Consider the following 56,020-nt stretch of genomic DNA (forward strand, 5'->3'; position numbering starts at 1 on the left):
CGTGAAGTCACGACCGAACGCCGCGGGAAGCGACGAATCCGGGGGCAGATCTCCGGAGCGTCAGGCGGCCAGCAGGCCGTCGATCTGACCCATGGCCTGGCGAAGTCCCTCCTCCATGCCCATCTCGACCATCTGCTCGAGGCTCTCGAGCGAGCTGAAGGTCGAGGTGAGCGTCATGACCACGCCGCCGCCGGCCCGGTCGACGATGTCGACCTGCATGGAGGTGACGCCCATGCCGTCGAGAGGCGTGCCGTCGTCGTCGGCGAAGCCGTCCTTCACCACGAGCAGGCGCGGTGCCTCCACCTGCACCACGTCCCAGTAGCCGCGCGGGGTGTCGCCCTCCGGCCCGGTCATGAAGTAGGTGACCCTCCCGCCCGGGCGCAGATCGTGCTCCTCCACGGTCGCGGGGTACGTCGGCGGCCCCCACCAGCGCTCGAGCTGGCGCGGGTCGGCCCAGAGCTGCCAGGCGCGCTCGGCGGTCACGTCGTACTCGCCGGTGACCGTCATGGTCAGCCGGTCGAGGTCCTTCTCGATGCTCGTCACGCTCATCGCGCCTCTCCTTGGTCGTCGGCCAGTACGTCGGACATGCGGTCGAACCGGTCCCGCCAGAGCTGCTCGTACGCGTCGAGGAGCGTGCGGGCACGGCGTACCGCCTCGGGCTCACCGGTCACGCGCTGCTCCCTGCCGTGCCTGCGTCGCGACACGAGCCCCGCCGCCTCGAGGACGGCCACGTGCTTCTGCACGGCGGTCACGCTCATGGGGTAGGCCCGGGCGAGGTTGGACACCGAGTGCTCGCCGACGAGCACGCGCCGCACGATGTCGCGGCGGGTGGAGTCGGCGAGGGCGTGGAAGAGCCGGTCGACCTCGGAGTCCAAGAGCTGATCTACAACCATAAGGTTGTAGATCATGCAGCACCTCCCCGGGAGCGTCAAGGCTGCCGCCGAGGCCTCGCGCACGACGAAGCCCCGGCCGCGGGGGCCGGGGCTTGATCGCGCGGAGTGCGTCAGCGACCGAAGAGGCGGTCGACCAGGGACTTCTTCTGCTCGGGCGGGCAGGCGCAGCGCTGCGACTTCGGGACGCCGCGCATGACCTGGTCGACGTGCTGGCCGCATCCGGCCCACGTCGCCTTGCCGCAGCGTCGGCAGCTCACCTGTCGGCACATGTCCTGGTCTCCTTCGTCGGGGTTCGCGGTAGCCATCACTATACCCCCGGGGGTATAGTGATGGCTACCACGAACCCCAGGAGGACGCCGTGACCGCAGGATCCGGGACACCGGCCGCCCAGCACGTCGTCGAGGACCAGAAGGCCGTGCTGGCCGTGGCCAACCGGCTCAAGCGCGCGCAGGGCCAGCTCGGCGGCGCGATCGCGATGCTCGAGGACGGCAGGTCCTGCCAGGACGTCGTCACGCTGCTCGCCGCCGTGAGCAAGGCTGTGGACCGGGCTGCGTTCCAGATGATCTCCACCAGCCTGCGCGAGTGCGTCGTGGCCGGCGACCAGGACTCCGAGGTCGTGGCCGAGCAGCTGCAGAAGCTGTTCCTGTCCCTGGCCTGAGATCGACCGCGCCGCAACCGATCTCAGGCGGGACGCAGGTTCACGTAGGACGTCGGGCGAGCACCACGGCGTCGAACGCGTGAGCGGGTGAGCCGGCGACCTCCACGGCTCTGGCTGCCTTGGCCGCCACCTCCACCGTCAGACCGCTGCCCTCGAGGTCGGCGACGACGTCGTCCTCCGTGAAGAGCACGGCCGGGTCCTGCGGGCCGCCCACGCCCTCGGTCAGGTTGTCCGTGTGGTGGGCGACGACGAGCAGGGCGCCGCCGGGTGCCACCGCGGCCGCTGCGGACCGGTGCGCCCGGCGCCGGTCGTCCGCCGGGATCTGCAGGTAGCAGACGACGACGAGGTCGAAGCCCTGGTCGCCGAGCGGATCGGCGACGACGTCGGCCTGGCGCACGTGCAGCCGCCCGAGGGGCTGCACGCGCTGGTCCCACAGGTGAGCCGCGCGCTGGAGGGCGACCGCCGAGAAGTCGGTGACGGTCGCCTCCCAGCCGCGGTCGGCGAGCCACAGCGCGTTGCGTCCTTCGCCGCCGGCGACGTCGAGCGCCCTGCCAGGGGGTAGGGCGGAGCAGTGCTGCTCGACGAACACGTTCGGACCGGTGGACCACACGCGGTCCACGGCGGCGTAGCGGGCGTCCCACTCTGCGGCTCGCACGTCCGACCCCTCAGTGGTGCGACGTGCGGATCATCTTGAGCATGCGCAGGGACACCGCGGCGAAGCGGAATCCCTGCACCGGCAGAGATGTGCGCTGGCGCAGCGTCTTGTCGGTGGGGGCCGGCGCCAACGTGACGGCCAGCGGCACCTCCGCCGGGGAGACGGGCTCGGTGCTCGGGTTCTCGGTCATCGTCAGCTCACTCCGGGATGAAGGACCAGCCGGGCAGGCCCTTCGCCTTGTAGATGAACATGTAGTGGAGCAGGTTCTTCATCCAGTGCCCCGCGAGCCCGATCTCACCGGTGGTGTCGTCGAGGCTGCGGCCGTAGCCGGGGAAGCGGGCGTAGTCGGGGACGACGGGGTACATCGTCATCGAGGCGGCGGTGCCCTTCGTGAACCCGGCACCGGCGCTGGCGACGCAGGCTGCGCCCATGTCGGCCATCGAGGCCGTGTGCTCGGGCCTGGTCGCCTTGCCCGTCACCATGTCGGCGATGCTCTGCGCGACAGCCTTGCCCATGAGCCCCGACGGCATGCCCGTCCGCGGCGGCGCGGGCGAGATGGCCGTGCCCTTCGGGCTCGTGCGCGGTACCGAGATCGGGTGGGGCGGGGCGAACGCGATGCCGATGCCGAAGACGTTCGCGTACTTCGGGCTCTGGTACGTGCTCGGCCAGTCCTCGGCCCTGTACTCGTCGAACTTCTTCGGCGTGTAGTCGGCGTCCACCTTGAGGAACCCGCTCGGCGCGAAGACCTCCGAGCTGATGTCGCTTCCGTCGCGCGCGAACGCCTGCAGGTCGACGCCGCGGAACGGCGGGAGCAGCATGGCGAAGTCGAAGTCGAGCACGCCGTCGACGCCGTCGAGAGTCTCGTAGTAGAGCCGGCCGTCCTCGATCCTCGTCGGGTGCGCACGGGTGATCGAGCGGACGTCGCGCTCGACGAAGAGCGACTCCGTCCAGAGCTGGCTCGTGGTGACGAAGCCCTCCTGCTTGAAGGTCAGGCCGCCGACGCCGAAGTCGCCGAGCTCGTACTCGTTGGTGAAGTAGACGATCTCGGCGAGGTCGCGCACCCCGGCGGCGCGGAGCTCGTGCTCGACGTTGAACGTGTACTCGAACGCCGCGCCCTCGCAGGTGCAGGTGCCGTGGCCGACGCCGATGACCAGGCGCTGCTTCTCGCCGCGCTTGAGCCTGGCGATCACCTCGGCGAGGGCCTTGGCGGCCTCCTCGGCGTGGCCGTAGGTGCAGACGGAGTAGGTGTGGCCGTCCGGGCCGAGGCCCGGCGTCGCGCCGAAGTTGAGCTTGGGCCCGGTGGCGTTGATGACGTAGTCGTACTCGATGCGCTCGACGTGCCCGGTCTTGCCAGGGGCGGTCCACTCGATCTCGACCTTGGGCCTGTCGGACGAGTCGTCGCCCTCGGGCCACAGCGCCACGGCCTTGGCCTGGTGGTAGGTGATGCCCTTCTTCTTGTAGACCGGTGCGAGCTTGAACGTCACGTCCTCCGCCGACATCCGGCCGACCCCGACCCAGATGTTGGACGGGATCCAGTTCCAGTTCGAGTTGGGGGAGACCACCACGACCTCGTGCTGCTTGCCCAGCAGCCGCCGCAGGTGGAGGGCTGCGGTGTGGCCGGAGATCCCGGCTCCCAGGACGACGACGCGTGCCATGTCTCGTGCTCCTCGACGCAGGTGGCGCAGGCTGCGTGCGCGGCTCTGCGCACGTCCCGGACCATACCCCCTGGGGTATGCGGTTAGGACAGCCTCAGGGATGCGCCGACCCCGTGACCTGCCGCACAACCGGTCCAGCGTCAGCGCCTGAAGACCGCACCGGAGAGGGTCGCACCCCGGTCTGGGGAACGTCGCCCGTGCAGGCCGAGCCGCTCAGGCGAGGACGAGCTGGGCGGTCTGGTACGCCGCGACCACGAGCAGGAGGACGCCGAAGGTCCGCTGCAGCGCCGCCGACGGGATCCGCGGCTGCAGCACCGCGCCGAGCACGGCGCCGACCGCCGTACCGACCGCGACGACGGCGGTGAGGCCGCCGTCGACGTGCTCGGTGCCGTGGGCGAGGAAGGCCACGGTCACGTTGACGAGGATCACCACGAGAGCGGTTGCGCTCGCGCGCCGCATGGGCATCCTGAGCGCCAGCACCAGGGCCGGGACGGCGATGAAGCCGCCGCCGACGCCGAAGAACCCGGTCACGAGGCCGACACCCGACGCAAGGAGCACGACCACGGCCCAGTTGGGGTCGGGCAGTGGCTTGTCGTCGTCCTCGGGAGAGGACTCGCTGCGTCCTCGCAGCATGCCGTACGCGGCCAGGGCGAGGAGCACCACGAAGCCGGCGAGCTGCACCCGGTCGTCCACGGCGAACGCGAGCCGCGACCCCGCGATGGCGCCCGCGGAGCCCAGCGCACCGAACATGAGCCCGATGACCCAGTCGACGCGCCCGCCGCGGGCATGGGTGGCGAGGCCGGCGGCCGCGCCGACTCCGACGACGACCAGTGAGGTCGTGGCCGCGGCGTCGAGCGACAGCCCGAGCGCCAGCAGGATCGGCACCGCGAGCACACCGCCGCCGCCTCCGAGCAGGCCCATGACGGCGCCGAGCGCGAGGCCGGCGGCGACAGGCAGCAGGAGGGGCACGGGTGGGTGACGACGCTCAGGCCACGCGGCCCGGCGCGCCCTGCGCGTCGACGACCGCACCGCCGGACGCCTGCCATGCGCCCATGCCGCCGGCGACGTTCCAGGCGTCGACCCCCAGCGCGATCAGGTGAGCGGTCGCCGACTTCGAGCGGTTGCCGCTGCGGCAGACGACGAGAACGCGCTGCCCGGGAGCAGGCGCGAACCCGCCCGACGGCAGATCGCCGAGGGGCACGTGCACGGCGGTCGGAGCGTGTCCGGCCACCCACTCGGCAGGCTCGCGGACATCGAGCAGGACTGCGCCGTCACCGACGAGGCGCAGGGCCTCCGCGGCGTCGACCGTGGGAAGGGTCTGGTTGTCCACGTCGCTCCTTAGTCGGCGTACGCCGCACCGAGAGTGGCCTGCGTGACCTGCTCGGCGGGGGTCCAGGCGCGGATCACGCGCGCGGTGGCGATGTCGGCGTCCAGGTGGACGACGGTGAGGCCTGCACGATCGAGGAGCGACGCCGCGGCCGAGGCGCGGAAGCCTGAGCCGCAGTAGACCCACACCGTCGCGTCGCGACCCGCGTGAGCTGCGGCACGGGACCAGGTCACGATCTTCTCGACGCTGCCCATGAGCTCGTGCAGGGGTACGTGCCGGGCGCCGGTCACGTGGCCCTCCTGCCACTCGGTGCGGCGCCGGGTGTCGATGACGATCAGATCGGGATCGGCGGCGAGGGCCTCGTCGAGCTCGTGGAACTCGGCCCTGCGGTACGACGTGACGTCGGACGGCGCGAGCGCCCAGTCGCCGGGCTCGCCGTCGTTGAAGGCGGCCGGGCGGTCGATCCCGATCCGGGCGAGCTCGCGCTGCATGGCGGTCACGCGCTCCGGCGTGTCGCCCAGCAGGGTCAGAGGTGTGCCCCACGGGATCAGCCACCCGAGGTAGGTGACGGCGTTGCCGTCGCCGTCGAAGGAGAGGGTGCCGCGCAGGTGGCCCTCGGCGAAGACCCGACGTGAGCGCAGGTCGACGACCCACTCGCCGGCGTCCATGCGTCGCCGCAGCTCGGCGGCTTCGGCCCGCTCGGGCAGGGACAGGTCGATCGGGCCGGGGCCCGCCTGGTTGGCCGGTCCCATGTGCGCGTAGTACGCCGGGTAGGCGTCGAGGCCCGCGATCAGCTCGGCGACGAACTCGTCCTCGTCGACCGTGCAGGCCGGGTTGGCCACGGCCTGCTGGCCGATGGTCGACTCGAGCCCGACGGTCGCGCTGGCGCTGCAGAACGAGCCGAAGCCGTGGGTCGGGAACACGGCGGCGTCGGGCTCGACCTCGGTCGTCAGGCGTCGGACGCTGCGCCACTGCGCGTGCGCGAGTTCGTGCGTGTGGTCCGGGCCGATGAGGTCGGGACGTCCGACGCTGCCGAACAGCAGCGAGCCGCCGGTGAACGCCGCGGCGTCCTTGCCGTCGACCGCGACGACGTACGAGAGGTGCTGCGGGGTGTGCCCAGGAGTGTGCACTGTGCGCCAGGCCATCCGCCCGCTCGTGAAGGTCTCACCGTCGCCGAGCTGGGTCGCGTCGTAGTCGAGCGCATAGCCCGTGGGGACGACGTACACGGCGCCGAGCTGTCGGGCGAGGACGAGTCCGCCCGACACGTAGTCGTTGTGGATGTGGGTCTCCACGACATGCGTCACGGTGAGCCCGTGCTCGGCGAGCACCGCCTCGACCCGGTCGAGGTCGCGCTGCGGGTCGACGACGACGGCGAGGCCGTCGAGGTGGACCACGTACGAGCGGTCACCGAGGTTCGGCGTCTCGATGACGACGACGTCGGGCAGGGCGGGCGCCGGGTGCATGAGGTCTCGTCTCGTCTCGTGGGGCAGGGAGGGTCAGCGGCAGGTGCAGCGGCGGTCGGTCGACACGTCGGCCATGACGAGATCGACGTGCATGCCGCAGCCGGACCAGGTGACCTTGCCGCAGCGGGAGCAGGTGGCGGGGCTGCACATGGGGGTTCCTCCACGAGGTGTCGGGGCGCGAGGAGCGCCGGTGATGGCTCGAGAGTATACCCCCGGGGGTATCCGATCAAGTCGGGTCCGGGCCGCCCCGGGTGGGCTCGGGGTGGGGCTCATCGGAGCAGGTACCGGTCGACGAAGGCGTTCCCGAAGACGCCCCCGGGGTCGAGCCGGGCACGCAGGTCCTCGAACTCGCGACGGCGCGGGTAGAGCGAGCGGACGACGTCGGGGTCGGTCGTGAAGACCTTCCCCCAGTGCGGCCGGGCGTCGTACGGCGCGAGCCCGCGCTCGACTGCGAGGACGGCGGGTGCGACGGCCTCGGCGTCGTCGACCCAGGTGAAGTGGATGCAGACCGTGTCGCGTCCCTGGCACGGGCTGAGCCACAGGTCGTCGCCCGCCACGGTGCGGACCTCGCTGATCTGGAGCACCGGCGCGACCAGGTGGGCGACGCGCTGCACGGCTTCAAGTGCCTCGCGCGCAACGGATCTCGGCACCATGTACTCGGTCTGCAGCTCCGCGCCGGCGCTCGGCGTGAACTCGAGCCGGAAGTGCGGGAGCCGTTCGAACCACGGGCCCGGGACTCCGCCCTGCTCGGTGCACGCGTCAGCCGCCACGCCGGGCACCGGGTGGCGCGGCGCGTCGGCCGGACGCGACCCGGTCCACCCGAGGTCGGCAGGGTCGCCCCCGGCTCGTCGCTTCACCCAGACCTGCTCGAACCCGTGCCCGGTCCAGGTGGTGAAGAGGCTCACGCTGTACGCCGCACCCATGACGTCGTCGAAGCGCTCGACGGCAGTGCCGAAGGGCAGCCCCTCCCACACCGTCTGCTCCACGTCGTACGACGGCTCGAGGTCGAGGGTCATCGACGTGACGATGCCGAGCGCACCGAGGGCCACCACGCTGCCGTCGAAGTCTGCGTCGCCCCGCTGGAGGGTGTGCAGCGAGCCGTCGGCGGTGACGAGGTCGAGCGACCTGACGGCGGTGGCGAGGCAGCCGAGGCCGCTGCCCGACCCGTGCGTGCCGGTGGACGCCGAGCCCGCGACGGAGATGTGCGGCAGCGACCCCATGTTGTGCAGCGCGAGCCCGTGCGCGTCGACCAGCGGGGCGAGCTCGCCCCAGCGGGTGCCCGCGCTCACCCGTGCCGTGGACGCGACGGCGTCGACCTCGAGCACCCGCGGGAGCGAGTCGAGGAGCACGAGGGTGCCGTCCGTGTCGGCGACCGGGGAGAACGAGTGCCCGGTGCCCAGGGCACGAACGCGCGCGGTGGAGGCGACGACGTCCCGCAGCTCGTCGACGGACCGCGGCCGCACGGCGCGCTCCGGCGCGAACGTGACGTTGCGCGCCCAGTTCTGCAGCGGCGCGTCGTACGTCGGTGTCGTCACCGCTCGAGCCTAGGCGCGGTGGGGGTCAGGGGGCGGAGGTTCCGTCGCGGCCGTAGTCGTCGGCGAGTCGGACGACGTCGTGCTGCCACCCCACGCCGGCCGTCGAGGCCTCGACGAGCACCACATCGGTCACCGCGGTGATGCGGTGCACGACCGTCGCCGGCACGTGCACCGTGTCGCCCGCGATCATCGTGGTGCGCTCCAGCATTCCTGCGGACGGGCCGGCCTCGAACACCATCTCTCCGCTGATGACGCTGATGGTCTCGTCCTTGCGGTGGTGCAGCTGGAGGCTGAGCGAGCGTCCGGCCAGCACGTGGATGAGCTTGCCCGCGTAGCCGTTGCTGCCGTCGGCGAAGAGGGTCTCGTGGCCCCAGGGCTTGTCCTGCCGGGCGGCCTCGAGGTGCTCGGCGTCGGGGGCGTCGGGCAGCACGGGCGGGGAGAGGAACGGGTTGTTGCTCGGCCTGAGGCCGTTGGGCATGGTCATGAGTGGTCCTCGTCGGTCGTGGGCGGTGCGGGGGAGGTCGCGAGCTCGGCGAGCAGCGGGTCGAGGTCGACCACGGCGAAGCGGGTGGCGGAGTCGCTGCTGCCGTAGGGCAGCACGAGGTGGCGACCGTGCAGCAGGGCGCCGCACGAGTAGACGACGTTCGGAACATAGCCGTCGCGCTCGTCGTCGTCCGGGGTGAGCAGCGGCTGGGCGAGGCAGCCGAGGACCACCGTGGGGTCGTCGAGGTCGAGCAGGATCGCACCGATGCCGTACCGCCGCATCGGGCCGACGCCGTGGGTCAGGACGAGCCAGCCCGCCTCGGTCTCGATCGGCGGCCCGCAGTTGCCGAGCTGGACGATCTCCCACGGCTCGCGGGGAGTCTGCACGAGCACCGGCTCGTCCCAGTGCTGCAGGTCGTCGGACGTCGTGACGCCGTTGCTCTCACGGTCGGCGCGCGACATCGCGACGTACCGCCCGGCGATCTTCCTCGGGAAGAGCGCGAGCCCCTTGTTCCGCGAGCCGGGGCCGGAGAGGCGCGTGATCGTGAAGGTGCGGAAGTCGCGCGTACGGATCATCTGCGTCGAGATGCGGTCGCCGTCGTACGCCGTGTAGGTGCCGACGTAGTCCGCCTCGCCGTCAGCGTCAGCGTCAGCCAGGCGGATGAGGCGCACGTCCTCCATGCCCTGGGTCTCGGAGGGACCGCGCGGCATCAGCACGCGCTCCTGGACATGGGACGACGGCGGGAACTCCACCGTGTACGAGCAGCCCGCGATCCACTCGAACCGGTCGATGGTCCTCCTCGCAGCGCCGCGCGTGAGCCGCTGGTCGCGCAGGTTCTGGAGGGCGACGTCGAGCTCGTCCCGGCTGAACTCCTCGGGCAGGGCATCGAGGACGAAGTCCGAGTTGGTGCGGTCGCCCCACATGTCGACGAGCTGGTTCTCGAAGGCACTGCGCACGTAGCTGGTGGGCCGGGCGTTGGCGAGCACCGCGACCGTAGGAGGCGGGTCGAGCGTGATCTGGCCCGATGCCGACACGGTGCCGGTGCGCAGCTCGATGCTCGAGATGTGCCCCTCGCCGACGGCGCGGACGGTCATCACGAAGCGGACCGAGCCGATCGGCAGCCCGGTCTGGTCCGGGTGCAGCGCCATGGACGGGTTGAACAGGGCCGCGCCCTCGACCGAGTACTCCTGGGTGAAGTAGGCGCCGATGAGTCGTCGGCGCGCGAGGGAGGGAGGCTCGTGGTCGGTGACCCGGTGCTCGAGGAGGGAGAAGTGCGACTCCCAGGTCGACAGCAGGCCGCGATGCCGCGTGCTGAAGGAGTCGTAGACGGCGCTCAGCTCCTCGTCCACCTCCTCGTCGGTGAGGGCGAGCGCACGATGGATGACGGCCTCGGAGCGGGACACCCCGAGTGCGGCCATCTCCTGCCCGGGCAGGAACAGCCGTGCGACGACCCGTGACGGGTCGGGACGCAGCACGCTCTCCGTCCGTCTCACCCAGGTGCTGGTGGTCGCGATCGTCACGAGACGCCTGCCAGCGAGTCGAGCTGGGACAGCTGCACCGTCGCGAGCCAGGCGAGGGTCGACTCGGCGCCCTGGTTCTGGTTGACCGAACCGTCCTCGAGGCCGTCGTAGCCGCCGCCCGTGGCCTCGTCGCGCACAGGGATCCCGCAGTCGTTGTCGCCCTCGAACCAGCGGGCGCACATCTCGACGGCGCTGGTCCAGCGGCGGTCGCCCGTGAGCTCGTACGCCGTCCGCGCGGCCTCGGCGAGCGCGGCCACCTCGATGGGCTGCTGGTCGAAGCCCGGTCGTCGGTCGCCGGATGCCCGGCCGTGCGCCGGCACCATCGAGAGGTGGCCCAGGTGCGTCTGCTCCTCGACGAGCCAGGTGAGCAGCCGGAGCCCGTCCGCCTCGAGGTCGTGCGCCTCGAGGTGCCGACCGATGGCCAGCATGGCCTGGGGCAGGACGGCGTTGGCGTACGTCAGGCGCTCGTACGGCCACGGCCAGGTGACGTCGACCAGCGCAGGTCGCAGCAGGCGTCGGGCGTCGAGCATGATCCGGCGGCACTGCAGGTCGTCGGGTGCCACGGTGAGCAGCTGCGCCGCACCGAGCGCGGCGTAGGCCATCGACCGCGGGTGCGGCGAGCGTGCGCCCATGGCGGTCGCCGCCGCGATGCGTGCAGCACCGGCGAGCAACGTGTCGTCGAGGTGCGCGGCCGCGGTGCCGAGCGCGTGCAGCGCGCGGCCCCAGTGGTCGTCGGTCGACGCGTCGTCGCCCCAGGTGCCGTCGGGGTTGCGACGGTTGTGCATCGCGCCGTCGTCGTGGAGGGCCGCCTCGAGGAAGGCGAGGTAGGTGCGCGTCATGGTGCGCACCTCGTCGGTGGGCTTCTCGATGCGGGCGACGACCACGAGGGCCCGGGCGACGTCGTCGACGCACATGCCGTGCTCGGTGCGCGGCTCGGTGCCGAGCGCGTGCTCCCAGAGGCCGGTGCGCGTGGTCAGGTGGGCGAGGTGCCCGAGCTGGAGGGTGCGGGGCATCAGACTGCCGACCTCAGCTGGGCGCCGAGGGCGATCGCGCCATGGCTCGCGAGGTCGCGCTCGGCGAGATCCACCCGGCCGTGCCCGAGCAGGGTCCGTCCGAGCTCGATGTACCGCTGGGAGACAGCAGGCCACAGCAGCGAGGCTGCGAGCCCCCGCGCCTCCCGTGCCATGTGGTCGCGGACCCCGGGGACCGTGATCACGCGACGCAACGCGTCGGAGATCGCAGCGGGGTCGCGCTGCGGCACGAGGATCCCGGCGCCGCCGGACAGCAGCTCGACCGCGTGGGGGAACGACGTGGAGATCACGGGCTTGCCGGCAGCGACAGCCTCGGTGAGCACGCCCGACGTGACCTGCTCCGCCGAGTCGTAGGGCAGCAGGACGACGTCCGCCTCGCTGACCGCGCGCCGCAGGTCCGGCCCGGAGAGGTAGCGGCTGTCGAAGTCCACGTGACCCTCGAGGCCGAGGTGGCGCGTCATCGACAGCAGCCGCTCGCGGTAGGCCTCGCCGTCGCGCTCGAGCACCTTGGGGTGGGTGCGCCCGAGCACCCGGTAGCGCGGCAGCTCGGTGGTCTCCCGGAGCTCGGCCAGTGCCAGGAGGGCCCATTCGATGCCCTTGCCCTCGGACAGCAGGCCCCAGGTGAGCACGGTCGGACGCACGGGGACGGCGGCCAGCGGGGACGGGTGGTCGCTGCGGTTGTCCTCGGCGCCGTGCGGGATCACGGTGACCGTGGCCGGGTCGACGCCCCAGCCGGCGACCAGGCGGTCGCGCGCCGTCTCGGTCATGGTGACGAGGGCTGCCGACCGGTCGACCAGCGAGGCCAGCACCCGGTGCTGGTTCGGGGTCGGGTGCGTCAGGACGGTGTGGAGCACCGTGATCACGGGGACGGAGAGGCGCTGGACGACGTCGAGCACGTCCTCGCCGTCCGGGCCGGCGAAGATGCCGTACTCGTGCTGCACGACGGCCACGTCGAAGTCGTCGAGCACGAGAGCCGCGTCGATCTCGGCACCGCGGCGACCGCGGACCCACTGGTGCACGACGGGGAGCACCTGCACCTCAGGCGCGTCGACGAGCCGGACGACGCCGACGTGCGCGCCGGAGCGGTGGAGGTGGCGGACCAGCGACTCCGCGAACGTCGCGATACCGCACTGCGTCGGAGGGTAGGTGGACAGGAAACCGAACCTGAGGCCCATGGCCGTCTGCTTTCGAGATACCGATCTGTGCAGCCGATGTGCTGCCGTGCACGGAGGGAGGATCGACATCCCAGGGCGCTCGACCAAGCGGTCGCGCCGAAGGCCGCGGCATCATCGCTGCGGCGCTACCCCTTCACAGTAGCACCGATCCCAGGTGCTGATTTCCCTTGTAGATTCAGGTCAAACCGGAGGTCATGGTGAGGATCGCCCTAATCGCTTCCATCGCTCACTCGGTGCCGCCGCGGTCCTACGGGCCGTGGGAGCAGGTGGCCTCGACCCTCGCGGAGGGCCTCGTCGAACGAGGGCACGACGTCACGCTGTTCGCGACCGCGGACTCGACGACGGCCGCGCGGCTGCACTCCGAGGCCCCGGCGGGCTACGAGGAGGACGCCTCCGTCGACGCGAAGGTGTACGAGGCCCTGCACATCGCGGCGGCGTTCGAGCGGGCCGACGAGTTCGACGTGATCAGCAACCAGTTCGACTTCCTGCCGCTCGCCTTCAGCAGGCTCGTCCGCACACCGGTGGTGACGACGATCCACGGCTTCTCGTCCGAGCGGATCGTGCCTGTCTACCGGGCGTACGACGACGTGGCGCACTACGTCTCGATCAGCGACTCCGACCGTCATCCCGACCTGCACTACGCGTCGACGATCCACCATGGCATCGACCTCGCGTCGTTCACCGCCGGCGCCGGTGACGGCGGCTACCTGCTCTTCCTCGGGCGCATCCATCCCGACAAGGGCACGGCCGTCGCGATCGAGGTGGCGCGACTCGCCGGGCTGCCGCTCGTGATCGCCGGTGTGGTGCACGACGACGACTACTTCCGTTCCTTGGTGCTGCCGCACGTCGACGGCGCCGCGGTGTCGTACGTCGGCCCCGTGGGGCCGGCCGAACGCGACCGGCTGCTCGGCGGGGCTGCCGCGCTGCTGCACCTCATCGACTTCGACGAGCCCTTCGGGCTGTCGGTGGTGGAGTCGCTCGCCGCCGGGACGCCGGTCGTGGCGTTTGGCCGGGGCTCGATGCCCGAGCTGATCCGTGACGGCGTGACGGGCTTCCTCGTCGCCTCGGTCGACGACGCCGTCGACGCCGTTGCACGACTCGGCTCCATCGACCGCGCATCCTGCAGATCCGATGCGGCGCAGCGGTTCTCGGCGGGTCGGATGGTCGCCGACTACGAGAGGCTCTTCGCGGCCGTGGCCGCCGGGGGGATCAGCCCGCTGCACCTGCCTGCGGCGTGAGCCCGAGGGCGAGGGTCAGCTCGAGCACGGTGCGCGGGTCGTCGAGCGCGTCGCCGTACAGCTCGCGCACCTGACCCATCCGGTAGCGGACGGTCTGCGCGTGGACGAACAGGTCTGCGGCGACGTCGTCGCGCCTGCCCTGGTGCAGGAGCCACGAGCGCAGAGTCTCCGCGAGTCGCTCCCGCGATGACGCGCGCACGCCGGCCAGGGGTGCGAGCACGCGAGTCCTGAGGTCGGCGAGCGCCTCGGCGTCGGCACCGAGCACGATCTCGGCGAGGTGCTCGTCGGTGTCGACCACGCCCCGGATCGTCGTGATCTCGCGGGTGCGCCGGACGCGTGCGTACGAGGCCGCGACCTCGAGCCACGGCCGCGCCGGCCCGACGACGGCGTCGCGCCCGGCGAGCATGCGCAGCAGGCGGGTGCGTCGACGGCCGCCGAGGTCGGGCACGAGCAGCAGCACGAGGTCGTCGTCGTCGCTCACGCCTGGAAGGTCCTGGCGGGCGAGCACGCTGCCGGCGGGGAGCGCGGGAACGAGGGCGTGAACCTGCCCCTCGGGCAGCAGCACCGCGGTGAGGGTGGCGGGGGGCTGCCATCCGGCGCGGGCGGCCGCGGACATGACGGTGCCCTCGTCGGCCCCTGCGAGCAGCAGCTGGGCGAGGCGCTCGAGGTAGCGCTCGCGCACCCGGCCGCTGGTGGCGAGCTCGTCGGTGTGCCCCGCCACGCTCGACGCCGACAGCTCGTCGATGTAGGCGAAGACGAGCTCGGCGAAGCGCGCCATCGTGCCCGCGGGCATGCCGGCGCCGGCCGCCGCGGCCGACATCTCGCGCCAGGCGACGCGCGCGCCGATGCGGTACGCCGCCTGCAGCGCGTCCATCGACCGCCCGCTGCGCGCCTCGCCGCGGCCGAGGTCGTACGCCGCCTCGAGGGCCGGCGTCAGCGGTGTGCCCGGGTCGGAGCCCGCGGTGCGTGTCGCGAGCTTGAGGAAGCCGCCGAGCGCGACCTGCACCGCGCCCGTGATGGTGGCGCCCAGGTCGCCGGTGAAGGCGCCGGCGTACGACGGCACCTCGGCGGTCACCGCGGCCACCGTGGCGGCGGCGACGTCCGGGAGCCGCTCGCGCAGCGTCGCGGCCACCGCGGGCTCGAGGGCGAGGTGCTCCGAGGTGGCACGTGCGGTGGCGCCGTCCATCTTTGTCCTCACCGAACAATCTAGGGGGGTGGTTTCACGCCCGACGGACAAGAGTTTAGACCCTCCGGTGAATCACCCTGGTCTCATGGCAGTTGCTCCCACCACACCGCCTCTCACCACACCGGCGCCGACGACCCCGCGGACCCGGGGCCTTCGTGAGCGCCTCGTCGACCTGGCCGGGCTGGTCACCACGCCGCTCGTCCCGTCCGACTACCTCGACCGTGTCGTCCCGCTCCGCGCGGGCACGGCGCTGCGCGGCCGCATCGTCGGCCTGCACCCCGAGACCCGCGACGCCGTCACGGTCGTCATCCGACCCGGTCGCGACTGGCTCGGGCACACGCCCGGGCAGTACGTGCGCCTCGGCGTCGACGTCGACGGCGTGCGCCAGTGGCGCACCTACTCCCTCAGCTCGGACGCCGCGCGCGCCGACGGCTGCATCGCGATCACGGTGAAGGCCGTGGACGGTGGAGTCGTGAGCGGCTACCTCGTGCACCGGGCGCGGGTCGGCACCGTCGTGCAGCTCGACCAGGCGGCCGGCGACTTCGTGCTGCCTCCCGTGCGGCCCACCAAGGTGCTGTTCCTGACCGCCGGCTCCGGCATCACCCCTGTCATGGGCATGCTGCGCTCGACGCAGCTGACCGACGTCGTCGTGGTGCACTCCGCGCGCACGGCGTCCGACGCGATCTTCGGCGCCGAGCTGCGGGTGCTGGCCGACGGCGGGGTGATCCGGCTCGTCGAGCGGCACACGTCCGACGACGGCCGCCTCGACGTCACCGAGCTGGAGCGGCTGGTGCCCGACCTCGCGCAGCGGCGCACCTGGGCCTGCGGCCCGGGCGAGCTGCTCGACGCGGTCGAGGCGCACTACGCGTCACTCGGCCTCTCGGACCGGCTGCGCACCGAGCGGTTCCGCCCGGTCGTCGTGGCTCGCACGGAGTCGGGGTCGAGCGCGGTCACCTTCAGCCGCACCGGCACCGTCGTCGAGGCGTCGACGTCCACCTCGCTGCTCGACGCCGGAGAGGAGGCGGGCGTGCTCATGCCCTCCGGGTGCCGCATGGGCATCTGCTTCGGCTGCGTCGTGCCGCTCCGCGAGGGCGTGGTGCGCGACCTGCGCGACGGCGCCGTGACCACCGCAGCACCCGGCGACGGCGTGCTCATCCAGACCTGCGTGTCGGCGGCTGCCGGCGCCTGCGACATCGACCTCTAGGAGGCCGGAATGACCACGATCCAGAACAAGGCGCAGAGCCCCATCGCGCACCTGACCGACGACGACATCACCGCGATCGGCGTCGAGCTCGACGCGATCCGCGAGCAGGTGCTCGCGTCGCGCGGCGAGCGCGACGCTGCGTACATCCGTCGCGTCATCGACGTCCAGCGCGCGCTCGAGCTCAGCGGCCGCGGCATGCTGCTCTTCTCGCTCCTCCCGCCGGCCTGGGTCGTCGGGACGACGGCGCTGTCGATCGCGAAGATCCTCGAGAACATGGAGATCGGGCACAACGTCCTGCACGGCCAGTGGGACTGGATGCGCGACCCGAAGATCCACTCGACCACCTGGGAGTGGGACAACGCGACGCCCGCGACGATGTGGAAGCACTCGCACAACGAGCTGCACCACACGTACACGAACGTGCTCGGCCGCGACAACGACCTCGGGTACGGGATCATGCGCGTCGACGAGGACCAGCGCTGGAAGCCGGGCTACATCGCCCAGCCCGTTTGGAACTTCGTCAACATGTGCTTCTTCCAGTACGGCATCGCGGCGTACGACCTCGAGGTGGGCAAGTACCTCGCGGGCCGCAAGGACAAGGACCAGTTCTGGGCCGAGGCCCGCGTGGTGCTCGCCAAGATCCGCTCCCAGGCGACGCGCGACTACGTCGTGCACCCGCTGCTGTCGGGCCCGTCGTTCGTGCCCACGCTCGCGGCCAACGCCACCGCCAACTTCGTGCGCAACGTGTGGACGCACTCGGTCATCATGTGCGGCCACTTCCCCGAGGGAGTCGAGACCTTCTCGAAGACCTCGATCGAGGGCGAGAGCCGCGGCGAGTGGTACCTGCGCCAGATGCTGGGCTCGGCCAACATCTCGGGCGGCAAGCTGCTGCACATCATGAGCGGCAACCTGTCGTTCCAGATCGAGCACCACCTGTTCCCCGACCTGCCGAGCAACCGCTACCAGGAGATCGCACCCCAGGTGGAGGCGCTCTTCGAGCGCTACGGCCTCACCTACACCAGCGGCCCGATGGTGAAGCAGGTCGCGTCCGCGTGGACGAAGGTCGTGCGGCTCTCGCTGCCGAACCACTTGCTGCGCAAGGCGTCCCAGGGCGTCGCCGCGGCGACGTCGCTGCCGCGCAAGGTCGTCGCCGCCGTGCTGCCCGACGTCGCGACGAGCGCCGCGGCCTGACCGTCAGACGCTGCGGCCCCGCAGCCGCTCGGTGATCCGGCGCTCCTTCTTGGTCGGCCGGCCCGACCCGCGCTCGCGCACGATGGGCGCCGCCCGCTCCTCCTTCGGGGGAGGGGGCGGCGTCCTGTCGTCGTAGTTGAGCGCGGCCAGCGTCGCGCTCGTGCGCTTCTCGATCAGGCCGGTCACGACGACGATGCGCTCTCCGCCGGGGGTGTAGGCGCGGACCGTGTCGCCGATGCGCACCGGGGTGGCGGGCTTCGCGGCGGCGTCGTTGACCTTCACGTGCCCGGCCTTGCACGCCGCGCTCGCAGCCGATCGGGTGGGGTAGAGGCGGATCGCCCACGTCCACGCGTCGGCGCGGACGCTCGACGGCGGTGGCGACGCGGGCATGACGTCAGCCTAGGCGGGCCGCGGCGTGGTGCCGGAGACGTTCCGCGGGCGTCGTTCGTCGGACCTGTGCCGCCCCGGGATGCCCGGGCGGCGCGCATGCCGTTCGATGGCCTGGTGGGGACGACGCGAGGGGGCGAGGCGTGATCGGCTGGTTGCGGTCGTCGCGGGCACGGACTGCCGCGGCGGTGCTGGGCGTGGTCGCGCTGCTCGCCGCCCTTCTCCTCTGGGTCGTCCCTGTGCTGACCGCGGGGCCGACGGTCCGCGAGGAGGCGCTCCGCGTGCCGGTGGGCGCCGAGCCCGACGGCACGGCGGTCGAGCTCGACGTCGCGGTCTACACGTCCGACGGCGCCACGGCGCCCGCCCCGGCCGTGCTGCTCGCGCACGGGTTCGGGGGCAAGCGCCAGGACCTCGTCGCACAGGCACGCAGGCTCGCCGCCGAGGGGTACGTCGTCCTCACCTGGACCGCCCGCGGCTTCGGCGAGTCCGGTGGGCGCATCCACCTGAACGCACCGGCGTACGAGGTGGCCGACGCGAGCGCGCTGGTCGACCTGCTCGCCGCACGCGACGACGTCCAGCTCGACGCCGACGGCGACCCGCGGGTGGGCATCGCCGGCGGTTCCTACGGCGGCGCCATCGCGCTGCTCGCCGCGGGCTACGACCAGCGGGTCGACGCGATCGCGCCGCGGATCACCTGGAACGACCTCGCGGCCTCGCTCTTCCCGCAGTTCGCCACGACGGGCGATCCCAGCACGGCTGCGGCGTTCGACCCCGTCCCCGACCCCGGCGTGTTCAAGCGGCTCTGGGCGGGCGTGTTCTTCGGCAGCGGCTCGGCGTCCGCCGACGACCCGACCATCTGCGGCCGGTTCGCCGAGGACGTGTGCGACGCGTACGGCGCGAGCGCGGCGACCGGCGTGCCGACGCCGGAGATCCTGGACCTCCTCGCCGCCTCGAGCCCGGCGTCGGTGCTCGACCGGATCGAGGCGCCGACGCTGCTGCTGCAGGGTCAGGCCGACTCGCTCTTCCCGCTGTCGGAGGGCGACGCCAACGCACGGGGGATCGCAGCGGCCGGCACGCCCGTGAAGCTCGTCTGGTTCGCCGGCGGCCACGACGGCGGCGACCAGGAGGACGAGCGGCTCGACGCGCTGACCCTCGCCTGGTTCGACCGCTACCTCCGCGACGACGGCACAGCGGCCGACACCCGCTTCGAGGCGACGGGGCAGGCGGCGTCGCTGTTCGGCGCGCGGACCGGCGCCGACCCGCAGGTGCTCGCCGCGGACGCCGCGCCGGGCCTCGGCGGCACCGACGTGGTGCGGCGCGAGGTGCCGCTGTCCGGCGGCGCCCAGACCGTGGTCGCCCCGGCGGGCGGCAACCCGGCGCAGGTGTCGAGCCTGCCGGGGCTCGGCGCCGTCGTGTCGACGCTGCTGCGCGGCTCGCAGCGCGCGCTGCCCGACATCCCGGGCCAGTCCGCCGTCTTCGAGACCGAGCCGTTCACCGAGACCTTCACGCTGGTGGGCTCGGCGACCGTCGACGTGCGCGTGCGCACCACGGCACCCGACGTGACGCTGTTCGCGCGGCTGCTCGACGTCGGCCCGGGGGGCAGCGAGGCGGTGCTGCCCAACCGGCTCGTGACCACGGTGCGCCTCGACGGCGGCGCCGACCAGACCGTACGGGTGGTGCTGCCGGCCGTCGTGCGCGAGCTCCAGCCGGGTCACGCCCTCCGGCTCGTGCTGACGACGACCGACCAGGCGTACGCGATGCCGCCCGATGCCCGCACCTACGACCTCGAGCTGGCCGGCTCGCGGGCGCTGTCGCTCCCCGACGTGCCGGTCGCGCCGCTGCCGTCGGACAACGCGGGGCTGGTGGCCGCGGCGGTGGTCGTCGGTCTGCTCGTGCTGGGCCTCGGGGCGCTGGCCGTCGTGGTCGGGCGGCGCGGGCGCCATGTGGCGCAGGACGTCGAGGCGGGGCTCGAGGAGGTGCCGCTGGTCGTGCGCAACCTCGGGAAGTCATACGCCGGCGGCTTCCGCGCCGTGTCCGACGTGAGCTTCCGGGTGGAGAAGGGCCAGGTGCTCGGCCTGCTCGGCCCGAACGGTGCCGGCAAGACGACGGTGCTGCGGATGCTGCTCGGGCTCATCCGGCCGTCCGAGGGCGAGCTGCTGGTCTTCGGCCACCGCATCACGCCGGGCGCGCCGGTGCTGTCGCGGCTCGGCGCCTTCGTCGAGGGCCCCGGCCTGCTCCCGCACCTGTCGGGGCGCGCGAACCTCGAGCTGTTCTGGCGCGTCACGGGACGGCCGGCCGACGAGGCGTACCTCGACACCGTGCTCGAGGTGGCCGGGCTCGGTGCCGACGTCGACCGCAAGGTGCGCACCTACAGCCAGGGCATGCGCGCCCGCATCGCGATCGCGCAGGCGATGCTCGGCCTGCCCGAGCTGCTCGTGCTCGACGAGCCGACCAACGGTCTCGACCCGCCTCAGATCCGCGAGGTCCGCGAGGTGCTGCGCACGTACGCCGAGACCGGGCGCACGGTGGTGGTCTCGAGCCACCTGCTCGCCGAGGTCGAGCGCACCTGCACGCACGTCGTGGTGATGCACCGCGGCGAGCTCGTGGCCGCCGGCCCGCTCGACCAGGTCGTGGCCGCGGACGCCGACGACGACTCCGCCGCCGACCTCGAGTCGGTCTTCCTCGGCCTGATCGGAGCGACATGAGCAGCACCTCGACGACGCGCGGCGTGCACGACCTGCTGAGGTCTGCGCCCCCGCCCCCGACTGCCGCCGCCGACGGCTCGGCCGCCGGATGGTCGGCCGGCCGCACGCTGCCGCTGCGGGTCGAGCTCGTGCGCCAGTGGCGGCGCCGGCGTACGCAGCTGGTGCTCGCCGGGCTCGCGCTGTTCCCGCTCGTGCTGGCCGCGCTGTTCGCCCGCAACCGCGAGGGCGTGGTGACCGGCGGCACACGGTTCGTCGACCTCGCGACCGGCGGCGCGGTGAACTTCGCGCTGTTCGTGGTGTTCGCGTCGTCGACCCTGCTCATCGTGGTGGTGGTCGCGCTCTTCTGCGGCGACACGGTGGCGAGCGAGGCGGGGTGGTCGTCGCTGAAGTACCTGCTCGCATCGCCCGTGTCGCGGTCGCGGCTGCTGCGGCAGAAGCTCGTAGTGTCGTTCGGCCTCGCGCTGACCGGTCTCGTGATCCTGCCCGTGTCCGCGTTGATCTCGGGCGGAATCTTCTTCGGCTTCGGCCCGGCGCGCACTCCGCTCGGCAGCGTGATCCCGACCGGTGAGGCGCTGTTCCGCCTGTCGATCGTGATCGGCTACCTCGCCGTCTCGATGCTGTTCGTCGCGTCGCTCGCGTTCTTCCTCGGGGTGCACACCGACGCCCCGCTCGGTGCGGTGGGTGGCGCGGTGATGCTCGTGATCATCTCGACCATCCTCGACCAGGTGGAGGATCTCGGGCCGGTGCGGGAGATCCTGCCGACCCACTACATCGGGGCGTGGGTGGACGCGTTCAACGACCCGGTCGTATGGCAGGACATGGGCCGCGGCGCCGTCCTGTCGGTCGCGTACGCCGCGGTGCTGCTCGCCCTGGCGTGGCGCAAGTTCCTGCGCAAGGACGTGCTCTCGTAGCGGTGCTCCGACACGCGGCCGTCCCTCTGCCAGACTGCGGGCCGTGAGCCCCGACCTGCGTCCCGGCCCGGCCTCGTTGTGGCGCGCGACCGTGGACGGGCCGCCACCGACGTACCCGCCCCTCCCGGGCGATCGCGACGCCGACGTCGTGATCGTCGGCGCCGGCTACACAGGCCTCTGGACGGCGTACTACCTGGCCGAGGCCGACCCGTCGCTCCGGATCGTCGTGCTCGACAAGGAGTACGTCGGGTTCGGGGCCTCCGGCCGCAACGGCGGCTGGTGCTCGGCGATCTACCCGGCGTCGATGCGACGGGTGTCTGCCCTCGCGGGTCGCGATGCCGCGATCCGCATGCAGCGGGCGATGAACGGCACCGTGCTCGAGGTGGGCGCGGTGGCCGAGGCCGAGGGGATCGAGTGCGGCTTCCGGGCCGGCGGCTACGCCTCGGTCGCGCGCAACGAGGCCCAGCTCGCGCGTTCGCAGGCCGAGGCGGCCGGCTGGGCGGCGTACGGGATGTCCGACCAGCTGACGCTGCTGGGCCAGGTGGAGGCGTCGAACCGCGTCAGGGCCACGGGCGTGCTCGGCGGCACCTACACCCCGCATTGCGCCGCGCTGCAGCCGTTCTCGCTCGTGGTCGGTCTCGGAACGGCGGTGGCCCGACGCGGCGTGACGATCCACGAGGGCACCGAGGTCATCGGGATCGAGCAGGGGCGCGTCACGACGACGCGCGGCGTGGTGCGCGCCGACGTCGTGGTGCGCGCGACCGAGGGCTTCACGCCGACGCTGCCCGGCGTGCACCGGTCGGTGGTGCCGATGTACTCGCTGATGGTGGCGACCGAGCCCTTCTCGGACGACCTCTGGGGGCAGATCGGCCTCGCCGAGCGGGAGACCTTCAGCGACAAGCGGCACCTGAGGATCTACGGGCAGCGCACCGCCGACGGGCGCATCGCCTTCGGCGGGCGTGGGGCGCCGTACCACTGGGGGTCGAGCGTGCGTCCCGAGCACGACGTCGACGACCGGGTGCACGCGATGCTGCGGCGCATCCTCGTCGAGCTGTTCCCCGCCCTCGGCGGCGTGCGGTTCACGCACGCCTGGGGCGGCAACCTCGGGATCCCGCGCGACTGGACGCCGTCGGTCACGTTCGACGCCGCGACCGGGCTCGCCCAGGCGGGCGGCTACGTCGGCGACGGGGTCGCGACGGCGAACCTCGCGGGCCGGATGCTCCGCGACGCGATCCTGCGCACGTCCGGCAGCGAGCTGCTCGACCTTCCCCTCTACGGCCACCGTTCCCGAGCCTGGGAGCCGGAACCCCTGCGCTGGACCGGCGTCAACGCGGTCACGGCGCTCTTCTCCGCGGCCGACCGCACCGAGGCCCGCACGGGTCGGCCGTCGCGCGCGGCCGCCCGCTTCTGGCGCACGCTCGGCCACTGACGGCGACGGCCCACCGGGAGCGATGCTCCCGACGGGCCGTCCCCGGTCCTGCATGTGTCAGAGAGAGGTCACGTGCCGGTGATGATGCGCGGTGCGGTCATGGTGTCCTGGCCGTGCATGTAGTTGGCCGGTACGTAGACGCGGTACTCCCACGTGCCGGGCTGCACGACGATCTTGGCCGTGATCGCGCCGGTGGTCTGGGCGGTGCCCTGCCAGAGGTTGGAGTAGCTGCCGGTCGTCCCGACCTTGCGGGCGATGACCCACACGGTCCGCTGGTTGCCCGGCGTCACCGAGATGCCGTCGAGGTAGGTCCAGCCCGCCGCGACCGTCGACGTGGTGGTGTCGAAGCCCGAGACGGTGGTCTTCGCCGAGACGGTGCGGACGGCGGAGCCCACCGGGCCGTACGTCTTCCACGCCGGGGCGTACACGCGCCACTCCCAGATGCCGACCAGGACGCTGCCGGTGAACGGGATGCTGCAGCCGACGTTGGTGGTCTGGGTGGTCACGGTGTACCAGCTCGTCGCACCCTGCAGGCGGCGCTGCAGGACCGCGGGGCGACCCGACTGGCTCCCGCAGGTGACGGCGACGGTCGAGCTGAACGTGCCGCCGCTCGCGGCGGTGAGGGAGGTGGAGGCCCAGCCGCTGATGCTCGACGGCGCGTACGGCGTCACGGCGGCGGCGAAGGACGCGGGGCCGTCGCCGAGCGCGTTGAACGGGACGACCTTGACGGTGGCGCTGGCGCCGTTGGTGGCGGTGACAGCCGCGCTCGTCGTGGTGACGATCTTCTTCTGGACGCCGTTGACGTACACGCGGTACGACGTCGCCCCCTCGCCGGCGGGCGCCGCCACCCAGGTGGCGTTCACGGTGGCGTTGCCGGCCTTCGCGGTGAGGCCCGAGACCGCACCCGGGACCGCCTTGGCGGCGGCGGAGATGCTCGTGGGCAGCGAGTCGCCCTCGCTGTTGACCGCGACGACGCTGAACTTCTGGACGACGCCGTTCGTGAGCCCGGTGGCGGTGAACGAGGCGGCGTTGGCGGGGAGGTTCAAGGCGAGGCCCTTGTCCGACGTGACGCGGTAGCCGAGCACCGGAGCCCCGTTGGTGGACGCCGGCGGCGCCCAGGTCAGGAGCACCTTGCCGTTGTACGGCGTCGCCGCGAGGCTGCGCACGGGCGTCGTGATGTTGCGGACGGTCTGCGACCAGGTGCCGCTGACGGAGTAGCCGACCGCGGTGCCGCCGGGCGTCGCGATGGAGAACGCACCGCTCGAGACCCCGGTCTTCGTCGGGAGCGCGAGGGTGCCGGCCGCGGTCGACCAGTCGGCGGTGTCGTCGCTGCCGTTGGTGAAGGACGGCACGCAGGTGGGGAGGCCCGACAGGCAGATGTAGCCGCCGCCGAACACGTCGTTGTCGTCGTCCCACATCACGAACCGCAGAGGCCGGTTCTGCTGCGCCCCGGCGATCGAGTGCGTGCGCGCGGTGCTGGGCACGGAGTAGGTGCCGCCGGTGCTCCAGGCCCAGTAGGTGCTCGTGGCGCCGAGCTGCCGGTAGGCGCCCAGCTCGGAGGTGCTGACCTTGGAGCCCATCCAGTAGAAGTCGCCCGCACCGGTGGAGTCGGAGTCGTTCGTGAGCGACACCTTGTCGAACGTGACCGTGAGGTCGCGTCGCGGCGTGCGCAGCGTGCCCTCCTCGGTGCGGACGTTGCCGAACGAGTCGGCCGCCTTCACGACGTAGCGGTACCAGGCGCCCTGCGAGAGCCCGGTCTGCATGTCGTAGCTGCGGGTCGAGGTGAGGGCAGATCCGGCGGCCGGTGCGAACGACTTCACCTTGGTGGCGCCGAAGTAGATGTCGGCCGACACGAGGGTCGGGCTGCTGGTGGACACGTCGAGGCGCAGGCCGTCGGGGTACGGAGTCGCCGTGATGGCGCTGATGCAGTCGGTCTGGCACGGCGTCGCGGCGGACGCCGACGGCGCGACGGCGAGCGTGCTGCCGAGGATCGCGGCGGCGGTGACGCCGGCGGCTGCGGCGCGGCGTGCGGTGCGGTTCATGGCTGTCTCTCCTACGTGGGGACCGGGTGTCCCGTCACGTCAGACGCTCGTGCCTGCGGTGGGTCCCGCACCTGAGCAGCGACTACTCACCTTCGCTCCGGCGCTACCTAGGCAGCCGGGCTGGTGGTCGCTTCACGGGAGGCCTGCTCGCCGACGACCAGTTCTGGTGGTGGCCGGATTCGCCTGTGGTTGCTGTGGATTTCTCCTGTCGGTGGTCGGTGCATTGTCGGAGGTGGTTGGCATGATGGGGTCATGTCCCAGGCCACCTTCGTCGATCCGGCGGTGGAGTTCGCGCGCCTGGTCGCGGGTGCGCGGGGTCTGCTGGGCGAGGCGTCGGTGCTGGCCGGTTCCGGCGCTGTGTCTGAGGTGCAGCTGGCGGGTCTGCCGGAGCTGACGGCGGAGCTGTTCGCGGTCCGCGACGCCGCCCACGCCCTGGGCGTGGTCGCGGTGGACCGCCTGGACGCCTCGGGGGTGCTGGCGTCGGCGGGGTTCGGGTCGACGACGGCGTTCCTGACCCAGCGCACCGGCATGGCCCCGGGCAGGGCCGGCAGCGTCGTCTCGGGTGCGCGGACGCTGCGCTCGTATGCCGCGACGCGGGTCGCGCTGGTCGCGGGCCGGGTCACCCCGGACCTGGCGGCTGCCCTGGTGCGCGGCAGCGAGGCGGCGATCGCGGACAGGACCGCCGACGACCGGGTGCAGTGGCGGGCGTTCTGCGAGGACTACCTCCTCCCGATCGCGGAGCAGGGGTCGGTGGAGGAGGTCGCGGGCGCTGCCGCGGTGCTCAAGGAGATCCTGGACCCGGAGGCCGCGGCCCGGCGCAAGGAGGAGTCGATGGCGGGCCAGTTCCTCACCGTGACCCGGGTCGGGGACCAGTTCGTGATCAAGGGCGCCCTGACCCTGGAGGACGGCGCCGCGCTCAAGGTGCTGCTGGACCGGATGCGCGACGCGAAGTTCCGCACGGGATCCCTGACCCCGGACGAGCAGCCCACCGGCGACGCCGCGGTCGACGAGCGGCGGCGCCGGATCGCCGCGGCGCACCAGGACGCCCTGTCGTTGAACCACCTCGTGCAGCTGTGGCTGGCCGGCGGCATGGTCGGCCGCGCCCACGGGGTCCGCCCGCACGTCACCATCGCGACCACGGTCGACGACCTCGACGCCGGGTTCCCCGGCGAGATGACCGTCCCCGGGATGTCGTCCCCGGTGCTGGTCAACGCCGAGACGGTGAAGCGGATGCTGTGCGACGCGTCGGTGACCGAGATCGGCGTCATCGGGTCCGTCCCCGACCGGCACGCGCACCACCACGGCGGCGTCCCCTGCCACGGCGCTGCCCACCGGGGGCGACACGGCCACGTCCACGGCGTCGGCGGCTGCGAGCTGCACCCCGGCTCGGCGCGGTTGCTGCGCCGCCGCCATCACGTCTGGGACGAGGGCCGCCGCTACCGCACCGTCCCACCCCGCCTGCGTCGGGCGCTGGACCTCCGCGACCAGCACTGCGCGTTCCCGGGCTGCCGGATCGCGGTCGGGTGGTGCGAGGCCCACCACATCCTCGAGTGGGAGTACGGCGGCGCCACCGACCTCGACAACCTCACGTTGTTGTGCGCGAAGCATCACCACGCGGTGCACGAGGGCGGCTGGACCATCGTGAAGAACCCCGGCATCGACCCGGGATGCCCGACCTGGCTCGCCTTCGACCCACCCGACCCCGTCCCCGTCCGAACCCGGCCCTGAAGAAGGGCAGGCCGCACTCGGGACCGATCAGCACCGCAGGCAGACCGCACCACCCGACAGGGCGCGGTCCCCGTGGCATGTCCGGACACAGATCACACCGCGAGAAGTAACCGGCAATCGGCATCGCGCTGTGGGGCAGGATCAGACCGTGCCGACTCGCGCTGATCGACCCGACGTACCCACCCTGTGCCTTGTCTGCGGGTTCGACTACGACGGGTTCGATGACGTTCTTCCGTGGGGTCCGGATGGCGACAGCCCGACCTACAACTTCTGCCCGTGCTGCGGCGTGGAGTTCGGTTACGGAGACTTCGCGATCGAGGGTGCGAAGCAGTGGCGAGCCAAGTGGCTGGCAGGCGGCGTCGAATGGTTCGACCCCAACGAGCGCCCCGTCGATTGGGACGTGTCGGTCCAACTCTCCCGCCTGCCCGAGCGCGTGAGATAGCGCAGACGTGCCGATCGCGCTCGCTTCGTCCTGAGAAGCTCGGCATTGGGCATCGTCGACTTGCCCGAGGACGAGCACCCGGTGCGACGCTGGAGGGGTGACAACAGCGTCCCGGTGGGGCCTGACGCCTCGCCAGAGCGTCGAGCGGGAGGCCGCTCGGCGTGGGAGCGATGCGGTGATCGAGGGCTGTCGGGCCTTGGTCCGGGGCGAGGACGGGGATGCGGCGCTGGTTCTCGTTCTCGGTGGCCCTCCCGCCCGCACGTTCCTCGACGGTCAGCCCCACGTGGATGACTACTGGCTCAGGGTGTGGGGTCTGCGCGGGTTGCTGTGGGTGTGGTCGCCCGTCGCGATCCCCGAGCTTCGGGTCGCTCTGACTGATCCGGCGTGGAGAGTCCGGGAGATGGCCTTGAAGGTCGCCGCACGCAACCGGGTGGAGGACGTGGTCGAGGTGGCCGCGCCGCTGCAGAGCGATCCCGTGGCGAGGGTGAGACAGCAGTCGCACCGATACCTGATGCAGGTTGTTGCAGACGGCACCTGACCGCACCGAAGCGGCCGTTCTGACTCCAGTTCTCGGTTCGGTACCGGCAGGCTGTCCCGCATGTTGATCGAGATCCGCGAAGCCACAGCCGAAGATCTCCCTGCCCTCGCGCGGCTTCGCTGGGAGTGCCACACGGAGCGCCAACCGGCTGACGAGCATGACTTCGACGCCTACCGTCTCGGCTTTGCTCAATGGTGCTCGGCGCGGCAGGGCAGATGCCGCGCAGTCGTGGCCGTAGACGGTTCCCACGTCGTGGGCATGGGATTCCTTGTCCTGGTCGACCGCGTCCCCAGCCCCGGCTCGCTGGATCGCCATCATGGCGACATTCAGTCGATGTACGTAACACCCGCACACAGGAACCACGGGGTTGGATCGAAGATCGTTCGACGACTACTCGACCTGGCACGCGACGCAGGATGCGAGCGGATCGAGGTCTACTCAGGAAGCCGCGCGGTCACCTTCTACGAACGATCAGGGTTTGAGCACGTCGACCGACTCCTGAATCGGGTCCTCGGGCAGTGATGACGCTCCCGACCTCTGTGCCGTTCTGACTCGGATCTCGGAGCAAGGATCCGACACTAGGTGGCGGTGGCGAGGCCAGGCTGTCGCGCCGCCGGACCACTCCGTTGGCCAGGCCACCGGGCGAGGTTGCGTCTAGCGTGGAGTTGCACGGGAACCTCCACCGAGGGGAGGCCGCCATGACTGAGATTCCGGAGCCGTCCAGCACGAGGCGGTGGGGCCGTGGGGGCCTGGTCATCGCAGTGCTCGGTGCTCTGGCCCTCGTCGGATCCGCGCTCCTGGGCTTCCTCCTCATGCAGGGTCCACGTGATCTGTCGCCGGTGGCGTACGGGGAGCGGCTGACCGTCACCACGGAGCGGAGCTCCTCGGTCGCGGTGTACACGCCCACGGGCCTGGAGGCACCGCCCGCGTGTCAGGTGGCCACGTCAGCCGGTGCGGACGTCGAACTCGGCCCGGTCGAGCGCTACTCCCAGGCGAGCGGTCTGGAGACCACCTACTCGTTCGCCACCGCTGGGGGAGTTCCCTACCAAGTGTCCTGCGGGACGGTCGGTGAGACCGGCGAGTTCGCCGCCGCAGAGACCCGTCGCGTGTCAGTGCCACTGATCGTCGCCGTGGGCTCGATGGGGCTGGTGCTCCTCCTCGGAGGTCTCGTCCTCGCGCGTCTCAGCGGCCGCTCGATAGTCGGCTAGGGCTTCCAGCCGAAGATCCCTCGAGCGACCGGATGGCGAACCGAGCCGAAGTGCCGTTCTGACAGTGCGGGCTCGATTCCCGTCACCCGCTCCGCTGTGATTCGTTGTGACACAACGGCAGACAGGCGGAGAAGGAACCGGCACTAGACATCGCGTCCCACCGGGGGCGGGGCCCCGTTCCAACCCCGGCGCGACACGCGCTCTTCCGAGCGGCGGTGGCGTGCGCCGCCGTCCGCGCACCGGCGACGGGTCAGCAGAGGTCGACGAGGGCGAGCAGCGTGCGCCAGTTGCGCGCGGTGCCCGTGGTGGCCAGTCGCTTGAGGATGGCGCCGTGCTGCAGCCGGCTGTCGTGCATCGTCTCGCCGTACGCGATGACGATCTCGAGCTCGCGCGCGGCGACGAGGTCGGCGCCCCAGTCGGTGCTCAGCAGCGTGGCGAGCGCCGTCGCGTCGGGGGCGGTGTCGAGGTGCAGCACGTGCACCGACGCCGGCCGCTCGGCCGCCTGCTCGGCGAAGGGCGACCACTCCGCCACCGCGCGCAGCTGCCTCGGCGTGCGCACCAGCACCGGGGTGTCGATGCCGAACGACGCGCGCAGCACGTCGCCGACGCCGCTCGCCACCTTCCCCGGCGTCCGGACGGGCGAGGAGAGGATGACGTTGCCGCTCTGCATGTACGTGCGGACGTCGGCGTAGCCCGCCTCGGCCAGCGCGGTCCGCAGCGCCGGCATGCTCACCTTGTTATGGCTGCCGAGGTTGACCGCACGCAGCAGGGCCACCCAGGTCGGCATGCCCTGACCCTAGCCTCGGAGGCGACCACCGGCGCTCGTGCCTCCCACGATGCTGTGATTCGTTGTGACACAACGGCAGACAGGCGAAGAGAGAACCGGCACTATCGCTCGTGTGGTCAGGTGCTGGAACGGCCCACACCGATGCACCAGATCAGCAGCAGCATCGACCCGATGTACGCCAGGACCTGAGGCGCGACGAGGCCGGCGCCCGCCGAACCCCAGTCGTCGATGCCGGAGAGGATGCCCGGCAGCACCGCGAGGCCCACCACGAGCAGTACGCCGGCGATGACGCCAAGCCAGCGCAGCCACACCGGCCAGCTCGTGCTGCCGAGAATCGTCAGCGCGAGAATGAGGAACCACACGCCGAGGACGCCCCACCCCAGGGCGGACCACAGTCCGGCGAGATACCAGTCGGTGCGTCCGGTCAGGACGAGGACCGAGCCGATGACGATCAGAATCGCGCCCAGGACAGCGGCGGTAAGTGCGAGCCAGCGCGGCACGATGCCGTCGGGCAGCAGGTCGCGCGCCGCGAAGGCCAGCAGCATCGCCAGGACGCCGGTGGCCGCTCCGAGCACGTCGTTGACCGGTCCGAGGAAGCCGAGACCCACGGACATCAAGACGAGGGCGGCGAGAGCGACTATGCCAACGAGGGCGGTCCACAGCGCCAGCGACCTCACCGAGTCCGTGACCATGCGCACCTCGTACCAAACGATGCTCGCTCTCCGCGATGATCCCGCGCACAACATGGCAGGGCAATGGTCGGCGGAGCGCAGAAGTGCCCGGTGGTGCACTCGGGTCTGGGCGTTGGGGCTGGTTCGGTCGTAGCGTCCTGATGTCGCCGGGCTGACTCGCGAAGTGCCTGCCGTTGCTGGCCTGCTAACGAACTGTCGCTCGGCGGCGTCGACCGCGGCATGACTCAACAGAGGCTTGGCCACCCCGCACCGGGACTGTCTGCCGCGTTCCTTTCCCTCGAGTGGTTGTAGCGGGCAGATGCAGGTGATCGGAGTCGATCCTCACAAGGGATCCCACACGGCAGTGGCGATCGGTGGCGACGAGAGCGTGATCGCCTCAGTGCGTATCGCGGCGAGCCGGCGCCAGGTCGAACGACTGCTGGTGTTCGCGGCCGCGTGGCCGGAACGGGTCTGGGCGGTCGAGGGCGCGCAGGGCGTGGGCCGGATGCTCGCCCAGCAACTGGTGGCTCGGGGCGAGCGAGTGGTGGATGTGCCGCCCTCGCTCTCGACCCGGGTCAGGGTGCTGTCGGGCCGGTCTGGTCGCAAGACCGACGCGCACGACGCCCGCGCTGTCGCGGTCGCTGCCCTACGCCAACCCAACCACACGATCGTGGCTGCTGAGGACTTCAGCAGGAGCCTGCGGTTGTTGTCCGACCGCCGCGCGCAGCTGACCGCCGCCCGCACCCAGGCCGTCACGCGACTGCACGGACTGCTCGCCGAACTCGTGGAAGGCGGTGCACCCCAGTCGCTCTCAGCCGAGCAGGCAGCGGCGATCCTGCGCCGGATCCGACCCGTGAGCGAGGTCGACGTGATCCGCAAGGAGCTCGCACGCGACCTGCTCGGAGACCTGCGGCGCCTGGACGCCAAGCTCGCCGCTAACGCGACCAGGATCGCCGAGGCCGTTCATGACAGTGGCACTACCCTGACCGAGATCCAGGGCATCGGGCCGATCACCGCAGCCCGGATCATCGGTCACAGCGGCAACCCGGCCCGCTTCCCGACCCGCGGGCACTACGCCTCCTACGCCGGCACCGCACCCATCGAGGCATCCTCAGGAACGGTCGAACGCCACCGCCTGTCCCGGCGCGGGAACCGGCAGCTGAACTCGGCACTGCACGGCGTCGCGATCACCCAGATGCGCCACCCCGGCCCGGGTAAGGACTACTACGAACGCAAGATCGTCGCGTCGCTTGACACACAGAGGCTTCGTTTGCGCACGTTGCGGCCTGGCGGCTGCCGGCGAGCCTTGCCGCCTAGAGCCGGGTGCACGAATGCTCTGCCGACCCGCTCCAGACTGCGGGCGACACTGCGCTGGCGCCGCCGTATCGTGGCCGCGGTGTGCTTCTCGCCCCAGGCGGATCTGGTCGGCGGCGCTGTTCTCGTCGTGCTCGGCGTCGATGCGCTGCGCCACGTGCACGAGCGGCGTGACCACGTCGCGCTCGCGGCGCTGCCGCTACTCCTCGCCGCGCACCAGGTGATAGAGGCATTCGCGTGGTGGGGCCTGCAGGGAGTGGTGACCCCTGAGGTCGGGACGGCAGCTGTGTGGGCCTACCTGTTCATCGCGTTCGTCGTGCTACCCGTCTACGTGCCCGTCTCGATCCTCACGATGGAGCCGCCAGGCTGGCGACGCCAGGTCATCTGGGCATTCGTCGCCATGGGCGCCGTCGTCGCGGCCGGCCTGCTCGCCGGCATGCTGCGCGGTCCGGTGACGGCCGCAGTCGAGGGCTGGCACCTCGCTTACGGCACGGGCACGACCGCCGGGGGTGCGCTCGCAGTCGTCTACGTCGTCGTCACTTGCGGATCGGTGCTGTTCTCGGGGCGGCCCTACCTCATGGCGTTCGGGCTGCTGAACCTGCTGGCCGTCGCGTTCCTTGCCTGGTTTGAACTCTCCGGCTTCGCGTCGCTGTGGTGCGCGTGGGCGGCGCTCACCGCGGGCGGCATCGCCGTATACATGCGGATCGATCATCGCCCCCGCGTCCGGACGTCATACGCCGTGCCGTAGCCGCCCGCGCCGGTCCGCGACGTTACCGACTGGCGACCCCGCACGCCGCGCGCTCTGGTCCAGTCCGTTGGCGACCGGCTGCGCAGCGGAGGTGATTGAGGGGGGCGTGCCTCGGGGGCACGCAGAAGTGCCGTTCTGACTCGCTTCTCGAAGAGCGAACCGGAGCCATCGCTTGCCCGTAACCGGTCAACGCCGTCTGTCTCACGATGTGAAGCCACGAGCGACTTGGACAAGGGCGGCGCCAGCTGACCGGATGCGCCTTAGCCTCACCTTCGAGGTCCTCTGCCTCGAGCGAGTCAATCCTCGCCGACCCACCACATGATCAGCATGGAGGAGCCATGGCCCAGAAGGCCGTCGTAAGTCTCACCACGGGACTCGAAGACATCGAGAAGGTGACAGTGGCGTTTCTCGTCGCGGTCGGCGCTGCCGAGACGGGGCGCGACACCCTCGTGTTCCTCACGCAGGAGGCCGTGCGCCTTGCCCTTCCTGGGGTGGCGACCGGCATCGGCTGCGACGGCTGCCCTTCCCTTGAGTCGCTCGTGGAGCGCTACCACGCTGCTGGCGGTCGCTACTTCGTCTGTCCGATCTGCGTCGACTCGCGCAAGATCGACGCCGCGACACTGATCGACGGCGCGGAGCTCAACGGGACCATCCCCATGTGGAACTGGATCGGCGACGACGGGGCCACGACTTTCAGCTACTGACTGCTCCGCGGTGCCGAGAGCGTGCCGCATAGCGGCGCGGAGATGTGCCGTTCGCGCTCGTATTTGATCGGGCAGGGCTGGCCCGCGCCGAGCCGCCGCACGATGCCTTGATCGGCTAGGTCGGCCGGCCCCGTGTTCTGTCTAGAACGGGGGCTGGTCGATCTCGACGGCGAGGGCGTGCACGGTGTGCGGGCGGGGGAGGTTGGGGCGTGCGGGGATGCGGACCGTCTGTCCGAGGGCGGTGTTGAAGGTGGCGGTGCCGTCGGGTCTGGAGTCGGTGATGTCCAGGAGGCCGGCGGTCTTGCGTTGGTGGCATTCGGTGCAGAGGGCGCCGCAGTTGCCGGCGGTGGTGGGGCCGTGGGGTGCTTCTTCGGCGTGGTCGATCTGCAGGTAGCGCTGGGCTTTGCGGGTGCAGCCGGGTGATCGGCAGCCGCCGTCGCGGGCGATGCAGTGCCGGCGCAGGGCGGGTGGGACGCGGACGGTGGTGCCGTGGTCCTTGACCCAGCCGTCGACGGGGTCGGTGACCACGCGGCGCAGGAACGTGGCCCAGGCGGCGTGGTCGCGGGCGATGCCGGCGGGGGCGGGTTGGCCGTTGATGAGGGCGACCCGGTCCTGCAGCCCCTGCAGGGTGTCGGCATCGATGACGACGTCGGTGGTGATGATCGTGGCGGCGGCGCGGTCGAACGTCACCTCCCCGTCGGGGGTGACGGTGCCGAGGATGCGGGCCATGAGGGCGTCGGCGCGGGCGGCGTCGGCGCGCAGGTCGGCGTCGGACCACACCGGCTCTGTGGCGCGGTCGCTCTCGGCTGCTGCGGCGGCGGCGGCGGTGTCGTTGTCGCGGTGGCGCTGGTCGGCGATGGCGTCGCCGTCGCGGCGCAGGGTGTCGTAGATGGCGTCGATGACGGGGGTGTCGTGGGTGAGGCCGAGGAAGGACATGCCGTCCTTGCCGCGGCGGATGTAGAGGCCGCGGTCGTCGTGGGCCTTCTGGTGGCGGCGGACGGCGTCGGGGTCGAGCTCGGTGATCAGGGCCTGCAGGTGGGTGCGGAAGTCCGCGACGACCATCGTGCGGGCTGCGGGCAGGGCCAGGCGGCCGATCACCTCGAGGGTGTCGGGGTCGGTGATGTTCAGGCACTCGCTGATCAACGTCCGGCAATGCCAGTCGGACACCTCACCCTCGAGGAGGGCGTGGCCGAAGGGCGCGAGCTCCCCGAACAGGGACCGCGCCGTGGAGATGTGGTGGGCGGCGGCGTCGATGGACATCCCGACGGCGATCGCGACCTCGTGGGCGATCTGCCGGTCGTTCTCCGACGACACCGCCCCTCGCGGGTCGGGGATCCCGGCGATGGCGGCGAGGGCTGCGTAGCGGCGGCCGTGGGCGCGGTCGACGTCGCGATCGAGGCGGGTGAGGTCCTCGAGCAGGTCGGGGGCGGCGACGGGGGAGTTCAGGTCCTGAGCGTCGACCAGGCCCAGGGCCAGGGCCCACATGCGGGAGGAGTCGGTGCCGGGCACGAACCGGGCCTCCACTTGCTCGCGCAGCGCGGCGGCGCGCGCGGCTCGCCGCTGGGCGAGCCGCACTGCGCGCTCGTCCGGCTCACGCACCGGGGCAGGCTCAGGCTCGCCGACAGTCCGGGCCGGGCGGCGGTGGCCGGGCACGTCCACGTCCAGCTGCAGCGACCCGAGCACCGGCGACCACGCGGCGGGCCGCGCGTAGTCGGCCTCCAGGCCCTCGACGACGAACCGCTCCAGGCCCTGCACCAGCCCGGCCAGCAGCGCGTCCACCGCGGACACGACGGTCTCCGAGGTGCTCGAGCCGCGGCTGCTGGACATGGATCACAGAATAGAACACACATACGACAGTGACTCATACCCTGGAGCGAGGAATCGCCGGAAAGTGTTCAGCCGCAAGCGAACACAGCCGGATCCGAGCGAGGCTCGGAAGCACATGACGTGTGATTGGGGAGCTGCCGGGTGGACGAGCACGAGCGAGCCGCGGACGACGGACCGATCTGCCCCCGGATCCGTCGTGACGTCACGACAGATCGGTCGTGACGCGACAGTTCCGGGGGCAGGATGCCGTCAGTGCTGGGTCAGGAGAGGGCTAGGAGCCGGTGCCCCACCGTGAGCGGGTGCGTGGCAAGGAGGTCCGCGAGCGCCTCGCCCATGGCGGCGACCGACGGCCCGTACATGTACAGCGCGGTGTCGGCAGGGCCTTCCCAGTACGACTGCAGCGCGCCGGTCTCTCCCAGAGCGATGTGGATGCGGTCGAGGAGCTCGTTGATGTCGTGCGCGGCGTACACCTCGGGAGGGAGGCCGGTGCCGTCGAGGTAGAGCGCGAGGCCGTCGGTGGACCCGAAGAACCGGGCGTCGTCGTGGTCGATGGCGAGGCTGGAGCCGCGGGGCGCGCCCTGGGCCTCGAGCAGCTCGACGACGGCGTCCGCGATGGCGGTGCGGTCACCCACGACGTCGGCGTCGATCGCGCACGACAGCGGCTCTCCGTCGCCGGACACCAGCGTGCCGCCACCGGTGACGGCGCTGCCGGGGAAGTCGCGCTCGAGGAGGAACGCGAGCGGGTCCTCGTAGCGGTCGCCACGGTGCACGGGCTGCACCCGCGCGTTGATGCGCACCTCGAGTAGCGCCGCAGGGCCCCCCACCTGCGCGCGGCTGTCCTGCCCCACCCGCGTCATGCTGCCATGACTTCCCCGGGACGGCTCACTTCGCCTCGGCCCAACTCGCCGCGATCGTCGTGTCGGTCACGAAACGGACGCCGCTGCCCGCGCTCCACCACGCCGCGGTCCGGTCCAGCGACCTGCCGATCACCTCGACGACGGCCTCGGCGTGCTCGTGCGGCGTCTCGACGAGCAGCTCGTCGTGCAGGCACAGCACGATCCGCGCGTCGAGGTCGGCGAGCCCGGCCCGCACGGTGGCGGCCCAGGCCTTGAACAGCTCGGCCGCCGCGCCCTGAACGACGGCGTTGCGCGCGAACCGGCCGTAGGAGTGGGCGACGTTCGAGTCGGGGCCTGCGTCGGCGAGGGCCTCCGCGAGGCTCGACAGCCGCAGCAGCCGACCGCCGTACGTCCGTAGGTCGACGCCGCGCCGTCCGGCGTCCTCGGCCTCGCGCAGGAACGCCATGGCAGTGGGGTAGGCGCGGTCCATGTCCTTGAGCGCCGCACCGGCAGGGCCCGAGGTCTGGCCGTACATGGCCGCGAGCACGGCGACCTTCGCCGTCGGGCGGTCGCTCTTCAGCGCTGCGGCCACCGGGGAGTACATATCGTCCTCGCGGGCGGCGCCGGCGAGCGCGCGGTCGTGCGAGACGGCGGCGAGCACGCGCGGCTCGACCTGCCCGAGGTCGGCGCGCACCAGGGTGCGTCCCGGCCGTGGGCGAACTGCTGGGCGCAGCTCCGCGGGCAGGTTGTGCAGGCCTGCCGACGCCGTCATCCGGCCGGCGCCCTCGGCCGCACCCCAGACGCCGCGCAGCCGGTCGTCGTCGCCGATGTCGTTCTCGACCCAGCGCCAGCCGTACGTCGTCGCGATGCGCTCAGCCTTGCGCCAGTGCAGGAGCGCCGCGACGCCGGGCGAGGATTCGGCGTACGGCTCGAGGCGCCACGAGCGGGTGTCGGGCACGTCGATCCCGTTGCGCGCCAACAGGTCTCGAACGGAAGCTGGGTTGCGCAGGTCGACCGGCTCGCCGGGGAATGCGCTCCAGACGGGCTGGTCGCGCTCGCGCCGGGCCGCGATCTCCTCGGCCTCCGTGCGCGGCCTCGGGCCGATCGTGCGGACGAGCATCTCCTCGAGCACCGCGCGGTCGACCGGCAGGCCGTCGACCTCGAGCTCGATGCACAGCAGCGCCGCCATGCTCTCGCTGAGCGCGACGAGGTACGCCAGCGGTGTCGGACCGGCGGCGGCGCGACGGTCGGGCAGAGCACGGACCGCGGCCTCCTGCCGCTGCTGCAGGTCGAGCGCCAGCTCGGCCCAGCGTCGCGTGCCGCGGAGGCTCTCGGCCCACGACCCGCGCAGCCACTCGCGGCTGAGGTGGCCGTCGTCGCGGACGGCGTCGTCGCTCTCGCCGTGCAGGTCGAGCAGCGTGAGGCCGCCCTCGGCGAGGTCGGGGGAGTCCAGGCCCGCCTGGGCGGCCCAGACCGCCCCGGCGTCGTCGCGGCCGAGGCCGTGCAGCAGGCGGCCGACGGCGCCGAGGTCCCAGCAGGCGCGGGGGCGCAGGCCGGCCTCGACGAGCGGGAACGCCGTACCGCGGGCGGACCACCACACCCAGCGCGGCGCCAGCGCCGCCTCGAGCTCGGTCACCGCGGCGACCGTGTCTGCGGTGGCCAGAGCGTGCGTGCCGCCAGCGTGCGCGACGGCCAGGCCCCGCCCGGGCGCGATCGCGAGGGCCAGCGGCGTACCGCTTTCGACCCCGGACGCCGCGAGCTCCTCGGCGAAGGGGGGTGCGGTCGAGGTCACCCCGCGACCCTACGGGTCGCCCGGGTCAGTCGAGGTCGAGGTCTTCGTCGTCGTCGTCGAGGCGGGCGAGGTAGACGGCGAGGCGCTCGACGGGGATCTCGAACTCCGGGTGCAGGTCGACGAAGGTCCGCAGCCGCTCGGCGAGCCAGGCGACGCTGACCTCCTCCTCGCCTCGACGCTTCTCGAGCTCCTCGATACCGCGGTCGGTGAAGTACACGGTGACCTCCTACGCGAAGGCGGCGGCGACGAGCTCGGCCTGCTCGCGCTCGTGCACCTTGTGGGTGCCCACGGCGGTGGTGGCGGCGGCCGGGCGCGAGACCCGGCGCAGCGCGCGGCCGTCGAGCGTGGGGAGGTTGAGCACGACGAACGGCCAGGCGCCCTGGTTGGAGGGCTCCTCCTGCACGAACACCAGCTCGGCGTCGGGCGGGAAGGCCGCGATCGCCGCCGTCAGCTCCTCGACCGGTAGAGGGGCGAGGCGCTCGAGCCGCACGATCGCGACGTCGGTGCGACCGGACTTCTCGCGCTCGGCCAGCAGGTCGTACGTGACCTTGCCCGTGCAGATGAGCACGCGGCGCACGCCGGTCGGGTCGACGGCGTCGTCGCCGATGACCGGGCGGAAGGTGCCGGAGGTGAAGTCCTCCTTGGCCGAGCCCGCGGCCTTGAGGCGCAGCATCGATTTCGGGGTGAGGACCACGAGCGGCTTGTGGTGGGGCGCGATGGCCTGCCAGCGCAGCAGGTGGAAGTACGAGGCCGGCGTCGAGGGCATGGCCACGGTCATGTTGTCCTGCGCGCACATCTGCAGGTAGCGCTCGATGCGCGCCGAGGAGTGGTCGGGCCCCTGGCCCTCGTAGCCGTGCGGCAGCAGCAGCGTGACGCCGGAGGTCTGGCCCCACTTCTGCTCGCCCGAGGTGATGAACTCGTCGATGATCGTCTGCGCGCCGTCGGCGAAGTCGCCGAACTGCGCCTCCCACAGCACGAGGGCGTCGGGGCGGGCGACCGAGTAGCCGTACTCGAAGCCCATCGCGGCGTACTCCGACAGCAGCGAGTCGTAGACGAAGTAGAAGCCCTGGTCGTCGCTCAGCTTGGCGAGCGGCGTGTGCTCGGCACCCGTCACGCGGTCGACGATGACGGCGTGGCGCTGGCCGAACGTGCCGCGGCGGGAGTCCTGGCCCGCGAGGCGCACGGTGCGCCCCTCGAGCAGCAGCGACCCGAACGCGAGCGTCTCGCCCATCGCCCAGTCGATCGTGGCGTCCTGCACCATCTGCGCGCGGCGCTGCAGCTGCGGCGCCAGACGGGGGTGGACGGTGAAGCCGTCGGGCATGTTCAGCTGGCTGTCGACGATCCGCTTGACCGTGTCGTCGCTGATCGCGGTGGTGACCACGGCCGGGAACGGCGGCGGCTCCGGGTGATGCTTCTCGGTCGGGTGCGCCAGGGCGTCGCGCGTCTCGGTGAAGACCCGCTCGAGCTGCTCCTGGTAGTCGCGCAGCGCCTGCTCGGCCTCCTCGACCGAGATGTCGCCGCGCCCGATGAGCGCCTCGGTGTAGAGCTTGCGGGTCGAGCGCTTGGCGTCGATGAGGTTGTACATCAGCGGCTGCGTCAGCGACGGGTCGTCGGCCTCGTTGTGGCCGCGCCGGCGGTAGCAGACCATGTCGATGACGACGTCCTTGTTGAACCGCTGGCGGAACTCGAACGCCAGTCGGGCCACCCGGACGACGGCCTCGGGGTCGTCGCCGTTCACGTGGAAGATCGGCGCCTGCACCATGCGCGCGACGTCGGTCGAGTAGACCGACGAGCGCGACGACTCCGGTGCGGTGGTGAAGCCGACCTGGTTGTTGACGACGATGTGGATCGTGCCGCCGGTGCGGTAGCCGCGCAGCTGCGACAGGTTGAGGGTCTCGGTCACCACGCCCTGGCCGGCGAACGCGGCGTCGCCGTGCAGCAGCACGGGCAGCACCGAGAAGACCTTGCCGCGGGGGAGCATGTCCTGCTTGGCGCGGACGATGCCCTCGAGCACCGGGTTCACGGCCTCGAGGTGCGAGGGGTTGGCCGCGAGGTAGACGGGGATGGTGGCCCCCGACTCGGTCGTGAAGGTGCCGCTCGTGCCGAGGTGGTACTTCACGTCACCGGAGCCCTGCACCGAGCCCTCGACCTCGAAGTCGCCCTCGAACTCGCGGAAGATCTGGTCGTACGACTTGCCGGCGATGTTGGCGAGCACGTTCAGGCGGCCGCGGTGCGGCATGCCGACGCAGGCCTCGTCGAGGCCCGCCTCGGCAGCTGCGGTGATGACGGCGTCCATGAGCGGGATGACCGACTCGGCGCCCTCGAGCGAGAACCGCTTCTGGCCGACGTACTTGGTCTGCAGGAACGTCTCGAACGCCTCGGCGGCGTTGAGCTTGCGCAGGATCCGCAGCTGCTCGTCGCGCTCGGGCTTGTCGTAGCGGCGCTCGACCCGCTCCTGGATCCAGGAGCGCTGCTCCGGATCCTGCATGTGCATGTACTCGATGCCGATCGTGCGGCAGTAGGCGTCGCGCAGGACGCCGAGGATGTCGCGCAGCTTCTTGAACGGCTTGCCGCCGAAGCCGCCGGTGGCGAACTCGCGGTCGAGGTCCCAGAGGGTGAGGCCGTGGCTCGCGACGTCGAGGTCGGAGTGGTGGCGCTGCTTGTACTCGAGCGGGTCGGTGTCGGCCATGAGGTGGCCGCGCACGCGGAACGCGTGGATCATCTCGTGCACGCGGGAGGTCTTGTCGAGGTCGTCGTCGTGCGCGGTCGCGATGTCGGCGGCCCAGCGGATCGGCTCGTAGGGGATGTGCAGCGCGCGGAAGATGTCGTCGTAGAAGCCGTTGTCGCCGAGCAGCAGGCCGTGGATGTAGCGCAGGAACTCGCCCGACTGCGCGCCCTGGATGATCCGGTGGTCGTACGTCGAGGTCAGTGTCGTGACCTTGCTGATCGCGTGGCGCGCGATCGTCTCGATCGCGGCACCCTGCCACTCGGCGGGGTAGTCCATCGCGCCGACGCCGACGATGAGGCCCTGGCCCGACATGAGGCGCGGCACGGAGTGCACGGTGCCGATGCCGCCGGGGTTGGTGAGGCTCGCGGTGGTGCCGACGAAGTCGTCGACGACCAGCTTGTTGCCGCGGGCCTTGCGCACCATCTCCTCGTAGCTCGACCAGAACGTCGCGAAGTCCATCTGGTCGGCGCCCTTGATGCTGGGGACCAGCAGCTGGCGCGTGCCGTCGGGCTTGGCGAGGTCGATCGCGAGGCCGAGGTTGATCTGCTGGTTCTTCACGACGGCCGGCTTGCCGTCGACCTCGGTGAAGCCGTAGTTCATCTCGGGCATGGCCTTGAGGCCCTGCACGACGGCCCAGCCGATGAGGTGCGTGAACGACACCTTGCCGCCGCGCCCGCGGGCGAGGTGGTTGTTGATCACGATGCGGTTGTCGACGAGCAGCTTCACCGGGATCGCACGCACCGACGTGGCGGTCGGGACCGTGAGGCTCGACTCCATGTTGGTGACGACGCGGGCCGCCGGGCCCTTGAGCACCGTGGGCTCGACGCTGGCGACCGCGACCTGGGGGGCTGCGGGCACGGGCACCGCGGCCGGAGCGGCCGGAGGAGCGGTGGGCTTCGGGGCCACCTCCGCCTCGGGCTTCATCGGCTGCGGCGCGTCGTGCGCGGCCACCTCGACGTCGAGGGCGACCTCGGCCGCCTCGGCCTCGGCGCGGGCCGCGGCCCGGACGGCCGCCGACGCGGCCACGAGGTCGGCGCCTGCGTGCTCGGTGGGCACGTAGTCGGCGAAGAAGTCCCACCACGCGGGGTCGACGCTCTTCGGGTCGGTCAGGTACTGCTGGTAGATCTCGTCAACCAGCCACTCGTTCGGACCGAATGCAGCGAGCCGGGCGCTCTGGTCCGACGGTTCCGACGTCGACATCGACATCCCTTGTGAGAAGACACTGTTAAGACACGGACGGCCCGGTGTTACCGGGTCGTGTTCATGCGGCCAGCGTACGCCGTTCGCACCCCTCGTCCTCGCACGGACCACGCGGGTTCCGCCGTACGGCACGTACGCCGCGCCGAGCGGCGGGCGCACCCTCTCGGGGCGCTCTCGCCCGGGGTGCGCGTGATGGCGTCCGACCTCAGAGTGGGGAGCATGGACCCCGACCACGTGCTGGACGACGTCGCACCCGACGCCCTCGAGGGCAGGGTCGCCCTCGTGACCGGCGGCTCCCGCGGGATCGGCCTCGCGGCCGCCCACGGCATGGCCAGGCTCGGCGCCACGGTGGTGCTCGTCGGCCAGGACGCCGGCCGCGCCGAGGCCGCCGCGGCGGCGCTGGTGGCCCAGGGGCTCGACGCCGTCGGCCGCGGCTGCGACGTGGCCGACCCGGCCTCGGTCGCCGCCCTGCACGACTCGCTCGGGCCGCTGGCCGACGTCGACGTCCTCGTGCTCGCGGCGGGAGTCATGAGCGAGCGCACGGCCAAGACACTGCGGACGACCCCGGAGGAGTGGCGGCGGGTCATGGGGGTCAATCTCGACGGGGTCCACCACGTGGTGCAGGCCTTCGCGCCCGGCATGGCCGCCCGGCGCGACGGGCGCATCGTGACGGTGAGCGCGTGCCTCGGCCGGATGTCCGGGCCGGGCACAGCGGGCGGGCTCGCGGCGTACCGCGTCAGCAAGGCCGCGGTGAACGGCTACACCAAGAACCTTGCGGCCGAGCTCGGAGGCGGACGCCGCGGCGTGCTGGTCGACGCCGTGTGCCCTGCCCACTGCCGCACCGACATGGGCGGCCCGGACGCGCCCCGTAGCGCGGAGCAGGGGGCGGCCACGGCCGTGTGGCTCGCGGCGCGCCCCCTGCTCGACGGGGTCGAGACGGGCGTGCTGTGGGAGGACCGGGAGGTCGTCCCCTGGTGAGCGGCGTCAGGTGACGTCGCGACGCTGGGTGGTGAGTGCGGCGAGCGCGCCGAACACCACGGCGTACCCGATGAGCACCAGGGATGCGGCCCACACCGGGAGGTACTCGGTGCCGCTGAACCCCGTGGTCTGCAGGACGCCGAAGAGCGCGCCGCCCGGCAGCCACTTGCCCACCGCCGGGAGGAACACCACGACGAGCTGCTCGATCAGCAGCACCCACACGAGGATGCCGAGGATCGCGGCGATCTGGTTGCGGATCAGCGTGCCGAGGGCGACGCCGACGACGGCGAAGAGCGCGCACCCGAGGATCGCGCCACCAGCGATCTGCCAGAGCGCGTCGGCGGGGACCGCCGCGTGGTCCTTCAGCGGCAGCAGGGCGAACGCCAGGAGGTAGCCGAAGGCGACGCCGACCGCGCCGTAGATCGCCCCGATGACGCCGTACGCCGCCATCTTCGCGATCATCACCTTGTTGCGCCTCGGCTCGGCGAGGAAGGTCGAGGTGAGCGTCTGGTGCCGCAGCTCCTGGGTCATGCCGAGCGCGCCGAGCACGATCGCGAACACGTAGGCGCCGCCCGCCTGGGCGAACAGGTTCCGCATCCCCGGCTCGGTCTCGAGCGTGGGCACGTCCACGCCCGGCTGGGTGGGCGCGAAGATGCTGGCGATGACGCCGATGCCGATGTAGAGCACGACGCCGATCAGCATCGCGAGCCACATCTTCGTGCTCGTGACCTTGAGGATCTCCGCCGAGACGAGGCGCTGACGGGGGGTCGACGCCTGGGCAGGGGCGGTGAGCGTGGCGGTCATGAGGTGGCTCCGTCCGTGGGTGCGCTGGTGAGCGCGAGGAAGACCTGCTCGAGGTCGTCGACGCCGGGTCGCAGCTCGTGCAGCTCGATGCCGGCGCCGAAGGCGATGCGGCCGACGTCTGCCGACTCGAGGCCGTCGACGAGCACCTCCTCGTCGGTGCGGTGGACCGTCGAGGCCGGCGCCGCGGACGCCAGCGCAGCCACGAGCTGGTCGGTGCTCGGGGTGCGGACGACGACGTGCGCCCGCCCGGTGGTGAGCTCGGTGAGGGGGCAGGCCCGGACGAGGCGGCCGTTGGCGATGATCACGACGTCGTCGACGGTCTGCTCGACCTCGGACAGCACGTGGCTCGACACGATGACCGTGCGGCCCTGGCCCGCGAGGTAGCGCAGGAACGAGCGCAGCCAGGCGATGCCCTCGGGGTCGAGTCCGTTCGCGGGCTCGTCGAGGACGAGCACTCCGGGGTCGCCGAGCAGCGCGGCGGCCAGCTGGAGCCGCTGACGCATGCCGAGGCTGAAGCCCCCGACGGCGCGGCCGGCGGCGTCGGCCAGGCCGACCGACTCGAGCACGACGGGCACCCGCGCCTCGTCGAGGCCGCCGGAGCGGGCGAGCACGCGGAGGTGGTTGGTGGCGGTGCGACCGGGGTGGAAGCCGGTGGCCTCGAGCGCCGACCCGACGACGCGCATCGGGGCGTGCAGGTCGTGGTAGCGCTTCCCGCCGATGGTGGCGCTGCCCGATGTCGGCTCGACGAGGCCGAGCAGGCATCGCAGGGTGGTGGTCTTGCCCGCGCCGTTGGGCCCGAGGAAGCCGGTGACCCGGCCGGGGGTGACGGTGAAGCTGAGGTCCTGGACGGCGTGCACGCCGCCGAAGTGCTTGGTGAGGCTCGTGACCTCGATGGGCGCTCCGACGACCGTGCCCGCGGGGGTGCCGCTGGTGCTGGTCTGCGTCATGCCTCCACCCTGCCGCGTGCAGGAGCCGCCGACCACCGGTTATGCCCTCGACGCAGCCCTGAGCCGTCCCGGGGTCGACCCTGAGCGACGGGTGGTCATCGCTGCGTGAGCAGGGTCTCCAGGCGCGCGATGGTCTGCTGCTGCTCGGCGAGCATGCGGTGCAGATCGTCGACCTTGTCGTGCAGCTCGGCCCGGCGGTCCTCCTCGGCCGCAGCGGCGCTCTCCTCGGCCGCGACGTCGTCCGCAGACTTCCTCGGCGCGATGAACGCGTTGGCGAGGAAGCCGGTGAGCGTGCCGAAGATGCCGACCCCGAGCACGATGATGCCGACCCCGAGCACCCGACCGAGGTTCGTCACGGGGAACTGGTCGCCGTAGCCGACGGTCGAGATGGTGACGAGGACGTACCAGAGGGCGTCGGACGCGGACGTGATGTTGGCGCCCTCCACCGGTTGCTCGATCCGCAGCATCGCGAGGCTGCCGAACTCCAGCACGAGCACGGCGATGAGCAGCAGGAGGAACAGCGCGGTCTCCGCACGCTCCTTCACGAGGGCCGTCAGAAGGCGCTTGGTGCCGTAGACCTTCGCGAGGCGCCACACCTTGATCAGGCGGAAGACGCGCAGGACCTTCAGCTGGGGCAGCGGCAGCGAGGCTCCGAGGTCGGCCCAGCCGAACTCGCGCCAGAAGTAGTGGCCCTTCACCGGCGCCTTGCGCATCCGGTAGAGGAAGTCGAAGAACAGGACGAGCGAGAGCAGCAGGTTCATCGACTGCAGCACGTACTCGAGCGCCTGGTCCTCGACCATGAAGATCAGGACCAGGTTGATGATCGACAGGATCGACAGCGCGGCGACGAAGATCTCGTAGCCCGTGTTGTCGATCATCGGCACGGGCTCGGTGCCGCGCTGCGCCTCGGTCGTGGCGATGCCCTCGGGCTGGGTGCTCATCGGTGCCTCCTCGCGACCGCCCGCGCGGTCGTCCCGGTAGGGAGTATGGATCTCCGGCAGGGCGAGGTGCGGGAGGTCAGTAGCGGGGCGGTACGCCGTCGGGTATCCGCACGGGCTCGCCGAGCTCGACCTCGACCTCGCGGAGGCCGTCGGCGTACTCGTCGCGGATCACGGTGCCGGCCGCCAGCATCATGCGGTGCGAGGCCTCGTTCTCGGGCGAGATGACGGCCGAGAAGCGGCGGATGCCCTCGTCGTGGGCGCGTCGTGCCAGGGCCAGCATCATCAGGGTGCCGGCGCCCTGGCCCTGGATGTCGTCGGCGATGGTGACGGCGACGTCGGCGCACTCCGGGTCGGCCGGGAGGCGGATGAACCGGGCGTCTCCGAGCAGGACGTCGGCCTGCGAGTGGCGGGTCCACCAGAGCGCGAGCGCGACGTGGTCGTGCTGGTCGACCTGGTCCACGAGCTTGTCGAGGCCGCGGGAGGAGAGCACGCCCTTCCCGGTCAGGAATCGCAGGTACTTGCTGCGGTCCGAGAGCCCGACGAAGCCGTCGGCGAGCGCCTCCCGGTCGTGGGGGTGCAGGGGCCGGATGACGAGGTGCAGGCCGCTCTTCAGCGTCACCCGCATGTAGATGTCGGGGCGCTCGGGGTCGACCTCGCCCAGCGGGTCGACGCTTATCTGGCCCTCGCTCATGCAGCCAGGATGCCGTACGCCGGGCTCAGCGGTTCCCGAGCCCCGCCAACGTCGCGGCGACCAGCTCGCCGATCGACTCGAGGTGGTAGCCGCCCTCCTGGACCGCGAGCGTCGGCAGCCCGAGCGTTGCGAGCCGGTCGCCGGCCGCGCGGTGCGCCTCGACGCTGACGTCGAGAGGGGACTCGGGGTCGGCCGCTGCGGAGTCGACGCCGAGGCTCACGACGAGGGCGGTCGCGCCCGACGCCTCGACCTTCTCCACGAGGCGCGACACGGCGTCGAGCCACGCGGCGTCGGCCGTGCCCGGCGCCAGGGGGATGTTCAGGTTCGCACCGACGCCGTCGCCGCGGCCGGTCTCGTCGGCGAACCCGGCGTAGTGCGGGAACCACCCCGCACCGGGATCGACGTGCAGCGACGCGTAGAGCACGTCGGCCCGGTCGTAGAAGAGCGCCTGGGTTCCGTTGCCGTGGTGGGCGTCGAGGTCGACGACGGCGACGCGCTCGTGCCCCGCGTCGCGCAGCGCCTGGGCGGCGATCCCCGCGTTGTTGAGGTAGCAGGACCCGCCGTACGCCGACCGCGTGACGTGATGGCCGGGAGGGCGGACCAGGGCGTACGCGAGCGGGGTGCCGCCGACCACCGCGTCGACCGCCGTCAGCGTGACGTCGACCGCGGCACGGGCGGCGGTCCAGGTGCCGGGTCCGACGAGCGTCATCGTGTCGTAGCACCAGCGGCCGGCCGCGGCGTGGACGGCCGTGGGCTCGCGCTCGGGCAGGCCGTCGAGCATCCCCGCTGTCGGCATGAGGTAGGGCACCACGCGGTCCTGGCCGGGCTCTTCGGGGAACCCCGCGGCGACCCAGCGGTCGTAGACGGTGCGGAGGTGCTCGACGAGGCGCGGGTCGTGGACGCGCAGCAGCACGTCGTCGTCGTGGGCCGCGGCGTCGCGCACCTCGTGCCCGCGGGCGACGAGCTCGGCCTCGATCCGTGTGGCCCGCTCGGGCAGCTCGGTGCCCGGCGTACGGACGCCGACCCAGATCTCGGCCGTGGGGACATGCAGCAGGCAGTCGGCCGATCGCACGACCAGAGCGTTCATGTGGGCGAGCATGCCAGCGCGGAGGTCGGGGGTCGGGCAGGATCGGCGCATGACGACGCTTGCTGACCTCGGAGTCAGGATCGGGACGCTCCCGCGGGGTTCCACGAACTCGGTGATCGACGTCCCGGGTGCGGGCCTCGGCCACGCCACGGTGGTGTACGACGAGCCCAACCCGCCGGAGGGCCGCGGCCTCGCACGCACCGGCGTCACCGTGGTCGACCTCGGCGGCGACCCGTTCCTGGAGCCGGTTCCGGCGGGCGTCGCGCTGCTCAACGGGGCGGGCGAGCTCACCTCGCGCTCGCAGATGGACGAGTGGGGAGTGGCGGAGACGCCGGTGTTCCTCACCTCCACGATGCAGGTCGGGCGCGTGTACGACTCCGCGTGCCGCCTGCTCATCGAGGAGCAGCCGCGGATCGGCGTCGACGACTTCCTCATCCCCGTGGTCGGCGAGTGCGACGACTCGTGGCTGAACGACGCGCGCTGGATGCACGTGACGCACGAGCACGTGCGCGACGCCCTGGCCGCGGCCCGCGCGTCGGTGGGCTCGGGCATCGCACCCGACCAGGGCGCGGTCGGGGCAGGCACCGGGATGTCGTGCTACCAGTGGAAGGGCGGCATCGGCACGTCGTCGCGCGTGCTGCCGGCCGGCCACGTGGTCGGCGTCGTGCTGCTGTGCAACTTCGGCCAGTGGGACCGGCTCACGATCGCGGGCGTCCCTGTGGGGCAGCTGCTCGGACGCCCGGCGCACGTGCCCCCGCCGCCTGCCGGCTCGTGCCTCGGCGTCGTCGTCACCGACGCCCCGATCGACCACCGCGGCTGCGAGCGGCTCGCCACGCGCATCGGGCTCGGTCTCGCGCGGACCGGCTCGACCGCGCACCACGGCAGCGGCGAGATCTTCATGGCGGCGGCCACCGGGCTGCGCGCACCGCGCGGCACGGCGTCGGCGAAGGCGCCGCTCACCGGCCGCGAGCTCGACCCGTACTTCGAGGCGGTGGTCGATGCGTCGGAGGAGGCGGTCGTGAACTGCCTGCTCTCGGCGCACGACGTCACCGGCGTCGGAGGCAAGACGGTCCCCGCGCTGCCCCGCGAGGCCGTGGCCGAGCTGCTCGACCGCCACTACGCCGGGCCGCGCGCGTGACCTCGCCGATCCTGGAGGGCACCAAGGTCGACGCCTGGATCCCCATGAGCGACGGCGTGTTCCTCGCCATCACGCTGTACGTCCCGAACGCCGCGCACGGGCCGCAGCCGTGCATCCTCGAGGCGCTGCCCTACCGCAAGGACGACATGACGTCGTCGTACCGGCCTGAGTACGTGCGGCTGCGCGACGAGCACGCGTACGCCGTCGCGCGGCTCGACGTACGGGGCACGGGCAGCAGCGGCGGCCGCGCCACCGACGAGTACCCGGAGGCGGAGCAGCGCGACCTCACCGAGGTGATCGCGTGGCTCGCGGCGCAGGAGTGGTGCGACGGCAACATCGGCATGTACGGCACGTCATACAGCGGCTTCAACTCGCTGCAGATGGCGTGCGAGCGCCCGGCCCACCTGAAGGCGGTCATCGCGATCTACGCGACCGACGACCGGCACACCGACGACGTGCACTACATGGGCGGCCTGCGGCGGTGGATCGACCTCGTCGACTACTGCCACTACATGACGCCGATGAACGCGCTGCCGCCCGTTCCCGCGGTGTTCGGGCCCGGCTGGCGCGAGGAGTGGAAGGCGCGGATCGCCGAGCACGAGCCATGGATCATGACGTGGTTCGAGAACCAGCGCGACAACGCCTACTGGCGGCACGGCTCGGTGCGTCCGGCGTACGACCGGATCGAGGTCCCGACGATGATCGTCGCCGGCTGGGCCGACGGCTACCGCAACAACACGTTCCGCACGATGGAGCGGCTCGGCGAGAACGGCGTGCCGCGGCGCCTGCTGGCCGGGCCGTGGTCGCACGCGGCCACGTCGTCGGCGCTGCCCGGGCCGCGCATCGACCTCGTGCCCGAGATGGTGACGTGGTGGGACCGCTGGCTGCGCGGCGTCGAGAACGGGATCGACGAGCAGCCCGAGGCGGTCTGGTACGTCCGCGAGTTCACCGCGCCCGAGCCCGACCTCGACGTGGTCAGGGGGGAGTGGCGTAGCGACGTGTGGCCGTCGCCGCGCTCGTCCACGGTGGTGGTGCCGCTCGACGCGCGGGCGCCGTACGCCGTGAAGCCCGACATCGGCACTGCCGCCTGGATCTCGTGCGCCGGGCACCTGCCGTACGGGCAGTCGCTCGACCAGCGGCACGACGACGCCGACTCGCTCACCTGGGACGTCGACCCGTCGGCCCTCGGCGCGGCCGTGCCGTTCGAGATCGCGGGCAACGCGCACGTGCACCTGTCGGTGAGCGCCGACCAGCCCGTGGCGACCGTGGCGGTGAAGCTGCAGGACGTCGCGCCCGACGGCACGTCGGTGCTGGTCTCGCGCGGCGTGCTCAACCTGACGCGCCGCGGCGGCATGGCGGCGGTCGAGCCGCTCGTGCCGGGCACGGCGTACGACGTGGACGTGGAGATCGAGGCCGCGGCGTACCGATGGCTGCCGGGTCACGTGCTGCGCGTGGCCGTGGCGGGTGCGGACTGGCCCAACACGTCCGCGCCGCCGCTGCCGGTGACCCTCACCGTGCACGGCGGGCGTCTCGAGCTGCCGGCCTACGACGCCTCGGGTGCTCCGGAGCCGCCCGACCTCGTGCCGGGAGACGAGACGTCGAGCGAGTCGGACCACGGCGTGGTGTGGCGGGTCGAGCGCGACGTGCTCGCCCGGCGCACGACCTGCGTGATCGACCACGGGTCGGCGTACGACGCGCCCTACGGGTCGGTGGTCGAGCACTACGGCGGCCGCGTGTCGGTGTCGTCGCGCACCTTCGAGCAGACCGCGGCGTCCGACGTGAGCTTCCGCCTGTCGTTCGCCGACGACGGCACCGGCAACCCGGTCAGCGTCACGACGCGCTCGGTGCTCGACGTGCACGCGGGCGAGCGCACCTACGACGTGCGCATCGCGATGACCTGCAGCGAGGGCGACCGCGTGGTCGCCGAGCGCCGCTGGGAGCGCCAGTTCCCCCGCGACCTCGCCTGAGCCGGTCAGGTCGTCGCGGGGCGCAGGGGCTTCACGATCGGGGCGAGCAGGACGATGCCGAGGCCGAGGACGGGCAGGATCCAGAGCGCGTTCCCGAGGCCGATCTGCTCGCCGAGCAGGCCGATGAGCGGGGGCCCGAGGAGGAACCCGCCGTACCCGATGGTCGACACGGCCGCGATGCCGTCGGCTGCACGGCCCGGCGTCTCACCGCCCGCGCTCATCGCGGCGGGGAACACCAGCGCGACGCCGGCACCCCAGAGCAGCACGCCGACGAGCGAGCCGTAGACGCCCGGGGCGGCGAGGGTCGCAACCACGCCGGTGAGGACGACGGCGCCCGCGAGCCGGATCGCCCGGGCTCGGCCGAGCCGGGCGATGATCGCGGTGCCCGAGAAGCGGGAGAGCGCCATCGCGGTGGCCCACATGCCGTAGCCGAGGGCGGCGACCGTCGCCGTGGCGGCGCGCTCGTCCGTCAGGTACAGCGCGATCCAGTCAGCAGCGGATCCTTCGAGCAGGCAGGCGCAGAGCGTGATGATCCCGAGCAGCACGAGACGCCGCGTGAGCAGTCGTGGCTTCACCATCGACGTCGTGCCGTCGCTCTCGTCGACCACCTCGACGTGCGCCACGGCAGGCTCGCGGTCGTCGACGAACCAGCGGAGCGCGACGACGGCGCTGCCGCCGCAGCCGATGAGCGCGGCGATGAGGAAGTGCGTGGTCAGCCCGAGGCCGAGGAACGCCGCGAGCGCGCCGAGTCCGGCGCCGAGGGCGGCGCCCACCGACCACAGCGCGTGGTAGCGCGGCATGTAGTCGCGGCCGGCGTTGCGGTCGACATACGAGCCGTGGATGTTCATGGCGACGTCCCACGAGCCGTACGCCATGCCGAACACGAACAGCGCCGCGCCCGTCGTGACGGCGTTCGGAGTGACGGACAGCAGCACCAGGCAGAGCGCGCAGACCGAGGCCAGCACGACGATCACAGGGGTGCTGCTGAACCGCGCGACGAATCGGCCGACGAAGGGCATCGCCGCGAGCGAGCCGAATCCCGCCATGAGCAGCGTGATGCCGACGACGGCGGTGCTGAGGTCGAGGCGGTCGCGAGTGGCGGGGAGACGCGAGACCCAGCCGGCGATGATCGTGGCGTTGAGCAGGAAGACCGCCGCCGTCGCGATGGCCGGCCCCCGCCACGTTCTGGGCGGCGCCAGCTCGTCGTACGTCACCGGTCGATCGTGCCACGGACCGGCGGCGACCCCGTCACGCGGTGCGTGCCGATCCCGGCTTGTCGCTCGGCGCGATGCCGAGGTAGCCGCGGCCGACCATCTGCACCCACTGGTGCACGGCGTCCTCGTTCGGCGCGAACGGCCCCGGCTTGAAGTGCGGCGAGGTGAGACCGCGCTGCACGAGCTCGCAGGCCCGCCAGTCCTGGCTGTTGGTGAGGTCCCAGAACTCGACGGCGTACGACGGGTCGACGTCGGCGCTCGGGAAGTACCAGCTGCACTCGATCCACGACCGGTCAGGCCCGAGCGGCAGGACGCGGTGGGTCATCACGTAGTCGGGGTGGCCGGAGAACAGAAGGTTGGGGAACAGCTGCACGTAGAGCACGGAGTCCTGGGGCGCCCCCTCGATCGGCACGCCCTTCGAGGTGCCGTCGAGGCTCATCGTGACCGCGTCGCCCTTGAACTCCATCGTGCCGCCGACCCACGCGCCCGGGCGATCGAAGTTGTCGCCGGAGGTGGGGATCGAGACCTGGCAGAGCTCGGGGTGGATCAGCGGGCAGTGGTAGCACTCGTGGTAGTTCTCGGACACGAGCTTCCAGTTGGCCGCGATCTCGTAGGAGTGCCGGGCGCCGAGCACGAGCGACTCCGGGTGGTACGGCGCGACCAGCTCGTCGAGCACCCCGAGGTGGTCCTCCCATGCGGGCGCGGTGCCGGTGGCGTTGACGAACAGCCAGCCGTGCCAGGCCTTCGACGGCAGCGGCACCAGTCCGTGGTCCGCGCCGACGAACGTCTCGCTGTCGCGGAAGCCGGGCGCCGCCTGCAACGACCCGTCGAGCCGGTACGTCCACGCGTGGTACACGCACAGCACCGAGCGCGACGCGGAGGTGCAGTCGTCCTCGAGCAGCACGTGCCCGCGGTGCCGGCAGGTGTTGGCGAACGCGTGGACGTCGTCACCCTCGAAGGTCAGGAGCACGGGCACGTCGCCGACGAGCAGGGCGCGCTGCGTGGCGCGACCGCCGTCGGCGTCGGTGCGCAGCTCGTCGACGCGTCCGACGCAGGCCCAGCTGCCCGCGACGAGGTTGCGGCGCTCCCAGGCGAGGACGTGGGGGGAGGTGTAGGCCTCCGCCGGCAGCATGGTCGACTGCCCGAACGGCAGCAGGGCACGGGAGAGGCCCTCGGGGTCGACGGGCGCGAGGGGGCGCAGGTCGGTCAGGTCGAGGCTCATGCTCCGCACCTCCGGGTTGTCGCGTCGCTAGGGTCGTCGTCGTGGCGAGACGGAAGGTCGAGGTGCGGCGCGAGGAGATCCTCGACGCCGCCGCAGCCGAGGTGACCAAGCGCGGTTTCGCGCGCACGCGCGGGGCCGACATCGCGGCCGCGCTGGGCGTGAGCACGGCGCTGCTCTTCTACCACTTCGGCACCAAGGAGCAGCTCTTCGCAGCGGCGCTCGAGCACGCGGTGGCCAAGGACCTCGCGCGGCTCGAGGCCACGGTGGCCAAGGCGAAGGACCCCGCCGACGGCGTCCGTCGGATCCTCGCCCTCTACTCCCCGCAGGGGAACGCCGACGGCTGGACGATCTGGGTGGACGCGTGGGCGGAGAGCCTGCGCGAGCCCGAGATGCGCGCGACCTCCCGGACGCTCGACGTGCGCTGGAAGGACGTGCTCGCCGAGCAGATCACCCAGGGCGTCGAGCGCGGGATGTTCTCCTGCGCCGACCCGGACGGTGCGGCGTGGCGCCTGTCGGCACTGCTGGACGGCCTCGCCGTGCAGGTGATGGTGCACCGCAGCCTCACCAAGGCCCAGCTCGCGGTGTGGGTGCGCGAGGCGGCCGCGCGCGAGCTCGGGTGCGACCCCGAGCTGCTGACCTGACCGATGCACGTCACACCATCCAGTGCGGCTCGTACGCCGGGTCGGTGAGGGCCGCCCGGTCGAGGCCGAACGCCGAGATGTCGGCGTCGGTGCGGCCGTCGAGCGCGACGTCGGTCAGCAGCCTGCCGAAGGTCGCCGCGAACTTGTAGCCGTGCGCGGCCCCGAGGCCGACGACGACCTGCGGTACGCCGGGCACCGCCGACACGACGAAGTCGCGGTCGGGCGTGAGCGTGTAGAGGCAGCGCTTGGACCGCACCGCCGGGCCCGACGCCGGGAAGGTCGAGGCCATGAACGCCGCGAGCCGGCCGAGCATCGCGAGGTCGGTCTCGCCCGACCGCTCGTCGCCGGTCACCGTCGGGCCGCCGCAGTCCTGCGCGGCCTTCACCGTGTCCTCGCCGTACGTCGGGAAGCCGTAGTACGACGGCTCGTCCATCCAGATCCACACCGGGAACCGGCCGGGGCGGAACGGCTCGGGGTCGGCCGGCGCGAAGTAGGTGACCTGCTCCTCGGTGACCGCGAGCGGCAGCCGTACGCCGAGCGGCTCGACGAGGCGCGACGTCCAGGCGTCGGCCGACACCACCACGCGGGCGGCCGAGACCCGGCCCGACGCAGTCACGACGTCGACGCCGTCGGCGGTGGGCTCGAGCGCGAGCACCGGCGTGCGGTCACGCAGCACCGCGCCGTGCTCGACCGCACGACGCTGCATCGCAGCCGTGCCGCGCGCGGCCGGCACGATCGCCGTCCGCTGCTGGTAGAGCGCGCTCGTGCCCTCGGGCAGGGCGAGCTGCGGCCAGCGCTCGAGGATCTCGTCGTGCCCGAGGATCTCGTAGGGCACCTGCCTCGCGTCCATCGAGAGCGTGTAGTCGTCCATCGGGATGGCAGCGCCCGTGGGGAAGAGGTCGAGGCCGCCGGTGACCGTCACGAACGTCTCGCCGGTCGCGTCCTCGAGGTCGGCCCAGTCCTCGTACGCGTCGAAGGTCAGGTCGACGTACGCCGGCGTGTGGTAGCTGTGCCGCAGGATCCGGCTGGTGTCGTGCGAGGCGCCTCGGTCGTGGCCGAGCTCGAACTGCTCGAGGCCGAGCACCCGCAGGCCGCGGCGCGCGGCGTGCCACGCGGTCGACGACCCGAGCGCCCCGAGGCCGACCACCACCAGGTCGTAGGTCTCAGTCATCGGAGCCCCTCCGCTCGTGCCTCTCCAGCCGAGGCAGCAGCCAGCGGCGGATGTCGAGGGACGCATCCTCCATGGGCGCGTACCAGCCCTGGCGGTAGGCGCGCGACGACATCCCGCGCTGCACCGACTCGCAGATCGCCCAGTCCTGCTTGTTCGTGAGGTCCCACAGCTCCTCGGCGTCCGAGGGGTCGAAGGTCGGCTTCGCTGCCTCGTCCGGGGCGAACAGCAGGTCGCACACGACCTCGGTGCGGTCGACCGCACGAGGGCGCAGCACGAACGCCGCGGCGTGCTCGGCCGAGAGCGACAGCAGGAGGTTGGGGTAGACGAGCTCGCCCTTGTGCCGCACCCGCTCGTGCTCGTCGAGGTCGGGGAACGGCGCGCGGTCGGTCGTGCCGCTCATCGTGAAGGTCCACGCGCCCTCGCGGTGGGGTACGCCGTCCTCCCACTCGAGGTGCTGTCCGCCGCCGCCGAACGCCGGCACCAGCCGCACGAGCTCGGGGTGCACCGGTCCGCAGTGGTAGCACTCGTTGTAGTTCTCCGCGACGACCTTCCAGTTGGCTGCGACCTCGTAGCGCAGCCGTCGTCCGAGCACGAGGGTGTCGAGCGGGTAGCGCCGTACCCGCTCGGGCACCGGCGCGAGCGCCTCGAGCAGGTCCGTCGCCTCGTCCGGCGCGCCGTGCAGCCACAGCCAGCCGCCCCACGCCGCGGCACCTACCGGGTGGAGGCGGAACGCGTCACGGTCGAGGTCGACGCCGTCGGTGTGGGGCGCGTGCAGCAGCGACCCGTCGAGGCCGTACGTCCACGAGTGGTACGGGCAGCGCAGCGAGCGCGCGGCGCACGGCGCGACGGACGCGCCCGGCTCCACCGGCACCACCTGCGACCCGCGGTGGCGGCAGACGTTGTAGTGGCCGTGCAGCGCACCCCCGGTGTCGGTGGTGACGAGGACGGACTCGCCGTGCAGGTCGACGACGGCGAGCCGCTCGGGGAGCAGGTCGCGCGTGCCGGGCGCGGTGAGACCGAGGTCGTCGAGCCGGCCGATGCAGGTCCACTCGCGCAGGAGCACGGCCGTGCGCTCGCGCTCGTGCAGCGCGGCGTCGACGTAGTGCTCGCGCGGGAGCGCCTCCTGCAGCCCGCTCATCCGGTGATCGCCCTCCTGTCCGTACTGACTCGTGAGTCAGCAAGTATGCGGCCTGGGGGCGCTGTGCGACAGCGGATCCGGGCAGGTGTCGGCTAGCTGGTGGCGGCGGACGCGCTGCCGGGCAGGTGGCAGGCAGCGGCGTGCGCGCCCGACGCCGGCAGCACCGGCAGCGCGGTGCCGCGGCAGGCGTCCTCGATCCCGAGGCGCGCGGCCTCGCCGCTCGCGACCACCGGGCAGCGCGGGTGGAACCGGCACCCCGCCGGGATGCGGGTCGGGTCGGGCGGCTCGCCCGTGAGCACGACCTGCTCGAGCCGTTCGGTCTCGGGCACCACCGAGAGCAGCGCGCGGGTGTAAGGGTGCTTCGGGTCGCGCAGCAGCTCCTCGGTGGGGCCCTGCTCGACGATGCGGCCGAGGTACATCACCGCGACGCGGTCGGCGATGTTCCACGCGAGCCCGAGGTCGTGGGTCACGACCAGCAGCGACAGTCCGAGCTCCTCGCGCAGCCGGAGCAGGAGCGCGAGGATCTCGCCCCGCACCGAGGCGTCGAGGCTGGAGACCGGCTCGTCGGCCACGATGATGTCGGGCTCGAGGGCGAGCGCCCCGGCGATGACCACGCGCTGGCGCTGACCGCCCGAGAGCTCGTGCGGGTAGCGGAGGAAGAACCGCTCCGGCGGACGCAGCCCCGCGAGCGAGAGCGCCTGCGCCACGCGCTTCTCCTCGGCCTCCACCAGCCCGTGGATGCGCAGTCCCTCGGCGACGGCCTCGTAGACGGTGTGCCGCGGGTTGAGGGCCCCCGTCGGGTCCTGCAGCACGAGCTGCACGCGTCGGCGGTACGCCTTGAGCGCCTTGGACGACGTACCGAGCCGCTC

General features: G+C 72.1%; 52 protein-coding genes (1 of these 52 running past the window's edge). 18 read left to right on the forward strand and 34 right to left on the reverse strand.

Going from position 1 to position 56,020, the window contains the following annotated elements; translation table 11 throughout:
- Positions 1–60: 60 nt before the first annotated feature.
- The 3 genes from ACFQGU_RS06860 to ACFQGU_RS06870 all read right to left on the reverse strand — a co-directional run bounded on the left by ACFQGU_RS06860 (position 61) and on the right by ACFQGU_RS06870 (position 1,162).
- On the reverse strand, positions 61–549 hold the full coding sequence (locus ACFQGU_RS06860; protein WP_386765029.1) for an SRPBCC family protein: 489 nt from the start codon (positions 547–549) through the stop codon (positions 61–63).
- Positions 546–893, reverse strand: coding sequence for an ArsR/SmtB family transcription factor (locus tag ACFQGU_RS06865; protein WP_386768186.1), 348 nt, complete (start codon positions 891–893; stop codon positions 546–548). The genes ACFQGU_RS06860 and ACFQGU_RS06865 overlap by 4 nt, the downstream gene beginning before the upstream one ends.
- A gap of 110 nt (positions 894–1,003) precedes the next feature.
- On the reverse strand, positions 1,004–1,162 hold the full coding sequence (locus ACFQGU_RS06870) for a hypothetical protein (protein WP_386765031.1): 159 nt from the start codon (positions 1,160–1,162) through the stop codon (positions 1,004–1,006).
- 89 nt (positions 1,163–1,251) lie between these two features.
- Between ACFQGU_RS06870 and ACFQGU_RS06875 the strand changes: the two genes are divergently transcribed.
- Positions 1,252–1,551 carry a metal-sensitive transcriptional regulator gene (locus tag ACFQGU_RS06875; RefSeq protein ID WP_386765033.1) on the forward strand — a complete coding sequence of 100 codons (300 nt, stop codon included), beginning with the start codon at positions 1,252–1,254 and terminating at the stop codon, positions 1,549–1,551.
- Between the two features lie 40 nt (positions 1,552–1,591).
- On the opposite strand, the gene ACFQGU_RS06880 is transcribed toward ACFQGU_RS06875, so the two are convergent.
- The 11 genes from ACFQGU_RS06880 to ACFQGU_RS06930 form a co-directional block, all read right to left on the reverse strand.
- Positions 1,592–2,206, reverse strand: a complete 615-nt coding sequence (locus tag ACFQGU_RS06880; protein ID WP_386765035.1) for a class I SAM-dependent methyltransferase — start codon at positions 2,204–2,206, stop codon at positions 1,592–1,594.
- A gap of 10 nt (positions 2,207–2,216) precedes the next feature.
- Positions 2,217–2,396: a hypothetical protein gene (locus ACFQGU_RS06885; protein ID WP_386765037.1), complete on the reverse strand. Its 180-nt coding sequence runs from the start codon at positions 2,394–2,396 to the stop codon at positions 2,217–2,219.
- 7 nt (positions 2,397–2,403) lie between these two features.
- Positions 2,404–3,861 (reverse strand): NAD(P)/FAD-dependent oxidoreductase, encoded by a 1,458-nt coding sequence (locus tag ACFQGU_RS06890; protein ID WP_386765039.1) that lies wholly within the window; start codon positions 3,859–3,861, stop codon positions 2,404–2,406.
- A gap of 213 nt (positions 3,862–4,074) precedes the next feature.
- Positions 4,075–4,830: a sulfite exporter TauE/SafE family protein gene (locus ACFQGU_RS06895; protein WP_386765041.1), complete on the reverse strand. Its 756-nt coding sequence runs from the start codon at positions 4,828–4,830 to the stop codon at positions 4,075–4,077.
- A gap of 16 nt (positions 4,831–4,846) precedes the next feature.
- Entirely contained in the window at positions 4,847–5,191 is a 345-nt protein-coding gene (locus ACFQGU_RS06900; protein ID WP_386765043.1) for a rhodanese-like domain-containing protein, read from the reverse strand.
- Between the two features lie 8 nt (positions 5,192–5,199).
- Complete coding sequence (locus tag ACFQGU_RS06905) at positions 5,200–6,651, reverse strand: MBL fold metallo-hydrolase (RefSeq protein WP_386765045.1); 1,452 nt, start codon at positions 6,649–6,651, stop codon at positions 5,200–5,202.
- Positions 6,652–6,920: 269 nt separating this feature from the next.
- A complete protein-coding gene (locus ACFQGU_RS06910) occupies positions 6,921–8,186 on the reverse strand; it encodes an FAD-binding protein (protein ID WP_386765047.1) in 1,266 nt (421 codons plus the stop codon).
- A gap of 25 nt (positions 8,187–8,211) precedes the next feature.
- Positions 8,212–8,670, reverse strand: coding sequence for a cupin domain-containing protein (locus ACFQGU_RS06915; RefSeq protein ID WP_386765049.1), 459 nt, complete (start codon positions 8,668–8,670; stop codon positions 8,212–8,214).
- Complete coding sequence (locus tag ACFQGU_RS06920) at positions 8,667–10,190, reverse strand: glycoside hydrolase family 130 protein (protein WP_386765051.1); 1,524 nt, start codon at positions 10,188–10,190, stop codon at positions 8,667–8,669. Before ACFQGU_RS06920 ends, ACFQGU_RS06915 begins: the two co-directional genes overlap by 4 nt.
- The gene (locus ACFQGU_RS06925; RefSeq protein ID WP_386765053.1) at positions 10,187–11,203 is read right to left on the reverse strand and encodes a glycosyltransferase; all 1,017 of its coding nucleotides are present in this window, start codon (positions 11,201–11,203) and stop codon (positions 10,187–10,189) included. The genes ACFQGU_RS06920 and ACFQGU_RS06925 overlap by 4 nt, the downstream gene beginning before the upstream one ends.
- Positions 11,203–12,396: a glycosyltransferase gene (locus tag ACFQGU_RS06930; protein WP_386765055.1), complete on the reverse strand. Its 1,194-nt coding sequence runs from the start codon at positions 12,394–12,396 to the stop codon at positions 11,203–11,205. The genes ACFQGU_RS06925 and ACFQGU_RS06930 overlap by 1 nt, the downstream gene beginning before the upstream one ends.
- 233 nt (positions 12,397–12,629) lie before the next feature.
- Here ACFQGU_RS06930 and ACFQGU_RS06935 point away from each other — a divergent pair, with 233 nt between their 5' ends.
- The gene (locus tag ACFQGU_RS06935) at positions 12,630–13,634 is read left to right on the forward strand and encodes a glycosyltransferase family 4 protein (protein ID WP_386765057.1); all 1,005 of its coding nucleotides are present in this window, start codon (positions 12,630–12,632) and stop codon (positions 13,632–13,634) included.
- Here the strand turns inward: ACFQGU_RS06935 and ACFQGU_RS06940 are convergent.
- Positions 13,606–14,820, reverse strand: a complete 1,215-nt coding sequence (locus tag ACFQGU_RS06940; RefSeq protein WP_386768187.1) for a PucR family transcriptional regulator — start codon at positions 14,818–14,820, stop codon at positions 13,606–13,608. The two genes, ACFQGU_RS06935 and ACFQGU_RS06940, sit on opposite strands and share 29 nt — an antisense overlap.
- Positions 14,821–14,905: 85 nt before the next feature.
- Here ACFQGU_RS06940 and ACFQGU_RS06945 point away from each other — a divergent pair, with 85 nt between their 5' ends.
- Together ACFQGU_RS06945 and ACFQGU_RS06950 are read left to right on the forward strand one after the other, a co-directional pair.
- The gene (locus ACFQGU_RS06945) at positions 14,906–16,024 is read left to right on the forward strand and encodes a ferredoxin reductase (protein WP_386765059.1); all 1,119 of its coding nucleotides are present in this window, start codon (positions 14,906–14,908) and stop codon (positions 16,022–16,024) included.
- 9 nt (positions 16,025–16,033) lie between these two features.
- Positions 16,034–17,215 (forward strand): fatty acid desaturase family protein, encoded by a 1,182-nt coding sequence (locus ACFQGU_RS06950; RefSeq protein ID WP_386765061.1) that lies wholly within the window; start codon positions 16,034–16,036, stop codon positions 17,213–17,215.
- Between the two features lie 3 nt (positions 17,216–17,218).
- On the opposite strand, the gene ACFQGU_RS06955 is transcribed toward ACFQGU_RS06950, so the two are convergent.
- On the reverse strand, positions 17,219–17,605 hold the full coding sequence (locus ACFQGU_RS06955) for an RNA-binding S4 domain-containing protein (protein WP_386765063.1): 387 nt from the start codon (positions 17,603–17,605) through the stop codon (positions 17,219–17,221).
- A gap of 140 nt (positions 17,606–17,745) precedes the next feature.
- Between ACFQGU_RS06955 and ACFQGU_RS06960 the strand changes: the two genes are divergently transcribed.
- Genes ACFQGU_RS06960 through ACFQGU_RS06970 form a run of 3 tightly spaced genes read left to right on the forward strand, consistent with a single transcriptional unit; the run spans position 17,746 to position 22,647 of the window.
- Positions 17,746–20,307, forward strand: a complete 2,562-nt coding sequence (locus tag ACFQGU_RS06960; RefSeq protein WP_386765065.1) for an alpha/beta fold hydrolase — start codon at positions 17,746–17,748, stop codon at positions 20,305–20,307.
- Positions 20,304–21,218: an ABC transporter permease gene (locus ACFQGU_RS06965; protein WP_386765067.1), complete on the forward strand. Its 915-nt coding sequence runs from the start codon at positions 20,304–20,306 to the stop codon at positions 21,216–21,218. Before ACFQGU_RS06960 ends, ACFQGU_RS06965 begins: the two co-directional genes overlap by 4 nt.
- A 43-nt stretch (positions 21,219–21,261) precedes the next feature.
- A complete protein-coding gene (locus ACFQGU_RS06970) occupies positions 21,262–22,647 on the forward strand; it encodes an NAD(P)/FAD-dependent oxidoreductase (protein ID WP_386765069.1) in 1,386 nt (461 codons plus the stop codon).
- A 68-nt stretch (positions 22,648–22,715) separates the two neighbouring features.
- Here ACFQGU_RS06970 and ACFQGU_RS06975 read toward each other — a convergent pair whose 3' ends face one another.
- A complete protein-coding gene (locus ACFQGU_RS06975; protein ID WP_386765071.1) occupies positions 22,716–24,689 on the reverse strand; it encodes a fibronectin type III domain-containing protein in 1,974 nt (657 codons plus the stop codon).
- A gap of 252 nt (positions 24,690–24,941) precedes the next feature.
- Here ACFQGU_RS06975 and ACFQGU_RS06980 point away from each other — a divergent pair, with 252 nt between their 5' ends.
- The 5 genes from ACFQGU_RS06980 (at position 24,942) to ACFQGU_RS07000 (ending at position 28,605) form a co-directional block, all read left to right on the forward strand.
- Positions 24,942–26,417, forward strand: a complete 1,476-nt coding sequence (locus ACFQGU_RS06980) for an HNH endonuclease signature motif containing protein (RefSeq protein WP_386765072.1) — start codon at positions 24,942–24,944, stop codon at positions 26,415–26,417.
- A gap of 148 nt (positions 26,418–26,565) precedes the next feature.
- Positions 26,566–26,859 carry a hypothetical protein gene (locus ACFQGU_RS06985; RefSeq protein WP_386765074.1) on the forward strand — a complete coding sequence of 98 codons (294 nt, stop codon included), beginning with the start codon at positions 26,566–26,568 and terminating at the stop codon, positions 26,857–26,859.
- A gap of 175 nt (positions 26,860–27,034) precedes the next feature.
- A complete protein-coding gene (locus ACFQGU_RS06990) occupies positions 27,035–27,397 on the forward strand; it encodes a HEAT repeat domain-containing protein (RefSeq protein WP_386765076.1) in 363 nt (120 codons plus the stop codon).
- A gap of 60 nt (positions 27,398–27,457) precedes the next feature.
- Positions 27,458–27,919 (forward strand): GNAT family N-acetyltransferase, encoded by a 462-nt coding sequence (locus ACFQGU_RS06995; RefSeq protein WP_386765078.1) that lies wholly within the window; start codon positions 27,458–27,460, stop codon positions 27,917–27,919.
- Positions 27,920–28,095: 176 nt separating this feature from the next.
- Entirely contained in the window at positions 28,096–28,605 is a 510-nt protein-coding gene (locus ACFQGU_RS07000) for a hypothetical protein (protein WP_386765080.1), read from the forward strand.
- Between the two features lie 250 nt (positions 28,606–28,855).
- Here ACFQGU_RS07000 and ACFQGU_RS07005 read toward each other — a convergent pair whose 3' ends face one another.
- Both ACFQGU_RS07005 and ACFQGU_RS07010 read right to left on the reverse strand, forming a co-directional pair.
- Complete coding sequence (locus ACFQGU_RS07005; RefSeq protein WP_386765082.1) at positions 28,856–29,392, reverse strand: DUF1697 domain-containing protein; 537 nt, start codon at positions 29,390–29,392, stop codon at positions 28,856–28,858.
- A gap of 116 nt (positions 29,393–29,508) precedes the next feature.
- Positions 29,509–30,084, reverse strand: coding sequence for a hypothetical protein (locus ACFQGU_RS07010; RefSeq protein ID WP_386765084.1), 576 nt, complete (start codon positions 30,082–30,084; stop codon positions 29,509–29,511).
- Positions 30,085–30,382: 298 nt separating this feature from the next.
- Between ACFQGU_RS07010 and ACFQGU_RS07015 the strand changes: the two genes are divergently transcribed.
- Positions 30,383–32,125 carry an IS110 family transposase gene (locus tag ACFQGU_RS07015; RefSeq protein ID WP_386765086.1) on the forward strand — a complete coding sequence of 581 codons (1,743 nt, stop codon included), beginning with the start codon at positions 30,383–30,385 and terminating at the stop codon, positions 32,123–32,125.
- A gap of 338 nt (positions 32,126–32,463) precedes the next feature.
- On the forward strand, positions 32,464–32,829 hold the full coding sequence (locus tag ACFQGU_RS07020) for a DsrE family protein (RefSeq protein ID WP_386765088.1): 366 nt from the start codon (positions 32,464–32,466) through the stop codon (positions 32,827–32,829).
- Positions 32,830–32,970: 141 nt separating this feature from the next.
- Here ACFQGU_RS07020 and ACFQGU_RS07025 read toward each other — a convergent pair whose 3' ends face one another.
- The 5 genes from ACFQGU_RS07025 to ACFQGU_RS07045 all read right to left on the reverse strand — a co-directional run bounded on the left by ACFQGU_RS07025 (position 32,971) and on the right by ACFQGU_RS07045 (position 41,218).
- Complete coding sequence (locus tag ACFQGU_RS07025; RefSeq protein WP_386765090.1) at positions 32,971–34,656, reverse strand: HNH endonuclease; 1,686 nt, start codon at positions 34,654–34,656, stop codon at positions 32,971–32,973.
- A 260-nt stretch (positions 34,657–34,916) separates the two neighbouring features.
- Positions 34,917–35,504, reverse strand: a complete 588-nt coding sequence (locus ACFQGU_RS07030; protein ID WP_386765092.1) for a hypothetical protein — start codon at positions 35,502–35,504, stop codon at positions 34,917–34,919.
- A 34-nt stretch (positions 35,505–35,538) separates the two neighbouring features.
- Complete coding sequence (locus tag ACFQGU_RS07035) at positions 35,539–37,284, reverse strand: DNA polymerase (protein WP_386765094.1); 1,746 nt, start codon at positions 37,282–37,284, stop codon at positions 35,539–35,541.
- Positions 37,285–37,309: 25 nt separating this feature from the next.
- Positions 37,310–37,501 (reverse strand): DUF6104 family protein, encoded by a 192-nt coding sequence (locus tag ACFQGU_RS07040; protein WP_386765096.1) that lies wholly within the window; start codon positions 37,499–37,501, stop codon positions 37,310–37,312.
- A gap of 9 nt (positions 37,502–37,510) precedes the next feature.
- On the reverse strand, positions 37,511–41,218 hold the full coding sequence (locus ACFQGU_RS07045; RefSeq protein ID WP_386765099.1) for a multifunctional oxoglutarate decarboxylase/oxoglutarate dehydrogenase thiamine pyrophosphate-binding subunit/dihydrolipoyllysine-residue succinyltransferase subunit: 3,708 nt from the start codon (positions 41,216–41,218) through the stop codon (positions 37,511–37,513).
- A gap of 213 nt (positions 41,219–41,431) precedes the next feature.
- On the opposite strand from ACFQGU_RS07045, the gene ACFQGU_RS07050 reads away from it, so the two are divergent.
- Positions 41,432–42,190, forward strand: coding sequence for an SDR family NAD(P)-dependent oxidoreductase (locus ACFQGU_RS07050; RefSeq protein ID WP_386765101.1), 759 nt, complete (start codon positions 41,432–41,434; stop codon positions 42,188–42,190).
- Between the two features lie 6 nt (positions 42,191–42,196).
- Here ACFQGU_RS07050 and ACFQGU_RS07055 read toward each other — a convergent pair whose 3' ends face one another.
- The 5 genes from ACFQGU_RS07055 to ACFQGU_RS07075 all read right to left on the reverse strand — a co-directional run bounded on the left by ACFQGU_RS07055 (position 42,197) and on the right by ACFQGU_RS07075 (position 46,660).
- The gene (locus ACFQGU_RS07055) at positions 42,197–42,994 is read right to left on the reverse strand and encodes an ABC transporter permease (RefSeq protein WP_386765103.1); all 798 of its coding nucleotides are present in this window, start codon (positions 42,992–42,994) and stop codon (positions 42,197–42,199) included.
- Positions 42,991–43,941 carry an ATP-binding cassette domain-containing protein gene (locus ACFQGU_RS07060; RefSeq protein WP_386765105.1) on the reverse strand — a complete coding sequence of 317 codons (951 nt, stop codon included), beginning with the start codon at positions 43,939–43,941 and terminating at the stop codon, positions 42,991–42,993. The genes ACFQGU_RS07055 and ACFQGU_RS07060 overlap by 4 nt, the downstream gene beginning before the upstream one ends.
- Before the next feature lie 95 nt (positions 43,942–44,036).
- Complete coding sequence (locus tag ACFQGU_RS07065) at positions 44,037–44,882, reverse strand: potassium channel family protein (protein WP_386765107.1); 846 nt, start codon at positions 44,880–44,882, stop codon at positions 44,037–44,039.
- A 76-nt stretch (positions 44,883–44,958) separates the two neighbouring features.
- On the reverse strand, positions 44,959–45,573 hold the full coding sequence (locus tag ACFQGU_RS07070; protein ID WP_386765110.1) for a GNAT family N-acetyltransferase: 615 nt from the start codon (positions 45,571–45,573) through the stop codon (positions 44,959–44,961).
- A gap of 25 nt (positions 45,574–45,598) precedes the next feature.
- Positions 45,599–46,660 (reverse strand): histone deacetylase family protein, encoded by a 1,062-nt coding sequence (locus tag ACFQGU_RS07075; protein ID WP_386765112.1) that lies wholly within the window; start codon positions 46,658–46,660, stop codon positions 45,599–45,601.
- 49 nt (positions 46,661–46,709) lie between these two features.
- On the opposite strand from ACFQGU_RS07075, the gene ACFQGU_RS07080 reads away from it, so the two are divergent.
- Entirely contained in the window at positions 46,710–47,798 is a 1,089-nt protein-coding gene (locus ACFQGU_RS07080) for a P1 family peptidase (protein ID WP_386765114.1), read from the forward strand.
- A complete protein-coding gene (locus tag ACFQGU_RS07085) occupies positions 47,795–49,765 on the forward strand; it encodes a CocE/NonD family hydrolase (protein WP_386765116.1) in 1,971 nt (656 codons plus the stop codon). The genes ACFQGU_RS07080 and ACFQGU_RS07085 overlap by 4 nt, the downstream gene beginning before the upstream one ends.
- A 5-nt stretch (positions 49,766–49,770) precedes the next feature.
- On the opposite strand, the gene ACFQGU_RS07090 is transcribed toward ACFQGU_RS07085, so the two are convergent.
- Both ACFQGU_RS07090 and ACFQGU_RS07095 read right to left on the reverse strand, forming a co-directional pair.
- Positions 49,771–50,979, reverse strand: coding sequence for an MFS transporter (locus ACFQGU_RS07090; RefSeq protein WP_386765118.1), 1,209 nt, complete (start codon positions 50,977–50,979; stop codon positions 49,771–49,773).
- 34 nt (positions 50,980–51,013) lie between these two features.
- The gene (locus ACFQGU_RS07095) at positions 51,014–52,201 is read right to left on the reverse strand and encodes an aromatic ring-hydroxylating oxygenase subunit alpha (protein ID WP_386765120.1); all 1,188 of its coding nucleotides are present in this window, start codon (positions 52,199–52,201) and stop codon (positions 51,014–51,016) included.
- 41 nt (positions 52,202–52,242) lie between these two features.
- On the opposite strand from ACFQGU_RS07095, the gene ACFQGU_RS07100 reads away from it, so the two are divergent.
- Entirely contained in the window at positions 52,243–52,842 is a 600-nt protein-coding gene (locus ACFQGU_RS07100; protein WP_386765122.1) for a TetR/AcrR family transcriptional regulator, read from the forward strand.
- A 10-nt stretch (positions 52,843–52,852) separates the two neighbouring features.
- Here the strand turns inward: ACFQGU_RS07100 and solA are convergent, their stop codons facing one another.
- The 3 genes from solA to ACFQGU_RS07115 form a co-directional block, all read right to left on the reverse strand.
- The gene (gene solA, locus ACFQGU_RS07105) at positions 52,853–54,013 is read right to left on the reverse strand and encodes an N-methyl-L-tryptophan oxidase (protein ID WP_386765124.1); all 1,161 of its coding nucleotides are present in this window, start codon (positions 54,011–54,013) and stop codon (positions 52,853–52,855) included.
- Positions 54,006–55,151: an aromatic ring-hydroxylating oxygenase subunit alpha gene (locus tag ACFQGU_RS07110; protein ID WP_386765126.1), complete on the reverse strand. Its 1,146-nt coding sequence runs from the start codon at positions 55,149–55,151 to the stop codon at positions 54,006–54,008. Before ACFQGU_RS07110 ends, solA begins: the two co-directional genes overlap by 8 nt.
- Before the next feature lie 92 nt (positions 55,152–55,243).
- Positions 55,244–56,020 carry the 3' portion of an ABC transporter ATP-binding protein gene (locus ACFQGU_RS07115; protein ID WP_386765128.1) on the reverse strand. 225 nt of this gene lie beyond the right edge of the window, so the window shows 777 of its 1,002 coding nt (coding positions 226–1,002); the start codon falls outside the window, past its right edge; it ends in the stop codon at positions 55,244–55,246.

The organism is Longivirga aurantiaca, from assembly GCF_042660085.1.
Classification (GTDB): Bacteria; Actinomycetota; Actinomycetes; order S36-B12; family CAIYMF01; genus Longivirga; species Longivirga aurantiaca.

Coding starts and splice junctions, on each gene's coding strand:
- ACFQGU_RS07045 (WP_386765099.1), bottom strand. CDS start 41,218: ATGTCGATGTCGACGTCGGAACCGTCGGACCAGAGCGCCCGGCTCGCT.
- ACFQGU_RS06890 (WP_386765039.1), bottom strand. CDS start 3,861: ATGGCACGCGTCGTCGTCCTGGGAGCCGGGATCTCCGGCCACACCGCA.
- solA (WP_386765124.1), bottom strand. CDS start 54,013: ATGACTGAGACCTACGACCTGGTGGTGGTCGGCCTCGGGGCGCTCGGG.
- ACFQGU_RS07050 (WP_386765101.1), top strand. CDS start 41,432: ATGGACCCCGACCACGTGCTGGACGACGTCGCACCCGACGCCCTCGAG.
- ACFQGU_RS06980 (WP_386765072.1), top strand. CDS start 24,942: ATGTCCCAGGCCACCTTCGTCGATCCGGCGGTGGAGTTCGCGCGCCTG.
- ACFQGU_RS07080 (WP_386765114.1), top strand. CDS start 46,710: ATGACGACGCTTGCTGACCTCGGAGTCAGGATCGGGACGCTCCCGCGG.
- ACFQGU_RS06965 (WP_386765067.1), top strand. CDS start 20,304: ATGAGCAGCACCTCGACGACGCGCGGCGTGCACGACCTGCTGAGGTCT.
- ACFQGU_RS06950 (WP_386765061.1), top strand. CDS start 16,034: ATGACCACGATCCAGAACAAGGCGCAGAGCCCCATCGCGCACCTGACC.
- ACFQGU_RS07070 (WP_386765110.1), bottom strand. CDS start 45,573: ATGAGCGAGGGCCAGATAAGCGTCGACCCGCTGGGCGAGGTCGACCCC.
- ACFQGU_RS06945 (WP_386765059.1), top strand. CDS start 14,906: ATGGCAGTTGCTCCCACCACACCGCCTCTCACCACACCGGCGCCGACG.
- ACFQGU_RS06995 (WP_386765078.1), top strand. CDS start 27,458: ATGTTGATCGAGATCCGCGAAGCCACAGCCGAAGATCTCCCTGCCCTC.
- ACFQGU_RS06870 (WP_386765031.1), bottom strand. CDS start 1,162: ATGTGCCGACAGGTGAGCTGCCGACGCTGCGGCAAGGCGACGTGGGCC.
- ACFQGU_RS07075 (WP_386765112.1), bottom strand. CDS start 46,660: ATGAACGCTCTGGTCGTGCGATCGGCCGACTGCCTGCTGCATGTCCCC.
- ACFQGU_RS07000 (WP_386765080.1), top strand. CDS start 28,096: ATGACTGAGATTCCGGAGCCGTCCAGCACGAGGCGGTGGGGCCGTGGG.
- ACFQGU_RS07020 (WP_386765088.1), top strand. CDS start 32,464: ATGGCCCAGAAGGCCGTCGTAAGTCTCACCACGGGACTCGAAGACATC.
- ACFQGU_RS07025 (WP_386765090.1), bottom strand. CDS start 34,656: ATGTCCAGCAGCCGCGGCTCGAGCACCTCGGAGACCGTCGTGTCCGCG.
- ACFQGU_RS07065 (WP_386765107.1), bottom strand. CDS start 44,882: ATGAGCACCCAGCCCGAGGGCATCGCCACGACCGAGGCGCAGCGCGGC.
- ACFQGU_RS06955 (WP_386765063.1), bottom strand. CDS start 17,605: ATGCCCGCGTCGCCACCGCCGTCGAGCGTCCGCGCCGACGCGTGGACG.
- ACFQGU_RS06940 (WP_386768187.1), bottom strand. CDS start 14,820: ATGGACGGCGCCACCGCACGTGCCACCTCGGAGCACCTCGCCCTCGAG.
- ACFQGU_RS06925 (WP_386765053.1), bottom strand. CDS start 11,203: ATGCCCCGCACCCTCCAGCTCGGGCACCTCGCCCACCTGACCACGCGC.
- ACFQGU_RS06905 (WP_386765045.1), bottom strand. CDS start 6,651: ATGCACCCGGCGCCCGCCCTGCCCGACGTCGTCGTCATCGAGACGCCG.
- ACFQGU_RS06860 (WP_386765029.1), bottom strand. CDS start 549: ATGAGCGTGACGAGCATCGAGAAGGACCTCGACCGGCTGACCATGACG.
- ACFQGU_RS07005 (WP_386765082.1), bottom strand. CDS start 29,392: ATGCCGACCTGGGTGGCCCTGCTGCGTGCGGTCAACCTCGGCAGCCAT.
- ACFQGU_RS07010 (WP_386765084.1), bottom strand. CDS start 30,084: ATGGTCACGGACTCGGTGAGGTCGCTGGCGCTGTGGACCGCCCTCGTT.
- ACFQGU_RS06885 (WP_386765037.1), bottom strand. CDS start 2,396: ATGACCGAGAACCCGAGCACCGAGCCCGTCTCCCCGGCGGAGGTGCCG.
- ACFQGU_RS07110 (WP_386765126.1), bottom strand. CDS start 55,151: ATGAGCGGGCTGCAGGAGGCGCTCCCGCGCGAGCACTACGTCGACGCC.
- ACFQGU_RS07060 (WP_386765105.1), bottom strand. CDS start 43,941: ATGACGCAGACCAGCACCAGCGGCACCCCCGCGGGCACGGTCGTCGGA.
- ACFQGU_RS06915 (WP_386765049.1), bottom strand. CDS start 8,670: ATGACCATGCCCAACGGCCTCAGGCCGAGCAACAACCCGTTCCTCTCC.
- ACFQGU_RS06930 (WP_386765055.1), bottom strand. CDS start 12,396: ATGGGCCTCAGGTTCGGTTTCCTGTCCACCTACCCTCCGACGCAGTGC.
- ACFQGU_RS06865 (WP_386768186.1), bottom strand. CDS start 893: ATGGTTGTAGATCAGCTCTTGGACTCCGAGGTCGACCGGCTCTTCCAC.
- ACFQGU_RS07015 (WP_386765086.1), top strand. CDS start 30,383: ATGCAGGTGATCGGAGTCGATCCTCACAAGGGATCCCACACGGCAGTG.
- ACFQGU_RS07095 (WP_386765120.1), bottom strand. CDS start 52,201: ATGAGCCTCGACCTGACCGACCTGCGCCCCCTCGCGCCCGTCGACCCC.
- ACFQGU_RS06975 (WP_386765071.1), bottom strand. CDS start 24,689: ATGAACCGCACCGCACGCCGCGCCGCAGCCGCCGGCGTCACCGCCGCC.
- ACFQGU_RS07055 (WP_386765103.1), bottom strand. CDS start 42,994: ATGACCGCCACGCTCACCGCCCCTGCCCAGGCGTCGACCCCCCGTCAG.